At 72.9% G+C, this 44564-nt stretch carries 43 protein-coding genes; 19 read left to right on the forward strand and 24 right to left on the reverse strand.

Annotated elements, in window-relative coordinates; all coding sequences use genetic code 11:
• Positions 1 to 135: 135 nt before the first annotated feature.
• The 6 genes from ABTZ99_RS34590 to ABTZ99_RS34615 all read right to left on the reverse strand — a co-directional run bounded on the left by ABTZ99_RS34590 (position 136) and on the right by ABTZ99_RS34615 (position 7757).
• Positions 136 to 1062, reverse strand: a complete 927-nt coding sequence (locus ABTZ99_RS34590; protein WP_499617420.1) for a Gfo/Idh/MocA family protein — start codon at positions 1060 to 1062, stop codon at positions 136 to 138.
• Positions 1062 to 3203 (reverse strand): alpha-galactosidase, encoded by a 2142-nt coding sequence (locus ABTZ99_RS34595; RefSeq protein ID WP_499617423.1) that lies wholly within the window; start codon positions 3201 to 3203, stop codon positions 1062 to 1064. The genes ABTZ99_RS34590 and ABTZ99_RS34595 overlap by 1 nt, the downstream gene beginning before the upstream one ends.
• Before the next feature lie 118 nt (positions 3204 to 3321).
• Positions 3322 to 4503, reverse strand: a complete 1182-nt coding sequence (locus ABTZ99_RS34600; protein ID WP_499617426.1) for an ROK family protein — start codon at positions 4501 to 4503, stop codon at positions 3322 to 3324.
• A 50-nt stretch (positions 4504 to 4553) separates the two neighbouring features.
• Positions 4554 to 5420: a carbohydrate ABC transporter permease gene (locus ABTZ99_RS34605; protein ID WP_499617430.1), complete on the reverse strand. Its 867-nt coding sequence runs from the start codon at positions 5418 to 5420 to the stop codon at positions 4554 to 4556.
• Positions 5417 to 6355, reverse strand: coding sequence for a carbohydrate ABC transporter permease (locus ABTZ99_RS34610; protein ID WP_499617432.1), 939 nt, complete (start codon positions 6353 to 6355; stop codon positions 5417 to 5419). The genes ABTZ99_RS34605 and ABTZ99_RS34610 overlap by 4 nt, the downstream gene beginning before the upstream one ends.
• 10 nt (positions 6356 to 6365) lie before the next feature.
• Positions 6366 to 7757 (reverse strand): ABC transporter substrate-binding protein, encoded by a 1392-nt coding sequence (locus tag ABTZ99_RS34615; protein WP_499617435.1) that lies wholly within the window; start codon positions 7755 to 7757, stop codon positions 6366 to 6368.
• Between the two features lie 194 nt (positions 7758 to 7951).
• On the opposite strand from ABTZ99_RS34615, the gene ABTZ99_RS34620 reads away from it, so the two are divergent.
• The 5 genes from ABTZ99_RS34620 to ABTZ99_RS34640 all read left to right on the forward strand — a co-directional run bounded on the left by ABTZ99_RS34620 (position 7952) and on the right by ABTZ99_RS34640 (position 12972).
• Positions 7952 to 8743 (forward strand): TIM barrel protein, encoded by a 792-nt coding sequence (locus ABTZ99_RS34620; RefSeq protein WP_499617438.1) that lies wholly within the window; start codon positions 7952 to 7954, stop codon positions 8741 to 8743.
• Positions 8744 to 8747: 4 nt separating this feature from the next.
• On the forward strand, positions 8748 to 10091 hold the full coding sequence (locus ABTZ99_RS34625) for an MGH1-like glycoside hydrolase domain-containing protein (protein WP_499617441.1): 1344 nt from the start codon (positions 8748 to 8750) through the stop codon (positions 10089 to 10091).
• Positions 10079 to 11149, forward strand: coding sequence for a zinc-dependent alcohol dehydrogenase (locus tag ABTZ99_RS34630; protein WP_498778443.1), 1071 nt, complete (start codon positions 10079 to 10081; stop codon positions 11147 to 11149). The genes ABTZ99_RS34625 and ABTZ99_RS34630 overlap by 13 nt, the downstream gene beginning before the upstream one ends.
• A gap of 144 nt (positions 11150 to 11293) precedes the next feature.
• On the forward strand, positions 11294 to 12148 hold the full coding sequence (locus tag ABTZ99_RS34635) for a poly(ethylene terephthalate) hydrolase family protein (RefSeq protein ID WP_498778444.1): 855 nt from the start codon (positions 11294 to 11296) through the stop codon (positions 12146 to 12148).
• Positions 12149 to 12339: 191 nt separating this feature from the next.
• On the forward strand, positions 12340 to 12972 hold the full coding sequence (locus ABTZ99_RS34640) for a hypothetical protein (protein ID WP_499617444.1): 633 nt from the start codon (positions 12340 to 12342) through the stop codon (positions 12970 to 12972).
• 222 nt (positions 12973 to 13194) lie between these two features.
• On the opposite strand, the gene ABTZ99_RS34645 is transcribed toward ABTZ99_RS34640, so the two are convergent.
• The 5 genes from ABTZ99_RS34645 to ABTZ99_RS34665 form a co-directional block, all read right to left on the reverse strand.
• Positions 13195 to 14382 (reverse strand): NAD(P)/FAD-dependent oxidoreductase, encoded by a 1188-nt coding sequence (locus ABTZ99_RS34645; RefSeq protein WP_498778446.1) that lies wholly within the window; start codon positions 14380 to 14382, stop codon positions 13195 to 13197.
• Positions 14379 to 14579, reverse strand: coding sequence for a ferredoxin (locus ABTZ99_RS34650; RefSeq protein WP_053719766.1), 201 nt, complete (start codon positions 14577 to 14579; stop codon positions 14379 to 14381). Before ABTZ99_RS34650 ends, ABTZ99_RS34645 begins: the two co-directional genes overlap by 4 nt.
• A 29-nt stretch (positions 14580 to 14608) precedes the next feature.
• Positions 14609 to 15823 (reverse strand): cytochrome P450, encoded by a 1215-nt coding sequence (locus ABTZ99_RS34655; protein WP_499617448.1) that lies wholly within the window; start codon positions 15821 to 15823, stop codon positions 14609 to 14611.
• Between the two features lie 103 nt (positions 15824 to 15926).
• Complete coding sequence (locus ABTZ99_RS34660; protein WP_498778448.1) at positions 15927 to 16607, reverse strand: TetR/AcrR family transcriptional regulator; 681 nt, start codon at positions 16605 to 16607, stop codon at positions 15927 to 15929.
• 113 nt (positions 16608 to 16720) lie between these two features.
• Positions 16721 to 17134, reverse strand: a complete 414-nt coding sequence (locus tag ABTZ99_RS34665; RefSeq protein WP_498778449.1) for a VOC family protein — start codon at positions 17132 to 17134, stop codon at positions 16721 to 16723.
• Positions 17135 to 17270: 136 nt separating this feature from the next.
• On the opposite strand from ABTZ99_RS34665, the gene ABTZ99_RS34670 reads away from it, so the two are divergent.
• Genes ABTZ99_RS34670 through ABTZ99_RS34685 form a run of 4 tightly spaced genes read left to right on the forward strand, consistent with a single transcriptional unit; the run spans position 17271 to position 19617 of the window.
• Positions 17271 to 18134: a sigma-70 family RNA polymerase sigma factor gene (locus ABTZ99_RS34670; RefSeq protein ID WP_499617453.1), complete on the forward strand. Its 864-nt coding sequence runs from the start codon at positions 17271 to 17273 to the stop codon at positions 18132 to 18134.
• Positions 18131 to 18496, forward strand: coding sequence for a VOC family protein (locus ABTZ99_RS34675; RefSeq protein ID WP_498778451.1), 366 nt, complete (start codon positions 18131 to 18133; stop codon positions 18494 to 18496). Before ABTZ99_RS34670 ends, ABTZ99_RS34675 begins: the two co-directional genes overlap by 4 nt.
• A gap of 39 nt (positions 18497 to 18535) precedes the next feature.
• Positions 18536 to 18850 (forward strand): hypothetical protein, encoded by a 315-nt coding sequence (locus tag ABTZ99_RS34680; protein WP_499617457.1) that lies wholly within the window; start codon positions 18536 to 18538, stop codon positions 18848 to 18850.
• A gap of 23 nt (positions 18851 to 18873) precedes the next feature.
• The gene (locus ABTZ99_RS34685) at positions 18874 to 19617 is read left to right on the forward strand and encodes an SDR family oxidoreductase (RefSeq protein WP_498778453.1); all 744 of its coding nucleotides are present in this window, start codon (positions 18874 to 18876) and stop codon (positions 19615 to 19617) included.
• Positions 19618 to 19626: 9 nt separating this feature from the next.
• Here the strand turns inward: ABTZ99_RS34685 and mmuM are convergent, their stop codons facing one another.
• On the reverse strand, positions 19627 to 20526 hold the full coding sequence (mmuM, locus tag ABTZ99_RS34690; protein ID WP_499617460.1) for a homocysteine S-methyltransferase: 900 nt from the start codon (positions 20524 to 20526) through the stop codon (positions 19627 to 19629).
• Positions 20527 to 20585: 59 nt separating this feature from the next.
• Between mmuM and ABTZ99_RS34695 the strand changes: the two genes are divergently transcribed.
• On the forward strand, positions 20586 to 21185 hold the full coding sequence (locus ABTZ99_RS34695; RefSeq protein WP_499617461.1) for a TetR/AcrR family transcriptional regulator: 600 nt from the start codon (positions 20586 to 20588) through the stop codon (positions 21183 to 21185).
• Positions 21182 to 22798, forward strand: a complete 1617-nt coding sequence (locus tag ABTZ99_RS34700; protein ID WP_499617463.1) for a CocE/NonD family hydrolase — start codon at positions 21182 to 21184, stop codon at positions 22796 to 22798. Before ABTZ99_RS34695 ends, ABTZ99_RS34700 begins: the two co-directional genes overlap by 4 nt.
• A gap of 40 nt (positions 22799 to 22838) precedes the next feature.
• Here ABTZ99_RS34700 and ABTZ99_RS34705 read toward each other — a convergent pair whose 3' ends face one another.
• Positions 22839 to 23438, reverse strand: coding sequence for a phosphoribosylanthranilate isomerase (locus tag ABTZ99_RS34705; protein ID WP_498778457.1), 600 nt, complete (start codon positions 23436 to 23438; stop codon positions 22839 to 22841).
• 87 nt (positions 23439 to 23525) lie between these two features.
• On the opposite strand from ABTZ99_RS34705, the gene ABTZ99_RS34710 reads away from it, so the two are divergent.
• From ABTZ99_RS34710 to ABTZ99_RS34720, 3 genes are all read left to right on the forward strand, one after another.
• A complete protein-coding gene (locus ABTZ99_RS34710; RefSeq protein ID WP_499617465.1) occupies positions 23526 to 23831 on the forward strand; it encodes a hypothetical protein in 306 nt (101 codons plus the stop codon).
• A 130-nt stretch (positions 23832 to 23961) separates the two neighbouring features.
• On the forward strand, positions 23962 to 24519 hold the full coding sequence (locus tag ABTZ99_RS34715) for a glycoside hydrolase family 5 protein (RefSeq protein WP_499617468.1): 558 nt from the start codon (positions 23962 to 23964) through the stop codon (positions 24517 to 24519).
• A 92-nt stretch (positions 24520 to 24611) separates the two neighbouring features.
• Complete coding sequence (locus ABTZ99_RS34720; protein WP_498778464.1) at positions 24612 to 24914, forward strand: Rdx family protein; 303 nt, start codon at positions 24612 to 24614, stop codon at positions 24912 to 24914.
• Between the two features lie 447 nt (positions 24915 to 25361).
• Here ABTZ99_RS34720 and ABTZ99_RS34725 read toward each other — a convergent pair whose 3' ends face one another.
• From ABTZ99_RS34725 to ABTZ99_RS34740, 4 genes are all read right to left on the reverse strand, one after another.
• Positions 25362 to 26051, reverse strand: coding sequence for a hypothetical protein (locus ABTZ99_RS34725; RefSeq protein WP_499617469.1), 690 nt, complete (start codon positions 26049 to 26051; stop codon positions 25362 to 25364).
• Positions 26052 to 26207: 156 nt separating this feature from the next.
• Positions 26208 to 27611 carry a cellulase family glycosylhydrolase gene (locus ABTZ99_RS34730; RefSeq protein ID WP_498778466.1) on the reverse strand — a complete coding sequence of 468 codons (1404 nt, stop codon included), beginning with the start codon at positions 27609 to 27611 and terminating at the stop codon, positions 26208 to 26210.
• 264 nt (positions 27612 to 27875) lie between these two features.
• On the reverse strand, positions 27876 to 28520 hold the full coding sequence (locus ABTZ99_RS34735) for a permease prefix domain 1-containing protein (protein ID WP_499617471.1): 645 nt from the start codon (positions 28518 to 28520) through the stop codon (positions 27876 to 27878).
• Positions 28517 to 28858 carry a PadR family transcriptional regulator gene (locus tag ABTZ99_RS34740; RefSeq protein ID WP_499617473.1) on the reverse strand — a complete coding sequence of 114 codons (342 nt, stop codon included), beginning with the start codon at positions 28856 to 28858 and terminating at the stop codon, positions 28517 to 28519. Before ABTZ99_RS34740 ends, ABTZ99_RS34735 begins: the two co-directional genes overlap by 4 nt.
• An 87-nt stretch (positions 28859 to 28945) precedes the next feature.
• On the opposite strand from ABTZ99_RS34740, the gene ABTZ99_RS34745 reads away from it, so the two are divergent.
• A complete protein-coding gene (locus ABTZ99_RS34745) occupies positions 28946 to 29365 on the forward strand; it encodes a hypothetical protein (protein WP_498778469.1) in 420 nt (139 codons plus the stop codon).
• Positions 29366 to 29430: 65 nt separating this feature from the next.
• Here ABTZ99_RS34745 and ABTZ99_RS34750 read toward each other — a convergent pair whose 3' ends face one another.
• Together ABTZ99_RS34750 and ABTZ99_RS34755 are read right to left on the reverse strand one after the other, a co-directional pair.
• Complete coding sequence (locus tag ABTZ99_RS34750) at positions 29431 to 30831, reverse strand: endo-1,4-beta-xylanase (protein WP_498778470.1); 1401 nt, start codon at positions 30829 to 30831, stop codon at positions 29431 to 29433.
• Between the two features lie 576 nt (positions 30832 to 31407).
• Positions 31408 to 32577: a 4-hydroxybenzoate 3-monooxygenase gene (locus ABTZ99_RS34755; protein ID WP_499617477.1), complete on the reverse strand. Its 1170-nt coding sequence runs from the start codon at positions 32575 to 32577 to the stop codon at positions 31408 to 31410.
• A 123-nt stretch (positions 32578 to 32700) separates the two neighbouring features.
• On the opposite strand from ABTZ99_RS34755, the gene ABTZ99_RS34760 reads away from it, so the two are divergent.
• On the forward strand, positions 32701 to 33480 hold the full coding sequence (locus ABTZ99_RS34760; protein ID WP_498778472.1) for an IclR family transcriptional regulator: 780 nt from the start codon (positions 32701 to 32703) through the stop codon (positions 33478 to 33480).
• An 11-nt stretch (positions 33481 to 33491) separates the two neighbouring features.
• Here ABTZ99_RS34760 and ABTZ99_RS34765 read toward each other — a convergent pair whose 3' ends face one another.
• From ABTZ99_RS34765 to htpG, 5 genes are all read right to left on the reverse strand, one after another.
• Entirely contained in the window at positions 33492 to 34796 is a 1305-nt protein-coding gene (locus tag ABTZ99_RS34765; protein WP_499617480.1) for an MFS transporter, read from the reverse strand.
• Positions 34797 to 34809: 13 nt separating this feature from the next.
• Entirely contained in the window at positions 34810 to 35268 is a 459-nt protein-coding gene (locus ABTZ99_RS34770) for a MaoC family dehydratase (RefSeq protein ID WP_499617483.1), read from the reverse strand.
• Positions 35265 to 36158, reverse strand: coding sequence for an amidohydrolase family protein (locus tag ABTZ99_RS34775; RefSeq protein WP_498778475.1), 894 nt, complete (start codon positions 36156 to 36158; stop codon positions 35265 to 35267). Before ABTZ99_RS34775 ends, ABTZ99_RS34770 begins: the two co-directional genes overlap by 4 nt.
• Position 36159: 1 nt before the next feature.
• Entirely contained in the window at positions 36160 to 37071 is a 912-nt protein-coding gene (locus ABTZ99_RS34780) for an SDR family oxidoreductase (protein WP_498778476.1), read from the reverse strand.
• A 414-nt stretch (positions 37072 to 37485) separates the two neighbouring features.
• Positions 37486 to 39354 (reverse strand): molecular chaperone HtpG, encoded by a 1869-nt coding sequence (gene htpG / locus ABTZ99_RS34785; RefSeq protein ID WP_499617487.1) that lies wholly within the window; start codon positions 39352 to 39354, stop codon positions 37486 to 37488.
• Between the two features lie 139 nt (positions 39355 to 39493).
• Here htpG and ABTZ99_RS34790 point away from each other — a divergent pair, with 139 nt between their 5' ends.
• The 3 genes from ABTZ99_RS34790 to ABTZ99_RS34800 are packed head-to-tail and all read left to right on the forward strand — an operon-like array spanning position 39494 to position 44510.
• Positions 39494 to 41161, forward strand: a complete 1668-nt coding sequence (locus ABTZ99_RS34790) for an RNA ligase family protein (protein WP_498778478.1) — start codon at positions 39494 to 39496, stop codon at positions 41159 to 41161.
• Positions 41161 to 43890 (forward strand): RNA repair domain-containing protein, encoded by a 2730-nt coding sequence (locus ABTZ99_RS34795; RefSeq protein WP_499617490.1) that lies wholly within the window; start codon positions 41161 to 41163, stop codon positions 43888 to 43890. Before ABTZ99_RS34790 ends, ABTZ99_RS34795 begins: the two co-directional genes overlap by 1 nt.
• Positions 43891 to 43922: 32 nt before the next feature.
• Positions 43923 to 44510: a nitroreductase family protein gene (locus ABTZ99_RS34800; RefSeq protein ID WP_498778480.1), complete on the forward strand. Its 588-nt coding sequence runs from the start codon at positions 43923 to 43925 to the stop codon at positions 44508 to 44510.
• Positions 44511 to 44564: the final 54 nt, after the last annotated feature.

A 44564-nucleotide genomic window follows, 5' to 3' on the forward strand; every position in this document is an offset into this window, starting at 1 on the left:
AGCCGGGCAGGCTTGGCGGACGCTTTTCCCGCCAGGCCTGCCCGGCTTTGGCCTGCCTGGGGTGCCCGTAAGGGCCCCATGTCAAATCGAGCCGGCCCCAACCACCACCCTGAGCGTTCAACACGCGAGGGCCGGTCAGCCGGCCAGGTCTCGCACCGTGCAGCAGAGTTCTTGGGTGCGCACGGCATCGGCGTAGTCACACACCAGCAGGCTCGGGTCCTGGTGCCGCACCGCGCTCAGGAACCGTTCGTCCGCGATCACCAGCGGGTCGCGGCCGACGGGGAGTTCGTGGCCGCCCTCGGCGTCCTCCCACCTCAACGCCTTGCTCGACAACGTCACCTTCCGCCCCTCGCAGAAGAACTCGATCCCAGCGTCCACAGTGCCGTGCAGGACACAGGTCGCCGTGAACACCCCCACCGCCCCCGAGCCGAACGCGAGCGTCGCCGCGCTCACCGTCGCCACGTCCAACCCGGGCTGGTCCACGAGCTCCGAACGCCGCGCCACCGCGTGCACCACCTCCGCCTCCCCGAGCAGGAAACGCGCCAGGTCGAACAAGTGCGTGGCCTGCTCGACCACCTGCCCACCGCTCTCCGCCTCGACCCGCCACCACGGCGCCGGCGGCACCAGCCCGTGCCACGCGGCCCGCACCAGGTGCGGCGGCGTCTCGGCGAGCATCCGGCGCAGCTCGGGGATCACCTCCATCCCCCGCCAGTAGTAGCCGGCGCAGGCCATCACCCCCCTGTCCCGCAACCCCGCCTCCACCCGACGCGGCCCGACCACGTCCGTCCCGATCGGCTTCTCGACGTAGAACGGCACCCCGGCCTCGATGAGCGCGTGCTCGATCTCCCCGTGGGCCGCCGGCGGAACGCAGATCCACGCCGCGTCCACCTCTTCCCGCGCCAGCAACCCGGCAGTGTCCCGGTACGCCCGACCACCCCACCGCGCCGCCGCCTGCTCAACCCCGGACCGCCCGACGTGACCGACGATCTCAACACCCAACCCGGCCAACGCCGCCGCGTGCCGACCCGCGATGTACCCGGTCCCGATCAACGCCACCTTCATCACGTCGCCTCCACCCCGCGCCAGACCTCGATCCGACTCCGCCAGTCCTCGGTGTGCCCGGGCGCGGGCGGCGGCGGGAACGCCGAAGGCAGACCCACCGCCATCAACGCCGCCCCGGTCGTCACGAGCCCGTCCCCCGCACGCCGGTAACGCCGCTCGGCGTCCAACCCCCGCAACCGGATCCGACGCGGCCCCTCCCCCACAGCCCCGCGCACCTGGTACACGAACACCACCACCTCACCCCGGTCACGGGACACGTACTGCACCGCGCACGGCCCGGTGTCCGACGGCGGCACGAGCCAGTGCTGGTCACCGTCGTGGATCGTCGGCCGCAGCCGCTTGTACTCGGCGATCAGCCCCGCCGCCCGCGCCCGCTCCTCCTCACCCCACCCCAGGATGTCGCCGGAGATCCCCAACACGCCCTGCATCGCGACGTGGAACCGGAACTCCGCCGGGCTGGTGCGGCCGGTGGTCGGCTCCGGCGCGTCGGCCACCCACCCGACCATCGCCCTCGGCGCGTAGGCACGGCTGAACCCGTACTGCACCCGCAAGCGGTCCGACGGGTCGGTGTTGTCGCTGACCTGCGCCAGGTCGGCCACACCGAGGATGCCCAGATCAGCCCGCCCACCCCCGCCCGCGCACGTCTCGACCATCAGGTCGGGGAACTCCGCGCGCAACCGCCCGATCACCTCGTAGACACCCCGGACGTGACGCACCCACACCTCGCGCCGCCGCGCCACCGGCGCCTGGGGCCAGCCCACCTCCGTGTACGGCCGGTTGTGGTCCCACTTGACGAAGTCGATCCGGTGTTCGCCCAACAGCGCGCGCACCCTCTCGAACACGCCCTCCCTCACGTCGTCCCGAGCGAAGTTGAGCACGAGTTGGTTGCGGGACAACGTGGTCTCGCGGTCCGGCAGGTGCAGCACCCAGTCCGGGTGGGCGCGGTGGAGGTCGCTGTCCGGGTTGACCATCTCGGGTTCCAACCAGATCCCGAAGTTCATCCCCAACCCGTGCACCTCGTCGATCAGCTCCCCCAAGCCCCGGGGGAACTTCACCGGGTCGACCACCCAGTCACCGAGCCCCGCGTGGTCGTCGGTCCGCCCCGCGAACCAGCCGTCGTCCACGACGAACAACTCGACCCCGAGCTCGGCCGCCCGCCTGGCGAGCCGGACCTGGTGACCCACCTCCACGTCGAACGACGTCGCCAGCCAGGTGTTGTAGTGCACGGGCGGCGGCGTGTCGCGGTGCCGTGCGGGCAGCACGTGGTCGCGCTGGTAGCGGTGCATCAGCCGGGCGGCCCCGTCGAGACCGCCGTCGCTGTGCCCGCACACCAGCGACGGGGTGCGGAAGCCCTCGCCCGGTTCGAGGTGCCAGGCGGAGTCGAACGGGTTCACGCCCGCGACCACGTGCAGCGCGTCGTTGCGCTCGGTCTCGAACACGATCGACCAGTTGCCGCTCCACGCCAACGCCCCGAACCAGACCGGCCCCTCCTCCCCCACCCTGCCGAGCGCGAACCAGGGGTTGGCCTCGTGGCTGGTGAACCCACGCCGGCTCTCGACCACCACCTTGCCCGGCGTCAGCTCGCGTCGGGTCAGCTGGTACTCGTCACCCCACCGGCCGTGCAGCGTCCACGACTCGTGGCGCGCGGGAGGCAGGCCGAGCACGGCGCTGGCGATGCGCTCCACCCGCAACGGCGCCGCGCCCCGGTTCTCCACCCGCACGTCACGCACCACGACGCCGTGCTCGACCACCGCCTCGAACCGGTGCTCCACCACGAGACCCGAACCCGGGTCCTCGAACACGAGCCGCAGCACGTCGTCCTCGACGTGGTCCTCGCGCAACGACAGCCGCGACACCGACGACCCGTCCTCCCGGACCACCACCAGACCCGGCTCCTTGAACGCCCGGTCGCCGTGCACCGAGTACGCCAGCGGCACGCCGTCGAGGAAGTGGGCCTGCGACGGCCGGTTCCACGGCGTGTGCGGCAGGTACGAATCACCGCCCAGACCACCGCCGTCGCCGCCCCAGTGGTCGAGCACCAACGCCCCACCGTCCGCGACGGACAGCAGCATCGCGTTCCACGCCGTGCGCACCAACCAGGCCGGTCGCCCGGCGCAGGTGGTCCGACTGATAGCAGGCATCGCTCTCCCTCGATCTCGAGAAATCGCCCGGCTTTCGACGTACCGGGCCCTCGTCGGCCTTCAGCCACGAGCCGCAGCAGCGTTCCGCCCGAGCCCCGGTCGGTGGCGCCGGCCGCGGTCAGCCCTCGGGCGCGAGCCGCGCGTCGACCGCCTCGGCCGAGAAGACCTGGTCGATCACCATGTGCCGCGCCCCGTGCACACCCGCCCGGTCGCCGAGCCGGCTCTGCACGACCGCCAAGCTGCTGGTCAACGCCGACACGGTCCGCTCGTACAGCCGCTCGCGCACCGCGATGAGGAGGTGCTCGCGGGTGAGCGCGAGGTCGCCGCCGATCACCACGACGGTCGGGTTGAGCAGCGCCACCGCCGTCGCCAGCACCTCGCCCAGCAGCAGGCCCGCGTCCCGGACCAACGTGATCGCGTCCGCGTTGCCCTCCAGCACGAGGCGCACGACGTCACGGCTGGTCCGCGCCTCGATCCCCCGTTCGGCGAGCTGACGGGCCAGCGCCGCCCCGCTCGCGTGCGCGGCCAGGCAACCGGTCGCGCCGCACCGGCACCGCGCGCCGTCCACCGGCCGGGCGATCCGGATGTGGCCGATGTCCCCGCCCTGGCCGGTCGCGCCCCGCTCGGGCCGCCCGCCGAGGATCACCCCGGCCCCGATCCCGGTGCCCACCTTCACGAACAGCAGGTTGTCCACGTCCGGGTAGTGCTCGCGGACCTCGCCCAGCCCCAGCAGGTTGGCGTCGTTGTCCACGAACGCCGGGCACCCCAGGGCGTCGGCGAGCGTCTTCGCCACCGCGGTCCCGTGCCAGCCGGGCATGATCGGCGGCTGCACGGGCCGCCCGGTCCGGAAGTGGACGGGCGCGGGCAGCCCCACGCCGACCCCGGCGAGCGTGGCCCGATCCCGGCCGGCGCTCTTCAGCAGCTCGCGGCACCGCCGGATCACGAGCTTCAGCACCACGTCGGGGTCCTGGCCGATCAGCAGGTCCTCGGTGCGCTCGCCGAGCATCCGCCCGCCCGCGTCGGTCAGCGCGAACCGCGCGTGCGTCGCGCCGAGATCGGCCGCCAGCACCAGCTTGTCGCTCTCCTCGAACGACAGCACCTCGGCCGGCCGGCCCGCCGTGCCGCGCCGCTGCTCGACCGCCCGGATGTACCCGGCGGAGATGAGCTGGCTGAGCCGCAGCGCGACCGTGGAGCGCGACAGGCCGGTGAGTTCCTGCAGGTCCTTGCGGGTCTTCACCCGACCGGACCGGACCAGCGCGAGGATCTCGCCCGGTGACGCCGTGAACCCGCTGCGCCCCACCCGGGATTCCCTCCTCGCCAGAGGTGTCGGACCCGCTGCCACCACCGCGTTCAGCCCTTCTCCGCGCCGCTGGTCAGCCCTTGTGAGAGTAGCCGTTCGGTCAGGAAGAACAGCAGCACCACCGGCACCGTGATCACGACCGACCCGGCCATGAGCACGGTGGTGGGGATCTCGATGCTGCCCGACAGCTGCGCGAGCCCGAGCGAGACGGTCCAGCTGTCGCGCCGTTCGACCAGGAAGAGCAGGGCGAACAGGAACTCGTTCCAGGCGATCATGAACACGAAGATGCCGGTCGCGATCACCGACGGCAGGGCCAGCGGCAGGCTGATCCGCCGGATGACGCCGACCCGGCTCAGGCCGTCGACCAGACCCGCCTCCTCGACGCTCGCCGGGATCGTGTCGAAGTAGTTCTTGAGCATGTAGATCGCCACGGGCACGGTCTGCGCGATGTAGACCAGCACCAGTCCGACCAGCGAGCCGCGCAGCTGCATCCGGGTGAGCAGCACGAACAGCGGGATCGCCAGCACGATGCCGGGGAACAGGTACACCGCCAGGAACAGCGAGCTGACGTGCCGCCTGCCGAAGAACTCCAGCCTGCTCACCGCGTACGCGCCGGGGATCGCGATCGCCAGCGCCAGCGCCACCGACGCCGTGGCCACGACGGCGCTGTTGCCCAGCAGGCTCAGGAACCCCTGACCGCCCCGCGCCACGGGCCGCAGCACGTCGACGTACGTGGCCAGGGTCAGCTCGCCGAGGTCGGGCAGCAGCGAGTCCGGCCGCCGCACCAGGTCCTCGATCGGCCGCACCGACAGCACCAGCATGGCGTAGAACGGCAGCAGCGTGGCGATCAGGAGGCACCCGATCACCACCGGCCGCAGCACGGCGATCACCGCCCGTTCGAACCGGTCGCGGGTCATGCGCCCGCCCCTTCCCGCCGCCGCAGCAGCCACAGGTAGGCGCCCAGCAGCACGGCCAGCACCAACGCCAGCAGCACGGACTGGGCGGCCGCGGCGCCGACGTTGCGCTGCACGGTCAGCAGCTCGTACACCCGCACGCTCACCACCTCCGTGCCCGCCGCGCCGCCGGTGAGCAGGAAGACGTCGTCGAACTCGTTGAACGTCCAGATGGTCCGCAGCACCACGAGCACCGCGATCACCGGCATCAGCTGCGGCAGCACGATGTGCCGGAACCGCTGCGTCGGCGTCGCGCCGTCCACGGTCGCGGCCTCCTCCTGCTCGCTCGGCAGCGCCGACAACCTGGCCAGCAGGAACAGGAACGCGAACGGGAAGTAGCGCCAGCCCTCGAACGCGATCACGGTGAGCAGCGCCGTGGGCACCGGCACGTCGAGGCCGAACAGGGTGATCTCGCCGCGTGCCCGCGACAGGAACGCGATCGGGTCGTCCCACCCGAACAGCCGCCTGCCCCAGCCGTTGACGAAGCCGAACTCCGGGTTGAGCAGCACCCGCCAGACGAACGTGACCGCCACGACCGGCGCCACGTAAGGGATGAGCATCGCGGCGCGCACGAACGACCGGCCGGGGAACGGTCGCCGCACCGCCAGTGCCGCGACCAGCCCCAACGCCACGGCGGCGAACGTCGAGCCGGCCGTGTAGACCACCGTCGTCCGCAGGCTGTCCCACAGCACGTCCGACGCGAGCACGCGGGCGAAGTTGTCCAGCGTGAGCTTCTCGAACAGCCCCGTGCGGCCCACGTCGATCAGCCGCACGCGCTGGAACGCGATCAGCACCGACCACGCCAGCGGCACGAGCACGACCGCGAGCACGATCAGGAGCGTCGGGGTGAGCAGCAGCAACCCGGTGCGGGCGTCGTGCCGCCTCAGCGTGCGCGCCACCGCGGGCCCGCTACTCGCCGAGTTCCCGGGCGAGGGTGGCGGCCTGCTCGCTCGCCTTGCGCGCCGCCGCGGGCGCGTCTCCACCGCCGTTCACGGCCTCGGCCAACGCCTTGGGCACGACCAGTTGCCCGGCGACCGCGCCCGCGAGTTCCGCTTTGCCCTGGGGGAAGCCCCACCGGCTGAAGCTGCGCGGGCTCTCCTGCACCACCCGCAACGTCTCCTCGTCGTAGAACTTCGACAGCGGCGCCTTGGTGTCGACGCCGACGTCGAGCGCGCGCCACGCCTCGACGTACTGCCGCGGGTTGTCCTTGGTGCCCGCGCGGACGGGCACCTTGCCCTCGGGCGCGATGGCCAGCCAGTCCCGGTACCCGTCGGTCATCAGGTGCTCGACGAGCTTCTTCGCGTCGTCCGTGGCGGCGTCCTTGAGCACCGCGAACGACGCCGTCTCGCCGAAGGTGGTCGGCTCGCCGCCGTCGGGCCCGCTCAGCGCGGCCACCACGCCGGTGTTCCTCGCCAGGAACGTCGGGTCCGCCTGGCACTGCGGGCACGTGGGCAGCGCGTCGTTGCGCAGGCCGGCGAGCTCGTCGAGCAGGTACGACGACCAGATCACCATCGCCGACCGGCCCGCGAAGTACGTGGCGCGCGTGGTGTCGACGTCCTGGTTGCCCGCCACCGAGTGCCGGGTGATCAGGTCGGTGTAGAACTGGAACGCGCCGACGCACTCGGGGCTGTGCAGCGCCACCTGCCCGTCGTCCCCGACGAGCCCGCAGCCGTTGGCGAGCGCGAGGTGCTCGAACGTCTGGTGGGTGAACACGTCGGCGGGCGAGGTGGCGGCGGTGATCCCGGCGACGTCGCCCTGATCGAGCCGTTCGGCGGCCTGCCGGATCGCGTCGTAGCTGGTCGGCGGGCGCAACCCGGCCGCGGCGAACAGGTCCTTGCGGTAGAACAGGAGTTGGGCCCACCCGTCGCTGGGCACGACGAGCTGCGCGTCGCCCTCGCGGGTCAGCTCCAGCGACTGCGGCGCGAACGTGTCCGCGCCGAGGCCGTCCACGATCTGCTTGGCCGCGTCGGTGTCGAGCAGGTCGTCGGTGCGCAACCGGCTCATGATCGGCAGGGAGATCGACCCGATCACGTCGGGCAGCTCGCCGGACGCGGCGGCCGAGGTCAGCACGGTGGTGAGCTGGTTCTCGGCGATCGCGACCACCTCGGTCTCGATGCCGGTCCGCTCGGTGAACCGCGCCAGCAGGCGTTCCTGGGCGCGCACGCGGTCGGCGGTGTCCTCGATGGTCCAGAAGACCAGCGGGCCGTCCGCCCCGCCACCGGGATCGCCGCTGCCGCAGGCCGACAGCACGAGGGCGACGGGCGCCGCGGCGGCGAGCAGGCGCAGTCCACGTCGGGTCATGGTTGCTCCCTTCCGGCGGTCCGCGACCTCTCACGGGCCGGGGCCGGGTGTTCGGTGGCGCCACTGAACACCCCGGTTTGTCCCGTGACAACCGCCAATCCGGACGTGACTTCGGGCCCGCACCCGGGGTGTTGGCAAGCCGTTCGCCGATCGGGCCGCACCGGGATCGGGATGCCGCATTGTCGTTTTGACTGATGACGGGATTAATGTCGGCCATGCCGCAGTGGAAGATCGCCTGTCAGGAGCAGCTGCTCCCGGGCGCCTCGATCGAGCAGAAGTGGGAGTTCGCGCAGTCGGCGGGTTTCGCCGGCATCGCGCTGCGCACGCGGGGCGGCGAGGCGTTCGCGAGCAGACTGGCCGGGCTGGAGCGCGCGGCCGGCAACGGTGTCGTGATGCCTTCCGTGCGCCTGGACGTGCCGCCCCACGTCGGTGACGTCGATCGGCAGGTGTCCTCCATCGCGGCGCTGGGTGCGCTGGCCGTGGTGGTGCCGGTGTCCGACACGCGCCGGGTGCCGCTGCCACGTTCGTCCACACAGGACAGCCCGGATCACGGCGCGCCGGCGCACGGCCTGCTGACCGACGGCCTGCGCCGCCTCGCCGAGCGGACCGCGCGGGAGGGCTTGTCGCTGTGCCTGCTGCCGGTCAACCGCTACGAGGGCCAGCCCGTCAACACGCTCGACCAGGCGGCGGAGCTGTGCCGCGCGGTGGGGTCCGCGCGGGTCGCGGCGGGCACGTTCCACATGAACATCGAGGAAGCCGACCCCGCCGGCGCGCTGCTGGCCGCCGGGCCGTGGCTCGGGCACGTCGAGCTCGCCGACTCCAACGGGCTCGAACCCGGCGCGGGTCACCTCGACTGGCCGTCGCTCTTCGCGGCGCTCGACGCCGCCGGGTACGAGGGGTGGGCGAGCGTCGCGTGCCGGCTGTCCGGTCCGGCCGACTCGGCGTTACCGGCGGCGGTCGGCGTGCTGCGCCAGGCGGGCGGATGAGGTGGTGACCATCGGGACGACACCGGAGCCACGCGCGCCGGACCTCGCCGACCTGCGGCGCAAGGCCGCCGCGACCCTGCTGCGGAACTGGCGCGGGTCGGCCACCGTGCCGACGAGCGCGCTCTACCCGCACCAGTGGAGCTGGGACTCGGCGTTCATCGCCATCGGCCAGGCGCACCTGAGCCCGCGGCGGGCGTTCGCGGAGCTGACCGCGTTGCACGGCGCGCAGTGGGGTGACGGGCGGGTGCCGCAGATCGTGTTCAACCCCGCCGTGCCGGAGGACGCCTACTTCCCCGGTCCGGCGTTCTGGCGACCGCTGCCGCGGCACGGGCCACCGGCCGGTGTGCCGACCACGGGCCTGGTCCAGCCGCCGGTGCACGCCGCCGCCGTGCTCGCCGTCGCCGAACGCCACCCCGGTCAGACCACCGACGCGGCCGTCCGGCGCCTGTACCCGCGGCTCGCGCGCTCGCACGACTACCTGTTCGAGCGGCGACGCGTGGCGTCCGGGCTGGTCGGCATCGTGCACCCGTGGGAGTCGGGGCTGGACAACAGCCCGGCGTGGGACGAGCCGCTCGGCGCGGTCGACCCCGGCCTGGCCGACGACATCACGGTCCTGCGGCGCGACCTGCGCCACGCCGACGCCGGGCACCGGCCGACGGACGACGACTACGCGCGTTACATGGGCATCGTCGCCGCCTACCGCGACCGCGGTTACGCCGACGACGACCTGCTCAGCCTGCCGTTCTGCGCCGTGGACCCGTTGTTCTGCGCGGTGCTCGCCTGGTCGGAGCACGCGTTGGCGACGCTCGCCCGGCGCGTCGGCGTCGACCCGGGCCGGCACGTCGAGCGGGCGCGGGAGTTGGCGCACCAGCTCCACACCCGGCTGTTCGACCCGGTGCTGGGGTGCTACGTGGCGCTCGACGCGCGCACCGGGCGCCGGCTCGCCAAGCGCACGGTGTCCGGCCTCGTGCCGCTGCTGCTGCCCGGCGGGCACCGGTCGGCGCTGCTGGCGACGCTCACCGGGCCGGCGTTCGCGGCTCCGGGCGTGCGCGGCGTGCCCAGCTACGACCTCACCGCGCCCGACGCCGACCCGCGCCGGTACTGGCGCGGACCGACGTGGCTGAACACCACGTGGTTGTTGTGGCGGGCGCTGCTCGCGCACGGCGAGACCCGCCACGCCGAACGGCTGGCGTCCGACATGGTCGGCCTGGTCTCCGGCGCCGGGTTCCGGGAGTACTTCCACCCGGTGACCGGCGAAGGTCTCGGCTCCGACCACTTCAGCTGGACGGCGGCGCTCCTGCTGGACGTCCTCGCGCGTGAACCGGAAGGGCGGCGATGGGAACGGTAGTGCGGCTGGACGCGCCCGGATGCGTCTCGATCACGGAGGAACCCGACCCGCCGCTGCACGCGACCGGCGTCCGCCTGCGCACGCTGTACTCGGGGATCTCGGCGGGCACGGAGCTGACCCAGTACCGCGGCACCAACGCGCACCTGGTGAAGACGTGGGATCCCGACACGCGCCTGTTCGTGCCGGGTCGGCCGGCGGTCGCGTACCCGACCGTGGTGGGCTACGAGGAGGTCGGCGAGGTGGTCGAGGTCGGCGGCGAGGTCACCGCGGTCCGGCCCGGCCAGGTCGTGTGGGGCGTGTGGGGGCACCGCTCGGGCACCGTGGTGGAGGAGGGGTACGCGGCGGCACGGGTGCTCGACCCGGCGGCGGACCCGGTGCTGGGGATCTTCAGCCACATCGGCTCGGTCGCGCTCAACGTCGTGCTGGACGCCGACATCCACGTCGGCGAGACGGTCGTGGTGTTCGGCCTCGGCGTGGTGGGGCAGATCGTCGCGCAACTCGCCCGGCGCAACGGCGCGCGGGTGATCGGCGTCGACCCGCTCCCGGACCGGCTGGAGCTCGCCCGGGCGCTGGGCGCGGACGTGGCGCTGGACGCCCGCGAGGGCGGGATCGCCGAGCAGGTCCGCGCGTTGACGTCCGGTCGCGGCGCGGACGTCGCCCTGGAGGTGAGCGGCAACCCCAAGGCGCTGCACGAGGCCGTCCGCACGGTCGCCTACAACGCGCGCGTCGTCACGGGCGGCTTCCACCAGGGCGAGGCGCGCGGCCTGTTCCTCGGCGAGGAGTTCCACCACAACCGGGTCGACCTGGTCTGCTCGCAGATCTCCGGCGTCGCGCCCGGTCTCGCGCACCGGTGGGACCGCGAGCGGCTCAACGCCACCGTCATCGACCTGGCGGTGGCGCAAGACGTGCTGCTGCGGCCGTTGGTGTCGCACGTAGTGCCGTTCACCGACGCCGCGTGGGCCTACGACCTGCTCGACTCCCGGCCGGACCAGGTGACGCAGGTGGTGCTGGAGTTCCCGGCGCCGGATGGGTACGACCACCGGCGCGGCGACGCCTAGCGCCCCGCCCCCTCGGCGGTGGCGTCGGCGGGACATCGGTGGTTTCGCCTGTCCCCCACGTCCTCGCTGGCCGCGGGTGGGTCCGGTGCGCCAGATTCCGATTGCGCCGCACCAAATCCACCTACGCCACCGATGGAGAAACCCATGCGATTGCGCAGTGCGATTCTCACCGTCCTCGCCCTGGCCGGGGTGCTGACCGCGACGAGCGCCGGCCCGGTCGGCGCAGCGGCCGAAACCGGGGCGCCGCCCTCGGTCATGGGCGGGTCCGGCCCCTACTCCGCGGGCTACGAGACGACCCTGAGGTTGACCAACCACACGATCTACCGGCCCAACACCCTGCCGACGGGCGTCAAGCTGCCCATCGTCGCCTGGGGCAACGGCGCGTGCCGCGCGGACGGGACGTGGTTCCAGAACATCCTGACCGAGTGGGCCTCGCACGGCTTCCTGGTCATCGCGAACGGCCGGCCGGGCGGCAGCGGCTCCACCGACTCGGACATGCTCGTCGACTCCATCGACTGGGCGATCGCCGAGAACTCCCGGCGCACCAGCAAGTACTACGGCCGGATCGACACCACCAAGATCGCCGTGATGGGCCAGTCGTGCGGCGGCATCGAGACCTACGAGGTGGCCGCCGACCCGCGGCTGACCACGACGGTGCTGTGGAACAGCGGCATGCTCAACGACTCGCAGAACTACCTGTTGCAGCGGCTGCGCGTGCCGATCGCCTACTTCATCGGCGGACCGACCGACATCGCCTACGAGAACGCGATGGACGACTGGCGACGGCTGCCCGCCGGGCTGCCCGCGTTCATGGGCAACCTCGACGTCGGGCACTTCGGCACGTTCGACCAGCCCAACGGCGGCGAGTTCGGCCGGGTCGGCGGGCACTGGCTCAAGTGGCACCTCAAGGGCGACCAGGCGAGCAAGGCGCAGTTCGTCGGCCCGAACTGCGGCCTGTGCGCCACCGAGTGGGACGTGATGCAGAAGAACCTGGTCTGACCTGCCCGAACGCCCCGTTGCCCGCCGCGGTCGTCGCGGCGGGCAGCGGTCGCGCCTGTGGTACGAACGGACCACAGCGCACAGGGCCGGGTGCGGCTACGGTCGGGGCCGTGCGGTCGAGGCGACTTCGGCCGCGTCCCCCTGTCACGCACGCGCACGCCGGCGCCGTTCGGCTTCGAGGAGATTCACCCATGCACGTCAATCGCACGCTGGTCGCTTCCGTGGGCGCGCTCGCGCTCCTGCTGTCGGCCTGCGGTGACGCCACCACGGGCACCGCCGCGCCCGCCGCCACCACCGAGGCGACGACGGAGGAGACCACGTCGAGCGCCGCGGCGAAGAGCTCGGCCACCACCACCGCCGACGCGCCGGCCGGCGACGTCACCGCCCCCGGCGCCAAGCTCAAGGTCGGCGAGCGCGCGGTGGTCCCGTTCAAGTACGGCTCGGACAAGAACGGCACGGTCGCCATCACCGTCACGGCGATCGACCAGGGCGCCAACGCCGACCTGGCCGCGTTCGGCGAGAAGGCCAAGGGCATCACCCCGTTCTACATCAGGGTCACCGTGGAGAACGTCGGCGGCACCGACCTGTCCTACAGCTCGCTGAGCCTGCGTGCGCTCGGCGCGGACGGCAAGGGCACCGGCGTGATCATCAGCGGTGACACGAAGCAGTGCGAGTCGGAGACGGCGAAGAAGGACTTCACCACGGCGGGCGCGAAGTACGAGACGTGCGTGCTCCAGGGAGCCCGCGAGGGCGCGACCGTCGCGGGCGCGAGCTACGCCAACGGCGACGGCTACGAGGACTCCCCGATCACCTGGTCGAAGTGACCTCAGGTCACCGGCTCACGGGCAGCTCGCAGACGCGGTAGCCGAGCCCGTCGCGCTTGACCGGGATCCGCTCGAAGTCCGCCGCGAGCCGCAGGTCCGGCAGCCGTCGGCGCGGGGTGCGGTAGGCGGTCTCCGGCTCCGGCCACGCCCTGCGTCAGGTCGGCGGCGGGTCGGAGAGGCGCCCCGCCGCCTCGGGCAGGGGTAGCTCGGCGGGCTCCGCGGTCATGGTCGTGCTCCCGGGGCGAGGACCTGGCCGAGCAGGCTCTGCCGGAGCCGTCGCGCTTGTTTGGGCATGTTCCAGCCGAGGACGCCGACGGGTTCGCCGGCCTGCTCGTAGAGCGCGACGAACCGCCGCGCGGTGACGTCACCGTCCACGACGGACACCTCCGCGTCGACCGGCAACCGGCCGAAGACCTGGAGCTTGGCGTCGAACTGGTCGGTCCAGAAGTAGGGCACGGGTGTGTACGCGCGGTCCGCGCCCAGGATGTTGTCGGCCACGACCGCGGCCTGCTCGGCGGCGTTGGTCCGGTTCTCCAGGCGCAGCAAGGCGCCCAGGTGCTCGTGGTGCCACCGCGCCACGTCGCCGACCGCGTAGACGCCGTCCGCGGCACGGCACCTCGCGTCGCACACCACGCCGTTGTCGAGCCGGAGTCCGCTGTCGAGCAGCCAGTCGGTGTTGGGGACGGCGCCCAGCGCGACCACGACCACGTCGGCCGGCAGGACGTCGCCGGTGGCCGACCGCACGCCGGTCACGCGCCCGTCCCGCCCGGTCAGGCCGAGCACGGCGGCCCCGAGCCGCAGCCGCACGCCGTTCCCCGCGTGCAGGTCGGCGAGCAGGCCGGACGCGAGCGGTCCCAGCTGGGCGGCCAGGGGTGCGGCCTGCGGCCCGGCGAGGGTGACGTCCAGGCCGAGGCCGCGCGCCGTGGCGGCGACCTCCGCGCCGAGCACGCCGTCGCCGACGACCACGAGCCGTTCGGCGGCGAGCAGGTCGGCCCGCAACGCCACCGCGTCGTCCACGGTGCGCAGCACGTGCACACCGCCCAACCCGCCCTGGTCGGGCAGGGTCCTCGGCCGCACGCCGGTGGCGACGACCACGGCGTCGGCCCGCAGCACGGCCCCGGACGCGGTGCGGACGGCGCGCGTGGCCGGGTCCAGGGACACCGCCGGGTCGCCCGGCAGGTGCGTCGCGCCCAACTCCTCGAACAAGTCCGGGCCGCGCAGCTGGGCGCGTTCGGGCTCCCAGGCGCCGGCGAGGACCTGCTTGGACAGCGGCGGCCGGTCGTACGGCGGGTGCGCCTCGTCGCCGAGCAGGGTCAACCCGCCGGTGAAACCCTTGCGGCGCAAAGCTTCCGCAGTGGCCAGGCCGGCCGCCGAGGCGCCGACGACGAGCACGTCGGACACCTCAGTCACGCCCGGTCACCCAGCAGGATCGCCGCCGCCGGGCACACGTCGGCCGCCTCGCGGACCGCGGCGTGCAGGTGCTCGGCGGGTTCGGGGTCGAGCAGCACGACCACGCCGTCCTCGTCCCGCTGGTCGAACACGTCGGGCGCGGCCAGCACGCACGAGCCCGCCCCGCAGCACTTGTCCTCGTCCACGGAGACCTTCATCGGTCGCACTCCTTCGGTTCGTCGGTCCGTCACCAGCGGACGGGCAGTTCCTGGAGCCCGCCGACGACCAGGCCGTCGACGCGCGCCAGCCCGGTCGCGGGCACGGCCAGTTCCAGCGTCGGCAGGCGGCGCAGCAGCACGTCCAGCACGGCCTGGAGCTCGGTGCGGGCCAACGACTGCCCGAGGCACGAGTGCGCGCCCGCGCCGAACGCCAGGTGCGCGTTCGGGGTGCGGGCCAGGTCGAGCCCGTCGGCGTCGGCGAAGGCGTGCTCGTCCCGGTTGGCCGCGGCCAGGTTGCACACGACGGTCGTGCCGCGCGGGATGACGGCGCCGCCGACCTCGGCGTCCTCGGTGATGTAGCGCGGGATGCCGAACCCGGGGTTGGCGTCGGCGCGCAACGCCTCCTCCACCGCCGTGCGCACGAGGGTGGGGTCGGCCAGCAGCGCCTCCCACCGCGTCCGGTCGGCCAGGAGCATCCCGACCATCTTGCCGATCATGTTGGCCGTGGTCTCGTGCCCGGCCACCAGCAGGCCCTGCGAGGTGGCCAGCAGGGCCTCGTCCGGCATGACGTGCCCGGCGTCGACCGCGGCGGCGATCAGCTCGCTGATCAGGTCGTCACCGGGGTCCGCCCTGGTCGCGGCGATGTGGGCGCTCATGTAGGCGGCGAACTCGGCCTGCGCGGCGTCGATCTCGGCCTGCGTGTAGCGGGTGAGGCTGAGCAGCGTGTTCGACCAGTAGGCGAACTTGTCCCGGTCGCTCTCCGGCACGCCGAGCATGTCGCAGATGACCCACACCGGCAGCGGGAAGCCGAGCGCCGACTTCAGGTCGGCGGGCGCGCCGTCCGCCACCATCTCGTCGATCAACCGCTCGGCCATCGCCTCGATGCCGGGCCGCAGCGCCGTCATGCGCTTGGCGGTGAACCACTTGCCGACCATGCGCCGCCACTGCTGGTGGTACTCCTCGGGCAGGGCGTTGCCCAGGCCGCTGTTGAACACGCCGCCGGACTCGTTCGCCGAGATCCGGGCCGCGTCGGGCGCGTCGAGGTTGCGGGTGAACCTCGGGTCGGACAGCACCTGCTTGACGTCGTCGTAGCGGGTCAGCAGCGACGCCCGGTCGCCGCTGGGCAGCCGGACGTGCGCGACCGGGCACCCCTGCCGCAGCTCGGCCCACTCCGCGGGCGGCTCCAGCGCGGCCGGACTCGGGATCGGGTAGTCCAGCACGTGGTCGGTGTCCCCGAGCGCCACGGCAACCGCCTCCTTCAGACTTGAGTCAATCAACTGACTTAAGGCTGCCGGCGATCGGGGCGCGACGCAACGTGATGGGTCGAACGCGCAGCGGGAAGGCCTGCTACCCGCGACGTTCGGGGCCGGCGGTGTACGGGGCCGTCCACAGGCCGGTGATCGCGTCGATCAGGCCGGTCGCGGCCTCGTCCCAGGTGGACCTCGGCGTCGCGGTCCCCTCGGCGAGGGCGCGCTCGCGCTCGGCGCACACGTGCACGATCAGGTGCCGGACCATGGCGGCGCGGTCCTCGCGCACGTCGGCGGGCATGTCGGGCAGCAGGCCGATCAGGTTGTCCACCACGTGCCGCAACGAGTCCTCGGCCAGCGCCTCCTCCGCCAGGACCACCCGGAACACGGGGTCGGTCATGACCTGGGCGCTGAACCGGGCGAACCAGGTCGGGCCGCCCGCCGAGGCCAGGTAGGTGGTCACCGGGCGGACCAGGCAGGCCACCCAGTCCCGCACCTCGCGCGACCCGGCGACGGCGGCCACCGCGTCGTGGCGCAACGACTCGATGCGGGACGTGTGCCGGAGCATGATCGCCCGGACGAGGTCGGCCTTCGCGCCGAAGTGGTAGCCGACGGCGGTGTTGTTCCCCTGCCCCGCGGCGGCGCTGATCTGCCGGTTGGACACCGCGTACAGGCCCTGCTCGGCGAACAGCCGCTCCGCGGTGGTGAGGATCTGCTGCCGCGTAGCTCCGACCTGCTCCGCCCGAGGGGTCCTGCCGACGTCCGCCACCACGGTCGACACCGTACCCGGACGGACGCGACCGGACCCGTCGCCGCCGGGGGTTCGGCGCCGACGCGATCACGCGCCGACACCGGACCCCGCTCGCCGGCGCCGGTCAGGGCCGCTCCCGGCGGCTACTCGGCGTAGTGCTGGTCCGCTCCCCTGGCGCTGTGGGCGACGCTCCAGACGTAGCCGTCCGGGTCCGCGAAGGTGCCGCCGTACCCACCCCACGGCAGGGCGCCGGCGGGCTTGAGGATCGTGGCGCCCGCCTGCTCGGCCTCCGCGATGACCTCGTCGACCCGTGACTGGGCGCGGACCACGTACGTGAGGACGACCCCGCTGAAGCCGGTGCCCTCCGGGCTCGTGCCGACCTGCTCGGCCAGGCCCTCGCGCCGGTAGAAGCCGACGAGCGAGCTGCCGTCCGACTCGTAGAACACCGAGACGCCGTAGTCGTCCTTGACCTCCCAACCGAGCCCTTCCCCGTAGAACCTCTTGGACCGGTCCAGGTCCCCGACGCCGAGGAGGATCGCGGTGACGTGCGCTTGCATGCTTGTCTCCAGGTGGTTGCGCTGTGTCCGCTGCTCGAACCGGCGGGCTCGCCGCCCCGGGCCCGGCCCGGGTGTCACATCGGCGCTGCTCCGCCGGTCAACCGGTATGACAGGTCGAGAGCGGGGAGTGTGACGAATGGTCGAGCGGGACTGGCTGAGCGAGCGGTTCGCCGAGCACCAGGGCCGCCTGCGGGCGATCGCCAACCGGATGCTCGGCTCACCGGGCGAGGCCGAGGACGCGGTGCAGGAGGCGTGGCTGCGGGTCAGCCGCGCCGACACCAGCCGGGTGGAGAACCTCGGCGGGTGGCTGACCACGGTCGTCGCCCGGGTCTGCCTGAACGTGCTCGAAGCACGCCGGTCCCGGCCCGAGGACTCGGCCGGCGCGCTGCCGCCGGAGCCCGAGACGCCGCACGCGGCCGACCGGGCAGGCCCCGAGGAGGAGGCGGTGCTCGCCGATTCGGTCGGTGTCGCGCTGACGGTCCTGCTGGACACCCTGACGCCGGTCGAGCGGCTCGCGTTCGTCCTGCACGACGTCTTCGCCGTGCCGTTCGGCGAGATCGGCCCGATCATCGACCGCTCGCCGGCCGCCGCCCGGCAGCTCGCCAGCCGGGCCCGGCGCCGGGTCCAGGGCACGGCCGAGACCTCCGCCGCCGCGCGGTCGGGGAAGCGGGAGATCGTCGCCGCGTTCCTCGCCGCCTCCCGGAACGGGGACTTCGCCGCCCTGCTCGCCCTGCTCGACCCCGACGCCGTCGCGGTCGACGACCTCCGCGGGGCCGAGGCGGTGGCGGCGTTCTTCGCCGGCCGGGCCCAGGCCGCCCGCCTCGCGCTGGTCGAGGGCGAGCCGGGGGCCGTCTGGTCGCACCACGGCAGTCCGAGGGCCGTCTTCGCCTTCACCACCGAGAACGGGAAGATCACCCGCATCGCCATCGACACCGACCCGGACCGACTGCGCGACCTGGACGTCGTCTACCTGGCCACCGGCCGCGAGGAGCGGCCGTGACCGGTGTCGACCTCAGGCTCGCGTCCTTCGCCCTCGCCGTTCGCGACCTCGACGAGGCGCTCCGCTTCTACCGCGACGTGCTCGGGTTCGAGGTGCGCGACGGCGCCGGAGGGGTGCGCCGGGTCGCCGTCGGCCCGCCGTCGCAGCCGGACGTGCGGATCGTCCTGCTCGAATCGCCGGGTGACGAGCGGACCGGCGAGGGCTGCCTGGTCTTCGTGACCGACGACTGCGACGCCACCTTCGAGCACGTCGAGGCAGCGGACGCGGAGGTGCTGCAGGAACCGATCAGCAGGCCCGGCGGCGTCCGCGACTGCGCCTTCCTCGATCCGTCCGGCAACCTGCTTCGCTTCACCCAGTCGTGACGGCACCTCCCGTGGCACGTGCCCGGCTACGCTGCCGAAGTGCAGCCGGACCACCCCCTCGTGCGCGACGTCCACCCCGGGCTCGTCGACGAGTTGACCGCCCTCCTGGAGGCCGCGGGGGAACACGACCTGGCCGTCCGCGTCCGGGACGTCCGCCTGGTCTGGCGGTGCGACTGCGGTGACGACTTCTGCCAGAGCATCCGCACCGCCGACCACCCCGCGGGGCAGCCGTACGGCGAGGGGCACCGGTGCGTGCCGCTCCTGCCCGCGACCGGCATGCTGAACCTGGACGTCGTGGTGGACCGGATCATGTACATCGAGGTGCTCGACCGGCCGCCCCTCCGGGTGAGCTGACGTCCCGCTGGGAGGAGAACTCGATGGTCCCGGTTTCGGTCGTGACGGGCGCCGGTTCGGGTGTGGGGCGCGCGGTCGCCCGCGCGCTGCTCGACGCCGGTCACCGGGTCGCGCTCGCCGGACGACGTGCCGACCGGCTGGCCGAGACCGCCGACCGGTCGCCCGCCGGGCAGGTGCTGGTCGTGCCGACCGACGTCACGGTGGAGGCGTCGGTGGACGCGCTCTTCGCCACCGTGCGCGACCGGTGGGGGCGGGTCGACGTGCTGTTCAACAACGCCGGGACGAACGTGCCGCCGACGCCGTTGGAGGACTTCACCGTCGAGCAGTGGTCGACGGTGGTCGGCACGAACCTGACCGGCGCGTTCCTGTGCGCCCGCGCCGCGTTCCGGGTGATGCGCGAGCAGGACCCGCAGGGCGGCCGGATCATCAACAACGGCTCGGTCTCCGCCCACACCCCGCGCCCCGACGCCGTGGCCTACAACGCGAGCAAGCACGCCATCACCGGGCTGACCAAGTCGATCTCGCTGGAGGGCCGCCGCCACCGCATCGCCTGCGGCCAGATCGACATCGGCAACGCCGCGACGCCGTTGACCGGGCGGATGGCCGAGGGCGTCCGGCAAGCCGACGACTCGATCGCGGCCGAGCCGACCATGGACGTCGGGCACGTCGCCGACGCGGTCCGCTACATGGCCGGCCTGCCGCTGGACGCCAACGTGCAGTTCATGACGGTCATGGCGACCACGATGCCGTTCATCGGGCGCGGCTGACCCGCCCGGTCAGCCCTTGACCGCCGCGGCCACGTCCCGGATCGTGCCCGGACCGACCTGGCAGCAGCCGCCGACCAACCGCGCGCCGCCCGCCACCCAGCCGGCCACGCGCGCGGGCTCGAAGGCCGGTGCGCCGGTCCAGCTCCGGGCGGTGGCGTCCCAGCCCTGACCGCTGTTCGGGTACACCACGACGGGCTTGCCGGTGACCCGCCGCGCGATGGCCACGGCCTCGCCGACGTCGGCCGGGTCGCAGCAGTTGACGCCGACGGCGACCACCTCGGCCACGCCCCGCACGGCCTCGAACGCCTCCGCCAGCGGCTGACCGGCGCACGTCCGCGTGCCCCGCGCGCTGTAGGACAGCCACAGCGGGACGCCCGACCCGGCGACCACCCTCAGCACCGCCTCGGCCTCCTCGACGTCGGGGATCGTCTCGACCGCGAGCAGGTCCGCCCCGGCCTCGGCGAGCACCTCGACCCGGGGCCGGTGGAACGACTCCAGCGCGCCCGGCGCGAGGCCGTACCGGCCGCGGTACTCCGAGCCGTCGGCGAGCATCGCGCCGTACGGGCCGACCGACGCCGCCACCCACCGCGGTCCGTCCACTTCGGACGCGGCACGGCGGGCGAGGGTCACGCTGTCGCGCAGCAGGCCGGCCGTGTCCGCCGCGGTGAGGCCACGCCGGGCGAAGCCCTCGAACGTGGCCTGGTAGCTGGACGTGATCGCGACCTCGGCGCCGGCCCGGTAGTACGCCAGGTGCGCGGCCGTGATCGCGTCCGGGTCGGTGAGCAGCAGGCGGGCCGACCACAGCGAGTCGGACAGGTCGTGCCCGGCGGCCGTGAGCGCCGTCGACAAGCCGCCGTCCAGCACCACCACCCGGCGGGCCAGCACGTCGGACAACCGTTCCTCGGGCACGGCCACGACCCTACAGAGTTGACACTTGTCAATTTCATGACAGGTGTCATACTCGGTGCGTGGACCAGGCGGCACGCGGCACGGATCGGAGGGTCCGCCGCTCGCGGTCCGCCCTCCTGGGTGCGGTGGTGGCACTGGTCTCCGAACGCGGCACGACGAACATCCCGATCTCCGACCTCGCCGAGGCCGCGGACGTCAGCCGGCAGCTCGTGTACCAGCAGTTCGGCGACCGCGACGCGCTGCTGACGGCCGCCGCGCTCAATCTCGTGGAGACCGGGTTGCTGCCGGACGTCACGGGGGCCGCGGACCCGTCCGACGAGCACGCCCGGGCGTTGATCGCGGCCCGGCACTTCGCGCGGCACCGGCCGTTCTACCGGGCGATGCTGACCGGACCGTGCGCCTACCGGCTGAACGTGGCGTTGAGCGGCCTGCTCAGCCCGTTCGACCGGGAGCTCGTGCGGCGGATGCCCGGCGTGCCGCAGGCGCCGGACGTGCTCGACGACCTCACCGCGTTCGTGACCGGTGGGTGGGCTGCGGTGGTCAACACGTGGGTGGTCGAGGGGCCGGAGCCGCTCGACCCGGAGGCGTTCGCCGAACGCCTGATGCAGGTGTTCTCGGTGATCACCGGGGGCGTCCGGACCGAGGAGGACGATCGGTGAACCTGAGCAGCCACCGCGTCCAGCGCCTGCTGGGCCTGGACCCGCCGATCACCCGGGACCTCGTCGTCCAACGCGACCTGCGCACGCCCATGCCCGACGGCGTCGAGCTGCTCGCGGACCGCTGGGCGCCGCGGGTCGGCGGCGAGTCGTCGCCGACCGCGCTGCTCCGCGGCCCGTACGGGCGGCGTGGCGCGATCGGGACGGCCCTGGCGCGGCCGTTGGCCGAACGCGGGTTCCAGGTGCTGGTGCAGAGCGCGCGCGGCACGTTCGGCTCGGGCGGCGCGTTCGACCCGATGCGCCACGAGCGCGAGGACGGCCTGGCCACGCTGGCGTGGCTGGTGGAGCAACCGTGGTTCGGCGGCTCGATCGTGCTGGTGGGCGCGAGCTACCTCGGGCACGTGCAGTGGGCCGTGGCCGACAGCCTGCCGCCGCAGGTCAAGGCGATGATCCCGCAGGTTGTCGAGTCGGCGTCGACGCTGGAGTTCCTGCGCGCGGACGGGTTCTCGCTGGAGGCGCCGTTCGCGTGGGCGGTCGCGGTCGCGGGCCAGGAGCGCCGCTTCGCCCGGCTGCGCAACGTGCTCCAGGGCCGCAGGACCCGCCGCGCGCTGACCACGCTCCCGCTCGGTCGCGCCGACGTGGCCGCCACCGGACGCCGCTCGGACTACTTCCAGGACGTCCTGGCCCGCGACGCGGACGACGAGCGGTGGGTCGCGATGGACCACCGGCGCCGGGTGGCGCGAACGACGGTGCCGGTCAGCTCGATCGCCGGCTGGTACGACATCTTCCTGCCCGGCCAGCTGCGCGACTTCCGGGTCCTGCGGGAAGCCGGACGTCCGGCGCGGCTCACCGTCGGGCCCTGGACGCACATGTCCCAGACCGACACCGCGATCCGGGAGGCCCTGGGGTTCGGTCTCGCCCTGGCACGCGGCGAGGAGCCGCCCGAGCGCGCTCCGGTGCGGCTGTACGTGACGGGCGAGGAAGCCTGGCGCGACTTCGACTCCTGGCCGCCGCACGGCTACGAGCCCCGGCGCTTCCACCTCCGGCCCGGCGGCGGGCTGGGCGAGCAGCCTCCCGTCGAGTCGACGCCCGACCGGTACCGGTACGACCCGGCCGACCCGACGCCTGCCGTGGGCGGTGTGCGGCTGGTGTCCGACAGCGGTCCGGTCGACAACACCGCGCTGGAGGCCCGGCCGGACGTGCTCACCTACACCACCGAGCCGCTGGCCGAGGACGTCGAGGTGATCGGCGACGTGACGGCCGAGGTCTGGTTCCGCTCCAGCCTGCCGCACGCCGATGTGTTCGTCCGGCTGTGCGACGTCGACCCGCGCGGCCGTTCGGTGAACGTCTGCGACGGCCTGGTGACCCTGTCCGGCGCGGACGCGACGACCCGCGCCGAGGTCACGCTGTGGCCGACCGCCCACCGCTTCCGGCGGGGGCACCGGGTCCGGGTGCAGGTGTCCAGCGGCGCGTTCCCCCGGTACGCCCGGAACACCGGCACCGGCGAACCGCACGCCACCGCGACCCGGCTCCTGGTCGCCGAGCAGTCCGTCCACCACGACCCGGACCACCCGTCGGCCATCGTCCTGCCCGTTCGGCGGCCGTCGGGCGATTAGCGGTCAGGCGGGCGGCAGCGGGCGGTCAGGCGGGCGGCGGTCAGGCGGCACGGGCGGCGACGACGAACTCCCGCATGAGCCCGTGGTCCTTGACCCCGCGGCTCGCCTCGATGCCGCTCGACACGTCCACACCCCATGGCCGGGCGCGGCGGACGGCTTCGGCGACGTTGTCCACCCCGAGGCCGCCCGCCAGCAGCCAGTCGCCGTCCGGCCGGGCGCCGTCGAGCGCGGCGAGGTCCCACTGGTGGCCGGAGCCGGCCTGGGGCGAGTCGAGCAGGAGCATCCGCTCGCCGTACGCGCCGACCCGCACGTCGGTGTCCGCCGTCAGCGCGACCGCCCGGACCAGCGGCACCCCGGCCGCCGCCACCTCGTCGAACGCCGCACGCGGGTAGTCGCCGTGCAGCTGCACCGCGCCGATACCGGTCTCCTCGGCGAGCCGCCGCACGTCCGCCGCCGCCACCCCGCGGAACACGCCGATGGACAGCACGTGCGGCGGCACCTCGCGCACCAGCCGCCGCGCGGTCTCGGGATCGACCTGCCGGACGCTCGCGCTGAGCACGAAACCGACCGCGTCGGCGCCCGCGTCCACGGCGGCGGCGACGTCGGCCGCCGTGCGCAGCCCGCACAACTTCACGTACATGCCGCAGACCTTAGCGACGAGCCTCCCGTGCCATCGGAGCCAGGCCAGGCGCCACCGCCGTCCTCACGGCGCGGGGATCAGGCCCTCGTGCCGCACCGTCCACCCGTCGGCGGGGAAGCTCGGCCACGGAATCGTTGCAGCGCGCGGGTTGCGGTCGGCGTTGGGCGAGGAGGGTACCGCCGCTTCTCCGACCGGTTCCTGGACGACTTCTTCGGGCCCGAGGACGCGCGCGACCGGCTCATCGGGCGGTGCGCGGAGCAGGGCATCTACACGATCCTGGACCTGCACGCGTTGCCCGGCGCGCAGAACCAGCACTGGCACAGCGACAACCCGATGCACCGAGCGCAGTTCTGGGTGCACCGGCCCTTCCAGGACCGGGTCGTGCACCTGTGAGAGGCGATCGCCGCCCGTTACGCGAACCGGCCGGAGGTGGCGGGCTACAACCCCGATCACCTCGCCAGCCGACCCGACCGGCGAGGTGGTCGGCCCGTTCTACCGGAGGTCGGAGTGGGCGATCCGGGCGGTGGACTCGCGGCCCGTGCTGTTCCTCGACGGCCACCGCTGCTCGACCGATTTCCCGGTGATCGACGAGCCCTTCGCCGACGCGGTGTACAGCGCGCACGACTACGCCCTGCCCGGGATCGCGCGGGACGGCCGGTACCCGGGCACGACGCGTGGCGGGTTCTTCGACCGGGGTGTCGTGGAGCAGACCTTCCTGCGGCGCACGGAGTTCATGCGGCGCACCGGCACGCCGAGCTGGATCGGCGAGTTCGGCCCGGTACTACACCGGGGACGAGTCGATCGACGCGTCACCCGGCCCGATTGCGCCTACCTGCGCCGCGTCGCGCCGGTGTTGGCGAAGAAGGCCCGGCTGGGCGCGGACGTGTGGAGTGGCGACGACCGCGGCGTCCGCCACGTCCTCGGACCGCTCGAGGAGCTGTTCGACCGGGAGTTCCCCACCTTCGACCCGTACCCGTGGGGCCGACGGCCGTGGGTGAACACGCTGGTGCGCAACATCCTCTTCGCCGAACCCCAGGTCGACGACTTCGGCCGCTGCTTCGCCGAGACCTCTGTCCCCTGACCGTTTGCGTTGGACCCCCGTCCACCTCCCTTCGCCGTGACCGGCACTACCGCGGGTCGCCGCGATGCCGTCCCAATCGCGATACTGGACCCGTGACCGCGAGAGAGCCCCGCCTGGAGATCGAGTACTGCACGCAGTGCCGGTGGCTGCTGCGCGCCGGGTGGACCGCGCAAGAGCTGCTGACCACCTTCACCACCGAGCTGGGCGAGGTCGCCCTCGTCCCCGGCACGGGCGGTGTTTTCGACGTCCGGCTCGACGGCGAGACCCTGTGGTCCCGCAAGGCCCAGAACGGCTTCCCCGACTTGGCCGTGCTGAAGCAACTCGTCCGCGACCGAATCGCCCCCGACCGCAACCTCGGCCACACCGACCGCCACCGGAAAGCGCCACCCCAGTAGGTCAGGGCTCGACGGGGCGGCGGCGGTGCGGTGAGTCGGCGGCGGTGCGGCAGGTCAGCGGTTGCGGTCGGCGGTTGCGATGGGTCAGCAGGTCAGGAGGTCGGCAGCTCTGCGGGCCCAAGTCCCACACCTCAGACTCGCCACCCGGTCGGCCCCACGACCGATCAGGCCGCGAGCCGGTCGGACACACCACGGTGAGACCCGCCATCCGTCATTCCCCGCCGCTCAGGCCCGCGACACAGCAGGCACACCACCGGCCCCGCCCGCGACCGAGCAGGCACATCGCCCGCCAGGCTGCCACGCGGTGAGACCCGCCACCCCGCCAGGCGCGCCACTCGTCAGGTGCGCCGCCGGTCGGCCCCACCGCCGAGCAGGCGCGCCGCTGGCCAGGACCGAACCCGCCCGGCACGCCACCGGTCGCCCGTGACCGGTCAGGCGCGTGAACGGTCAGGCGCGTGAACGGTCAGGGGGTGGTAAGTAGGCGGCGACCTCGGCCAAGGCGTCCAGCGTCTCCGGGTCGAGGTGGCCGGCCGCCGGTTCGGCTTCGGCGATGGTGATGGTGCTGCCATCGGTGTCGGTGCCGTAGTGGTGGCCGGTGAACGCGATGTCGGCCAACCCGAGCAACGACGCCCCGAGCGGCCGGATGTCGCCGCTGCCATGGCGGTCCTCGATCCGCTTGAACGCCCGCACGTCACGCGCGCTCCGGAAACCGACCCAGGCCACCGACACCACCGCGTTGTTGCCGCTCCCATCCCCGACAGCGATCACCATCCGGTCCAGCGAAGTGCACGGCGTGCGGGTGAAGAACTCCCGGACCTCACCGTGCGACGCCGACAGGCACTCCACCTGCTGCCGCACCCTGTCGTCCAACCTCCGCATCCCCATCCGCTGCCACGCGCCGTCACGATCACCCCGCTTCGCCGCCCTCTGCCCGTCCACCTTGCGCGCGGCCACGCCGGGCGACCCCGCCGAACTGCCCGCGCTCGACCCCAGCAGTCCGCCCCCGCCGGCCACGCCCGCGGAACCGACCAGGCCCAGCACCAGCACCCCGGCCGCCACCACGGCCCCCGCACCCCCCTTCTTGCCGTTGATCGGCCTGACCCGGCCCTGCCCGTCGGTGTAGAAACCCGGTGCCATCACTCGCTCCCCCGCTCGGTCGGTATCCCCGATCGGCAAGCTATCGACGGGCACCGACAATTCCGGCCCCTTCTCCGACCTGGTCACCCGATCGAGCGACACAGAAAACGGGGCCCCGCGCGCGAACGCGGGGCCCCGTCCTCAGTGGAGCGTGGTTCAGCTGGTCGGGAAGTTGTCCGTCGTGCTGATCCGGCTCTTGAGCAACGCGCCGGACTCGGTGAGCACACCGCTGCTGGAGTAGTCACCGCCGTTGCACGTGCCCGGGCGCAGCGCGGCGCTGCTCTCGTTCGCGTCCGAGTACGTCCAGTTCGCGTAACCGATCTTGAGCTGGTCCAGCAGGTCCAGCCAGGCGACGGTGCTCGCCCGGTCGAACGTGCCGCCACCGGTGGCCAGCACCGTGCCGAACTCCGTCACGAAGAGCGGCAGCCGCTGCGCGGCACGGCTGACCGCGGCGCGGTAGTTGTCCTTGTGGCTCGCGGCGTAGAAGTGGAACGCGTACATGATGTTCGTGGCGTTGACCGGGTTGTTGATGACCTCGGTCTCGCTCGAGCCCTCCGACACGCCCAGCGACGACCAGGCGCGCGTGCCGACGATGACGACGGCGTCCGGGTCGGCCGCGCGGATCACCGGGATGACCTGCTCGGCGTAGCTCTTGATCGACGCCCAGCTCACGCCGTTCGGCTCGTTCGCGATCTCGTAGATCACGTTCTTCTTGCTCGCGTTGCGCTGCGCGACGGCGGCGAAGAAGGTCTTGGCCCGCTCCAGGTTGAAGTTGGGGTCGCCCGGGGTGAGGATGTGGAAGTCGATCATCGCGTACATCCCGCGCGCCTCGGCCATGTCGACCAGGCTGTTGACGCGGCTGGTGAACCCGGACGGGTTGGTCTCGTAGCCCTGTTCCTGCACGTACATCGCGATGCGGAACAGGTCGGACTTCCAGTCGGTCGCCAGCGCGTTGAGCGAGTTGTTGTTGTAGCACTTGTCGAACCACTGGATGCCGTGCGTGCTCATGCCGCGCAGCTGGATCGGCCGGTTGTACTGGTTGCACAGGTTGACGCCGCAGACCCGCAGCTGGCCGTTGATCTCGACGGGGGTGCGGCCGACCGGCGGGTTCGTGGTCGACGTCGTCGTGGTGGTCGTCGTGGTCGTGCCCGTGGTCGAACCGGTGCAGGCGACGCCGTTGAGCGCGAACGACGTGGGCGTCGGGTTGCTGCCCGAGTACGCGCCGACGAACCCGAGGTCGGTCGACGCGCCGGTGGACAGCGTCCGGTTCCAGTCGACGTTGGTCGCGGTGGCCGTGGAGCCCGACTGGGTCCACGTGGCGTTCCAGCCCTGGGTGACCCGCTGGGAGCTGTTCGGGAACGCGACGGTCAGCGACCAGCCGCTGACGGGGTCGCCGAGGTTGGTGACCTTGACGCTGGCCTGGAAGCCGCCGGACCACTGGCTCGTCACGGCGTAGTCGACCTTGCAGCCCTGGGCGGCGGCCGCGGCGTTCGGCAACATCGTCGCCGCTGAGCCGAGGGCCACCGCGCAAGCGGCAAGCACTGCGGTGGAGCGCTTCACTGAGCCCCTCCTCATCTCGAAGGATGTCTGGGAGCGCTCCCAGACCCGCCGGGAACGTACACCCGGATGGGCGCGCGCGTACAGAGGGCGTCTCACACACTGACATCCCGCCGTGACGCTCCGTGTCGCCGACTCGCCGCTCGGCCACCGCCGACCAGCGGGATCAAGGCCGGGGAAGCGGCTCCCGGAGGCAGGCCACCCGGAGCGCGGTCGCGAGGTCTGCGGTGGCCGGTCGGCCGACCAGGCGAGGGGGCAGGTCCACGGTCACCGCACCCCCTCCACCGCCTGGGCGCACCGACGGCACTCGCGGGCCGACGCCGCGACCGTGCCGTGCGCCGCGGTGGCCAGCACGCCGGCGATCGCGGTCAGCGGCCAGTCGGTCGACAGCGCCGCGGTGACGCCCAGCGCGACGGCGGCGAGCGCCATGCCCACCGCGGCGGCGGACGCCGTCCACGCCACGGCCAGCGGCAGCCGGTGCGGCGTGGGCAGCATGCGGGTGAGCGGACCGGTGGCCACCAACGCCGTCACCGCGAGCAGGCCGGCGGCGGTGGCCAGCGCGGCCAGGTGGACGGCGAGCGCGCCCAGTCGCCAGTCGCCGGCGGCGCCCACGAGCAGTTGGCACACCACGAGGACCGGCACGGTGACGGCGGCGGCGCGGGCGGTGCGGCGGGTCTGGGCGATGGTGAGCTCGCGCTGGAACGACGGCGCGATCTCCTCCGCCGCGCCGAAGTCGCGCACCGCGTGACGGGCCGCCTGGTCCTGCGGCACGCCGAAGCGGGTCTGCGCCTCCACCGCGTCGACCAGGCCGTCGCGCACCTCGCGCATCATCGCGGCCTTCGCCCGCGCCGGGCCGTGCAGGGACGCGGCCAACGCCTCCAGGTAGTCCTCGACCGGCTGCGCGGCGCTCACGTGGCGTGCCCCGTCGACGGGGTCAGGTCGAGCACGGCGCCGATCGTGGCGGTGAAGTCCCGCCACGTCGACCGCGCGTCGGCCAGGCCGCGCCGACCGGCGTCGGTGAGCTCGTAGCAGCGCCGGGGCCGGTCGGCCACGGGCTGCCAGCGGCTGCGCAGCAAACCCAGCCGTTCCAACCGGTTCAACGCCGGGTAGACGGTGCCGGTGCGCAGTTCGAGCACACCGCCGCTGCGCCGCTGGACCGCGGTGATGACCGCGTAGCCGTGCAGCGGTCCCGGTTCGAGCACCGCGAGCAACATCGCGTCCAGGTGCCCGCGCACCGCGTCCGCCTTCATGGGTTGGCAGCCTACACACCATCTAGGTAGGTGTGGTACCTATTGGCAGCCGACATATGTTGTCTGTCTACGTACCAAGGAGCCCTGGTGACCAAGCTGCTGCTCTCGGTCCACGTGATCGCCGCGATCCTCGCCGTCGGGCCGATCGCCGTGGCCGCCTCGCTGTTCCCCCGCTTCGCGCGCGAGTCGCCGACCGGCGTCGCCGCGTTCCTGCACCGGACGTGCCGCACCTACACCGTCGTCGGCGTCGCCGTGCCGGTCTTCGGCGTCGCCACCGGCGCGAGCCTCGGCGTGCTCGGTGACGCGTGGCTGCTGGTGTCCGTGCTGCTGACGGCGGTCGCGGCGGGCCTGCTGGCGTTGGCGATCCTGCCCGCGCAGCGGCGGGTGCTCGACGGCGCGACCGGTGCGGCGAAGCGGCTCGCCATGACGACCGGCGTGTTCAACCTGCTGTGGGCGGTCGTGGTCGTGCTGATGATCGTGCGCCCCGGCTCCACGACGGGGGCGTGACGTGAGACGGAAAAGCCCGGTGCGGTGGCCGGGTGGGCCACCGCACCGGGCTGTCCGCTACGCGATCAGCTCGCGGCGCAGGTCGGCGTGATGCCCGACGCCGAACCGGTGCCCTGGAAGCCGAACTCGGTCGACATCCCGGCCGGGACGCTGCCATTGTAGCTGACGTTGCGCCACTGGACGGTGCCCGTGTTGCCGCTGCGATCGGCGCTCCACGCGTTGGTGACCGACACGCCGGACGGCAGGTTGGTCGTGACCGTCCACCCGTTGATCGCCGACGATCCGGCGGTGACCTTCACCGTGGCGACGAACCCACCGTTCCAGGAGTTCAGCGACACCGAAGCGGTGCAGCCACCCGGGCCGGGGATCGTGGTGGTGGTCGTCGTCGTGGTGGTCGTGGTGGTGGTGTCGGTCGTGGTCGTCGTCGTCGACGTGGGCACGGTGGTGCCGCCGCTGTTGAGGGCGTTGAGGGTGGAGGTGTAGGCGGGCTTCTTGTTGCCGGAGCCGTCGAACAGCAACGGGGTGCCCGAGGCGCGCCACGAGTCGGTGTCGCGGATGCCCCACACGGTGATGCCGGTGCAGCGGGCGACCGCGAGGCACGCCTTCACGACGCGCTCGTAGTTGGAGGCCTGCGCGGAGCCGGAGCCCTCGATGTCGAGCTCGGTGATCTGCACGTCCACGCCGAGGTTGGCGAAGTTCTGCAGCGTGGTCTGGTAGTTGCTCGGCACCGGGCTCTGGCTGTTGAAGTGCGACTGCAACCCGACGCAGTCGATCGGCACGCCGCGGGACTTGAAGTCCTGGACCATCCGGTAGACGGCCTGGGTCTTGGCGTGGGTCCAGTCGTCGGTGTTGTAGTCGTTGTAGCAGAGCTTCGCGCCCGGGTCCGCCGCCCGCGCCGCCCGGAACGAGGCCTCGATCCAGTCGTTGCCGGTGCGCTGGAGGTTGGAGTCACGACGCGCACCCGAACTACCGTCCTGGAACGCCTCGTTCACCACGTCCCACGCGTAGATCTTGCCGCGGTAGTAGGTGGCGACCTGGGTGACGTGGTTGAGCAACGCGGACCGCAGCGCACTGCCCGACATGCTCTGCATCCACCCCGGCTGCTGCGAGTGCCACGCCAGGGCGTGGCCACGCACCCGCATGCCCTGACTGCGTGCGTGGTTGACGATCCGGTCCCCGTTGGTGTAACTGAACCTGTTCTGCTGCGGCTCAGTCGCGTCCATCTTCATCTCGTTCTCGGCCGTCACCATGTTGAACTCACGGTTCAGGATCCCCATGTACGTGGAGTCGCCCATCCTGCCCGCGGCGACAGCCGTGCCGAAGTAGCGGCCCGACTCGGCCGCGGAGGCGCCGAGAGTGGTCCCGGCGCTGGCCGACGTCGCCAGGAGCACCGCGGCACCCGTGGTGGCGGTGACCAACGTCGACACGAGTGCCGCTCGCAACACTGACCTCGATGTCAGCTTCATGTTTGCACCTTCTGGGAGCACCTGCGGGTTCGGCAGGTGGTGGTTGGGTTGCTCGGGCGACCCGGACCGCCGGAGCGGGGTGATCCGGATCCGCACACTTGGCGAGGGAGGGCCCGGTGCCACGGGATTCCTCCACGCCAACGACAGTTCGTTGAGTTCGGTCCTCCAGAGCGTGCGCGGCGCAGGCCGGAACCGTCGGGGGCGGCACCCGACCGCGTCCGGCCTGAAACTTTTAGAAGTATTAACCGAAACAGATAGGTCTGGCAAGCACCGAAAATCGGCAGCCTTTCGGGCCTGCGCAGGCTCCGACCTGGCCGTCGACCAGGTCATCAGGCACCCGAACTCAGCCGAAACGGTTCACCGCAGCCCGACCTCCTGGCCCATAAACCCTGTTGAGACACCATATGGCGGCCCTCTGAACCGATACCGGCCGCCGCCATCCGACACCGGGTGCCATATTCGGCCAACTTCGAAACTGTTCGAAAGAAGATTCGCAACTTTATCGGTCCGCGTGGTCCGATTACCGGCAGTCGGATTACGCCGATCGCACCTGTGCCGACCCGTTCGGCCGCACCGCTACAGCGGCCAACCCGTGTACGCCTCGGCGAGGTGCGTGGCGGCGGCCGTGCTGGAGGTGACCAGTTCCAGCTCGCCCAGCTGCCGCTTCACGTCGAACGGCGAGCCGGCCGGGTCGGTGTGCAGCATCGACGTCATCCACCACGAGAAGTGCTGCGCCCGCCACACCCGGCGCGCCGCGGTCGGGCCGTAGGCGTCCAACGACTCGGTGGACCCGGCGCCGAAGTACTCCTCCAACGCGCGGGCGAGCACGACGACGTCCGCCACCGCGAGGTTGAGTCCTTTCGCGCCGGTGGGCGGCACGACGTGCGCGGCGTCCCCCGCCAGGAACAGCCGGCCGTGCCGCATCGGCTCGCACACGTAGCTGCGCATCGGGATCACGCCCCGGTCGAAGATGCGGCCCTCCGCCAGGCCGAACCCGTCGCCCGCGACCCGCGCGTTCAGCTCGGCCCAGATCCGGTCGTCGCTCCAGTCCTCGGCGCGCTCGTCGGGGTCGCACTGGAAGTACATCCGCTGCACCTGCGGCGTCCGCGTGCTGATCAGCGCGAACCCGCGTTCGGAGTGGGCGTAGACGAGCTCCTTCGAGGACGGTGGCGCCTCGGCCAGGATGCCGAACCACCCGAACGGGTAGGCGCGGAAGTAGTCGGTGCGCTCGCCGTCCGGGATGGAGCGCCTGCTGACGCCCGACGAGCCGTCGCACCCGGCGATCACGTCGCAGCGCAGCTCCACCGGCGTGCCGTCGGCGTCGGTGAAGGAGATGACCGGCTCGTCGGACGTGACGCCGTGCAGCGCGACGTCGCTCGCCTCGAACCGGATGTCGGCCCCGGCCGCGAGCCGTGCCGCGATCAGGTCCTTGAGCACTTCGTGCTGCGGGTAGAGCCACACCGCCCGGCCGGTGAGCCCGGCGAAGTCGATCCGGTGGCCCTGGCCGCCGAACCGCAGCTCGATCCCCTCGTGCCGCGCGCCCTCGGCCAACGCACGCGCGCCGACACCCATGGCGGACAGCAGCTCCACCGTGCCCTGCTCCAGCACGCCGGCGCGGATCGTCTGCTCGATCGCCGCACGGCTGCGCGTCTCGACGACCACGGAGTCGATGCCGCGCTCGGCCAGCAGGTGGGACAGCACCAGGCCGGCGGGGCCCGCGCCGACGATTCCGACTCTTGTTCGCATGGGTCAACCCAAGGGCGGCGTGCGACCGTTCGCCAGGATCGACTTCCACTGGGTGAAAGTCGCGGCGATTCCGCGCCGGCCGGGCGGATACGTTCGGTGTCCGGCGTTCGAAGGAGGACCTGCATGGCGGTCAACCGCGACGCGCCCCGGCGCTCGATGGCCGGGCGGGCGCTGGCGCTGCTCGGCGTGTTCGACGCCGAGCACCCGCGGCTCACGCTGACCGAGCTCGCGCGGCGCGCGGACCTGCCGTTGGCGACGGTGCACCGGTTGGCCCGCGAGCTGGTGTCGTGGGGCGCGCTGGAACGTGACGCGGACGGGGGCTACAGCATCGGCCTGCGCCTGTGGGAGGCGGCGACGTTGGCGCCGGTGGCCGGTCGGCTGCGGGAGGTCGCGCTGCCGTTCATGCAGGACCTCTACGAGGCGACGCGCGAGAACATCCACCTCGCCGTGCACGACGGCTTCGACGCGCTGTACGTGGAGAAGCTCTCCGGCCACCGCTCCGTGCCCATCATCTCCCGGATCGGCGCCCGGCTGCCGCTGCACGCGACCGGCGTCGGCAAGGCCCTGCTCGCCCGCGCCGACCCGGAGTTCGTGCGCCGCTACCTCGCCCGACCGCTGCGCCGCCACACCCGGTACACGATCACCGAGCGGGCGCGGCTGGCGCGCGACCTGCGTGCCACGGCGGAACGCGGGTACGCGCTGACCAACGAGGAGATGACGCTCGGCTCGTGCTCGGTCGCCGTCGCCATCCCGGCGGACGGCCACGAGCCGCCCGGCGCGCTGGGCATCGTGGTCCGCTCGGTGCGCACCGACCTGCACCGCCTCGTGCCGGACCTGCGTGCGGCGGCGGACGCGATCGCACGGCGGCTGGACGACCTGGCGCAACGCGGGGTGTGGACGTAGGACGCGCGGGGTCAGGGGACGGCGACCGAGCTGAGGTCGCGGGTGCCGGTCTCCTTCAACGCCAGCACGCACACCACGGTCAGCAGGCAGAACGCGGCGATGGTCGACGAGATGAGCGTCAACCCCTGCCCATCGGTCGCCCGCTGGATCTCGGCGAACAACAGCGGCGCGATCCCCGCGCCCAGCCCGGCGACCTGGTAGCCCAGGGACGCGCCCGTGTACCGGTTCTCCGTGCTGAACAGCTCGCTGTAGAGAGCCGCGAGCGGCCCGTACATCATCGGGTGGATCACGCCCTGGCCCAGCACCAGCGCCACGGTCAGCAGCACCGTGTCACCGCTGTCCACCAACGGGAACAGCACGAACGCGTACACCGCCATCGCGATCGCGCCCGCCACCACGACCGGCCGCCGGCCGAACCGGTCCGACGCCGCCGCGAACCCGAGGATGCCCACGACGGCGCAGGCGGAGGACAGCGTGAGCGCGTTGAGCACGGTCTGCCGCGCGTGACCGGCCGCCACGCCGTGTGCCAGGACGAACGTCGTCAACGTCGACTGCGCCACGAACGCGGCCAGCCCCACACCGATGCCCAGCAGCAGCACGCGCGGGTGGTTGCGCAGCACCTCGACCACGGGCGCCCGCCGCTTGACGCCCGCGTCCAGCACCGCCTGGAACGCCGGTGTCTCGTCGACCCGGTGCCGCACGAACAACCCGACGCCGAGCAGCACGATGCTGAGCAGGAACGGGATCCGCCAGCCCCAGTCCAGGAACGCCCGTTCGCCCACCAGCGCGGCGGTCGCCGTCAGCGCCAACGTCGACAGCACCATCCCGCACGGCGCGCCGGCGTTGGTGAACCCGGCCCACAGCCCGCGCCTGCGGGTGGCGTGCTCGGCGGACATCAGCACCGCGCCGCCCCACTCGCCGCCGACCGCGATGCCCTGCACCACGCGCAGCGCGACCAGGCCGACCGGCGCGAGCCAACCCACCTGGGCGTAGGTGGGCAGCAGTCCGATGAGGAAGCTGGCCACGCCCATCAACGTCATGGTCAGCACGAGCATCCGCTTGCGGCCCAACAGGTCGCCGAAGTGTCCGAACAGGACCCCGCCGAGCGGGCGGGCCAGGTAGCCGGTGGCGAACGTGCCGAAGCTCGCGATGGTGGCCACGAGCGGGTCGAGGGATGAGAAGAAGACCTTGTTGAACACCACGGCGGACGCGGTGGCGTAGAGCAGGAAGTCGTAGTACTCGATCACGCTGCCGACGAAGCTCGACGCGACGGCGCGGCGGAGTTGGACGTTGGGTGCGTTCGGCGTGGTCGACATGGTGGTGGCCCCCTCAGGGGTAGTGCCGGTACACGGCGCGCGCGACGCACGCCGGCTTGTCCGAGCCGTCGATCTCGACGGTGAAGTCCAGCACCAGCTGGACGCCGTCGCCCGCGACCTCGTCCGCCGAAGCGACGCGGCCCGCGAGCCTGATCTTGTCCCCGACGCGCACCGGGCTGGGGAAGCGCACCTTGTCCAGCCCGTAGTTGACGCTCATCCGGACGCCGTCGACCGCCAGCAGCTCCCCGAACATGGGGATGATCAGCGACAACGTGAGGTAGCCGTGCGCGATGGTCGTGCCGAACGGTCCCGCGGCCGCCCGCTCGGGGTCGACGTGGATCCACTGGTGGTCGTCGGCGGCGTTGGCGAAGGCGTCGACCCGGTCCTGGGTGATCTCGCGCCACCCGGTGTGCCCGAGGTCGTGCCCGGCCAGCGCGAGGAGTTCCGACGCTCCGGTGACGGTGGTGGTCATGTGCGCTCCGAGTCCGTGGTGTCGAGGCCGAGCAGCCTGGCCGCGTTGTGCTTGAGGATCTTGGGGCGGACGGCGGGCTTGAGGTCGAGCGCCTCGAAGTCCGCCAGCCAGCGGTCCGGCGTGATCACCGGGTAGTCCGAGCCGAAGAGCACCTTGTCCTGCAGGAGTGAGTTCGCGTAGCGGACGAGCTGCGGCGGGAAGTACTTGGGCGACCACCCGGACAGGTCGATGTGCACGTGCGGCTTGTGCGTGGCCACCGCCAACGCCTCGTCCTGCCACGGGAACGACGGGTGCGCCAGGATGATCCGCAGCTCCGGGAAGTCCACGGCCACGTCGTCCACCAGCACGGGGTTCGAGTGCTTCAGGCGGATGCCGCCACCACCGGGCAGGCCCGCGCCGATCCCGGTCTGCCCGGTGTGGAACAGGGCGGGCACGCCGAGTTCCTCCATGACCTCGTACAACGGGTACGCCATGGGGTCGTTCGGCGCGAAGCCCTGGAGGCTGGGGTGGAACTTGAAGCCGCGCACGCCGTGCCGCTCGACCAGCGCGCGCACCTCCCGCGCGCCCGCGCGGCCCTTCCACGGGTCGACGCTCCCGAACGGGATCAGCACGTCGGAGTGCTCGGCGCAGTTCTCCGCGACCTCCTCGTTCGAGATGCGCGGGTGGCCGGTGGCGTGCTCGGCGTCGACGGTGAAGACGACCGCCGCCATCCGCCGTTCCCGGTAGTACGCCGCGGTCTCGTCGACGGTCGGTTGGCGGTGGCCGTGCGCGCCGAAGTACGTCGCCGAGGCGGCCAGCAGTTCGGGGCTCAACGAGGGGTGGCCGTCCCTCGACACCTCGGCGTGCGTGTGCACGTCGATGGCCACGAGCTCGTCCAGGGCGAGGACCACGTCAGGCCTCCGGCGGTGTCGGCGCCGGGATGCCGAAGGTCTCCGGTTCCGCGCCGACGCCGCTCGCCCACGACTCGGCGATGGCGTCCGCGGTCCACCCGCCGTCGGCGAGCGCCACCGCCTTCTCGCGGGGGTGCGCCCAGAGGGCGAGCCGGTCGCCGCCGATGCCGATGGCCTGGCCCGTGATCCGCCGTGCCGCGTCGGAGGCCAGGAAGACGATCAACGACGCGACGTCCTCCACCGTGCCGAGGCCCTCGTCGCGGCGCAGCCAGTCCGGGAACGGCGCGCCGGTGCGCTCGGCCTCCTCGATGACGGGCGCGAACGCCGGGATGGTCCGGGTCATCTCGGTCGCGGCGACCGGCACCACGGCGTTGACCGCGATGTCCGCGCGGGCCAGCTCCAGCGCCCACGTGCGGGCCATCGCGACGATGCCCGCCTTCGCCGCCGCGTAGTTGGTCTGCCCGAAGTTGCCGCGCTGACCGGCGGGCGAGGAGATCAGCACCAGGCTGCCGCCCCGACCCTGCTCCCGAAGATGGATCGCGGCCGCGCGGGCGCAGGTGAACGTGCCGCGCAGGTGCACGTCGACCACCGCGTCGAAGTCGTCGTCGGACATCTTCCACAGCACGCGGTCGCGCAGGATGCCGGCGTTGGCGACCAGGACGTCGAGCCCGCCGAACTCCTCGACGGCGGTCGCGACCAGCCGGTCCGCGGTCGAGGTCGGACCGACCGGCGCGACCACGGCGACCGCGCGTCCGCCGTCGGCCGCGATCGTCTTCACCACCGCGTCCGCGGCCTCCGCGTCCACGTCGTTGACCACGACCGCCGCGCCCGCCCGCGCCAAGGCTTCCGCGTACGCCCGGCCCAGACCACGGCCACTGCCGGTGACCACCGCGACCTTTCCCAGCAACTCCATGCCGGCGAACATACGGCACTTTTGTGACGGCGGTCCAGAGTCTGCCCAACATTGGGGGTGTGGAGGTGGGGTGGGATCGGTGTGGCGGCGCGGCGGCGCGGGGTGAGTTCGGCTCGATTTGACATGGGGCCCTTACGGGCACTCCAGGCAGGCCGAAGCCGGCAGGCCCGGCGGGGAAAAGCGTCCCGCCAGGCCTGCCGGCTTCGACCAGCCTAAAGCACCCGAACCCATGTCAAATCGGGCCTAGGTGGGGATGTGGCGGGTCCGTTGTGGGTAGTTGGTGAGGGCCTCGGAGGTGGAGGCCCGTTGTGGTAGTTGGGTGAGGGCCTCAGAGGTGTGGAGGTCGGTGAACCGGGTGCGGGCTCCCGGCGCGGTGGGCGGGAGCCCGCACGGGGCTCAGGGCGGCTCAGGGCGTCACAGGGTCCGCTCCAGGTGGTCCGACATCAGCCGGACGAAGCGGGACGGGTCGGGCAGGTCGCCGCCCTCGGCGAGCAGCGCCATGCCGTGGAGCAGCTCGGCCGACTCGGCGAGCGACGGGTCCTCGCCGCCGCGGTCGGCGAAGGCCTTGTGCAGGCCGGAGACCAGGGCGTGGTCGGGGTTGAGCTCCAGGATCCGCTTGACCGGCGGCAGCTCCTGGCCCATCGCCCGGTACATCTTCTCCAGGGTCGGGGTCAGGTCGTGCGCGTCGCCGACGACGCACGCGGCCGACGTGGTCAGGCGCGAGGACAGCCGCACCTCCTTGACCTGGTCGGTCAGGGTGGAGGTCATCCAGGTCAGGAAGTCGGCGAAGTCCTTCTGCCGCTCCTGCGCCTGCGCCTTCTCCTCGTCGGTCTCCAGGTCGACCTGGCCCTTGGCGATCGACTGGAACGTCTTGTCCTTGTACCCGGGCACGGCGTCGACCCACATCTCGTCGATCGGGTCGGTGAGGATCAGCACCTCGAAGCCCTTGGCCCGCAGCGCTTCCAGGTGCGGCGAGTTCTCCACCGTGGCCCGCGAGTCGCCGGTCATGTAGTAGATGTGCCGCTGGTCGTCCTTCATCCGCTCGACGTAGGCCGCGAGCGTGGTCGGCTTCTCCGCGTCGGCCGTCGAGGCGAACGAGGCGATGTCGAGGATGGCGTCGCGGTTGTCGGGGTCGGCGAGCAGGCCCTCCTTGACCGCGCCGCCGAACTCGCGCCAGAACGTCTCGTAGGACTCGGGCTTGTCGGCCATCATGGCCTTGACGGTCGAGAGCACCTTCTTCACCAGCCGCCGGCGCACCTGCTGGATCTGGCGGTCGTGCTGGAGCAGCTCGCGCGACACGTTGAGCGACAGGTCCTGGGCGTCCACCACGCCCTTGACGAACCGGAGGTACTCCGGCATCAGCTCTTCGCAGTCGTCCATGATGAAGACGCGCTTGACGTAGAGCTGCACGCCCCGCTTGCGCTCGCGCATGAACAGGTCCAGCGGCGCCTGGGACGGGATGAACAGCAGGGCCCGGTACTCGAACACGCCCTCGCCGTGCATCCGGATCGTCTCGAGCGGCTTGTTCCAGTCGTGGCTGACGTGCCGGTAGAACTCGGCGTACTCCTCCTCGGTGACCTCGGAGGCGGGCCGCGCCCACAGCGCCTTGCGCGAGTTGATCGTGGTCGGCTCGGCGCCGTCCTCCGCGGCCAGCCGGATCGGCCAGGTGATGAAGTCGGCGTACTTCTTGACGATCTCGGTGATCTTCGCGGTCGACGTGTAGTCGGCGAGGTGGTCCTCGGGGTCGGCCGGCTTGAGGTGGAGGGTCACGGAGGTGCCCTGCGGCGCGTCGTCGACGTCCTCGATCGTGTAGGTGCCCTCGCCGGTGGACTCCCACCGGACGCCCTCCGCGCGCGGGTGCCTGGTCACCAGCGTGACCTTGTCGGCGACCATGAACGAGGAGTAGAAGCCGATGCCGAACTGGCCGATGAGGTCCTGCGAGGCGGCGGAGTCCTTCGACTCCTTCAGCTTCTGCAGGAACTCGGCGGTGCCGGACTTGGCGATCGTGCCGATGAGCCCGATCACGTCCTCGCGGGTCATGCCGATGCCGTTGTCCCGGATCGTGAGCGTGCGCGCCTCCCGGTCCACCTCGATGGCGACGTGGAGGTCCGACGTGTCCGCGACCAGGTCCTTGTCCCGGAACGTCTCCAGCCTGAGCTTGTCCAGCGCGTCCGAGGCGTTGGACACCAGCTCGCGCAGGAACGTGTCCTTGTTCGAGTAGACCGAGTGGATCATCAGCCGCAGGAGCTGACGCGCCTCCGACTGGAACTCGAGCGTTTCCACGTTCGTCCTTTCTGTTCGACCTTCGTCGAATCGTCATCGTATCCAGTCGTCCGGCGGACCGGGACACCACCGAAAACCGGTCGATCAGCGGGGTCGGCGATCTCTATGGTTCACCCGGAATCCAGTGGTGGGAGGGGTCATGCGCACGCCGTACCCGCGCACGCCGCACCTGCCGTGGTCGCCCGGCGCGTCGGCGGACGACGTGCGGGTCGCCGACCTGGACGCGCTGAGGGGCCGTGAGGTGGTGGTCACCGAGAAGCTCGACGGCGAGAACACCACCCTGTACGCCGACGGGGTGCACGCGCGGTCGCTCGACTCGGCGCACCACCCGTCCCGGTCGTGGGTCAAGGGGCTCCAGGGGCGGATCGGGTCGCGGTTGCCCGCAGGGTGGCGGATCTGCGGCGAGAACGTCTACGCACGTCACTCGATCGGGTACGACGACCTGGAGAGCTGGTTCTACGGGTTCTCCGTGTGGGACGGCGACCGCTGCCTGGACTGGGACCGGACCGCGCGGTTCCTGCGCGACCTCGGCGTGCCCGTGCCGCCGGTGCTGTGGCGCGGGGTGTTCGACGAGCGGGCGTTGCGCCGGCTGCGCGTCGACGCGGCGCGGCAGGAGGGGTTCGTCGTGCGGACCGCCGAGGGGTTCGGGCGGGCCGAGTTCGGGCGGCGGGTGGCGAAGTGGGTGCGCCCGCACCACGTGCGGACCGGCACGCACTGGATGGCGGCGCCGGTGGTGGCGAACGGGCTCGGGCCCGGCTCCGTGCTGTGGGACGTGCGGTCGGGCGCGCCGTTCGAGCTGTCCGCGCTGCTCGACGCGGTCGGGCTCGACGGTGACGAGGGCGACGTGGAGCCGGCCGCGGCGGTGGCGGCGGGGTTGAGCGGGGAGGCCCGGCTGGCGGGGGTGCTGGCGGTGGCGGCGCGCCGGCTCCGGCGCGGGCGGGTGATGTCGTTGCTGGCGGGTCCGGTCGGGGTCGGGGTGGCGCGGCGCGTCGGCGATCTCGTGGGGTTGCACCGGCTGCTGCACGAGCCGTTCCCGGACGAAGCGCGGCGGGCCGGGCTGCTGCGCTTCTCGACCGCGGTGGACCTCGACGTGCTGCACGCCGTGTCGGCCGCCGTCGCGCCCGGCGCGGACGCGCGTGACCAGGTGGCCTGGTCCGCCTTGCACGCGGAGGACGTCGGGTCGTTCGACCGGTTGCGGTCGGGGCTGCGCGAGCGCTCGGGGCCGGCCGCCGACCGGTGCTGGGCCGAGGCGCGGGACGCGGGCATCCGGGCCGGGCGGGTGCCGGACGTGGAGGAGGCCGTCGCCGCGACGTGGCGGTGGCGTGCCGGCGGGTTCGGGTCGGTGGTGCACCTGGTGGGGTTGTCGGGCAGCGGCAAGTCGACGTTCGCCGCCGGGCTGCCGGCCGACGTCCGGGTGTCGTTGGACGACCTGCGCGAGGAGGCGGGTGACCGGGCCGACCAGCGGGTCAACGCCCGGGTGCTGCGGGCGGGGCTCGACCGGCTCGACGCCGCGCTGCGCGCGCGCCGGACCGTGGTGTGGGACGCGACGTCGCTGGTCGAGCCGCAACGGGCGTTGGTGCACGCGGTCGCGCGGCGGCACGATGCGATGGTGACGCACGCGGTGGTGCTGGTCGACGAACGGGAGGTCGCCCGGCGCAACGGGTCGCGGGCGCACGCCGTGCCGGCCGCGGTGCTGGACGCCCAGGCCCGGCGGTTCAGCCCGCCCTACCCGTGGCAGGCCCACCGCACGTGGTACGTCGGCGCGGGCGGCGCCGTGGAGTCCGCGGACGATTCCGGGGAGCCGTGATGCGCACGAGCGAGCAGGTCTACCACCAGGTCCGCTGGGATCCGCGCTTCGACCCGGCGCGGTTCGTGCTGGGCGTGCAGCAGCGCGGGGTGGGGCCCAAGCGGATCGCGCTGCCCGCGTTCACGCCGGGCGGTGAGGTGCCGTGGCACCGGGTGCTGTTCGTGGAGGCGGACGGCGAGGTGGTGTGGGACCGGGCCACCGGGCTTGACCGGGTCGGCGAGTCGGCGGCGGGCCGGGTGCGGGCACCGCGCCTCCTGCGTGCGCCGGTCTTCACCGCGAGCACCCCGCACGCCTGGGACCCGCTGCACGGCTGGGTCCCCGCCGGCGAGCTCACGTCGGTCGTTCGCGACCCGTCTCCCGGCGGTCGCGCGTTTCGAGGTCGGGCGCTCAGTGGCGAGGCCGGCTCCGGCCGGGCTTCAGAGGCGGCGCGATTCCTCACCTGGAACGTGCTGTGGGACCGCTACGACAGCGATCGCATCGACACGGCCCGCCGCCGTCCGCTGCTGTTCGGCGAGCTGGCGGCGGCCGACGCGGACGTGATCGCGTTGCAGGAGGTCGAGCCCGACCTGCTCGCCGCGCTCATGGCCCAGCCGTGGGTGCGTGCGGGCTACACGCTCGACGTCGACCCGACCGGGCCCGACGTCGACCGCACCGGGCTGGTGGTGTTGAGCAGGCTGCCGGTGCTGGAGGCCGCCCGGTTCCCGCTCGGCTCGCACAAGGCCGTCGCCGCGATCGTGGTGGAGACCGCCGGCGGGCCGCTCGTCGTCGCGGCCACCCACCTGACCAGCGATCACACCGCGAACGGGCAGGCCTTGCGGAAGGCGCAGCTCGGGCGGGTCGCGGAGGCGTTCGCCGGGGTGGCGGGCGACGTGGTGCTGGTCGGCGACTTCAACGACGGTGGCCGGCGGCCGGCCGCCGCGCTCGGGATGCGCGACGCGTGGCTGGAGGCGCGTGACGACGAGCCGCCGACGTTCGACCCGGTGGTGAACCCGCTGGCGGCGGTGTCCTCGCTGTCCGGCCGCCGGTCGCGGCTGGACAGGGTGTTCGTGCGCGGCGGGTGGCGGTGCGTCGGCGCGGAGCTGGTCGGTGATCGGCCCGTCGACGGCCGGTTCGCCTCCGACCACTACGGGGTGCTGGCGCGGTTGGCGGCCGCCGTGCCGTCCGCCGGTGTGCTCGACTCGGCGCCGACGCCGCGGACCGCGGTGGTGTGGCTGCCGGGGCCGTGGGAGGAGGTCGAGCGGGTGCGGCGGGAGCACGACCACCGGGCCGACCGGTGGCCGCCGCACGTGACGCTGCTGTTCGGGTTCGTGCCGGAAGCCGACTTCGACGGGGCCGTGCCGCTGCTGGCCGAGGCGGTCGCCGGTGTGCCGCCGTTCCCGGTGGTGGTGGACGGCGTGCGGGAGTTCGGGCCGGGGGTGGTGTGGCTCGACCCGGCGGCGGCCGGTGCCACGCCGTGGAGGGCGCTGCACGACGCGGTGCGGCGGCCGTTCCCCGCCTGCCGGACCAGGGACGACTTCACCCCGCACCTCACCGTCGGCCGCTCGCGGCAGGCGGCGGAGGGGGTCGGCGCGCGGTCGGGCCGGGTGGACGAGGTGGTGGTGCTGTCGAGGCGGGGCGACGGGCCCATGCTGCCGCGCGCGGCGGTCGCGCTGGGCACCGGCGAGGTGCGGTGGTTCGAGGAGCCGGCCACCCCGCCGGGACCGTCGCTGGACGCGGTGGCCGACCGCGTCACCCGCGCCTTGTCGGCTGCGCTCGGCACCCGGTCGGGCGCGCCGGACGTGGTGAACGTCGTCGGCTCGCGGCGGATGGGGTGTGGGTTGCCCGAGGCCGACCTCGACCTGGTCGTCGAGGTGGCGGATTCGACGACCGTGGCCGAACGGGTCGCCGCCGCGCTGCCCGGGGTGGTTGTCCGGCCGGTGGTCGGTGCGCGGTCGCCCGGGTTCCGCTTCGTCGTGGACGGGCTCGGGGTGGACCTCGCGGTGGCGGCGGGCGACGGGGTGGCGTTGAGCGCGGTCGGTGACGCGGAGGCGGTGCGGGCGGCGGTCGGTGGGCGGGGTGAGGACTTCGCGCGGTTGGCCCGGGCGGTCAAGGGGTGGGCGCGGGCGCGTGGTCTGGACTCGGCGCCGTTCGGCGGTGTGCCCGGGCTGGGGTGGTCGGTGCTCGCGGCGCGGACCGTGCGCGAGTGGGACGGGCCGGACCTGCTCGCCGGGTTCTTCGCGACCTGGGCGGCGTGGGACTGGCGTGACCCGATCGGTTTGGCGACCGCCCCGGAGCGCACCGGCGCGCCGGTGACGATCATGACGCCGACCGCGCCCGTGCGCTCGTGCACGGAGCAGGTCGGCCCGGGGTTCCGCGACCTGCTGACGGCCGAGCTGTACCGGGCGTGGGAGCTCGTGGAAGCGGGAGCTCCCGGGCTGTCCGCACCGCCCGACGCGCACCGCGTGCACGCCGCCTGGGCGCTGGTCACCGTGCCGCACGACCTGGTCGGCCCGGTCCGCGGCCGGATGCGGGCGTTGCTCACGGCGTTGGAGGTGGCGGGGACGCCGGACGCGCACGCGTGGCCGCGGCCGGTCGAACGCACGCCGGACGCGGTCCGGTACGCGATCGGGTTGGGCCGGCGCCCGGTGTCTCCCGCGGCCCTCGCCGATGTGGTTGCCTCGTGGCGGAGCGGGCTGCGCGGTGTCGACGTCGTCCGGGTGGGCAACGGCGACGTGCCGACCCTGCGCTGAGCAGGCGATCGGTCGAGGAGGAGGGGGTTCTCGTGGAGTTCCAGGACGTGGTCCGGCGCAGGCGGATGGTGCGGGAGTTCACCGACGAGCCGGTGTCGGACGAGAGCGTGCGGCGGATCATGCGCAACGCGCTGCGCGGCCCGTCGGCCGGGTACTCGCAGGGGCAGGCGTTCCTCGTGCTGCGCGGCGAGGAGACGGCGGCGTTCCACGAGTCGGTCCGGCAGCTGTGGACCGCGGACACCGCCAAGACCGCGCCGGTGATCGTGGTCGCGTTCGCGGTGAAGGACGCCTACCTGGACCGGTACGCCGAGCCGGACAAGGGGTGGACCGACCGGAGCGAGGACCACTGGCCGGTGCCGTTCTGGCACATCGACACCGGGATGGCCGTGCTGCTGATCCTGCAGACCGCGGTCGACGAAGGGCTCGGCGCGGTGTACTTCGGCATCGCCGAGGAGGACTTCGACCGGCTGCGCGCGGAGTTCGGCGTGCCCGCGAGCCACGTGCCGATCGGCGCGATCGCGATCGGGCACGGCGCGGAGCAGGGCGTCTCGGAGGGCGCGTCACCGTGGACCCGGAGGCGGCGGCCGTTCGAGGAGGCCGTGCGCTTCGGGCGCTGGTAGCCGGCCGCCGCCCCTCGGGCAGGGCGAACGACGACCGCAGCACGCCTACGTGGC

Origin of the sequence: Actinosynnema sp. NPDC002837 (genome assembly GCF_040295345.1) — a bacterium.
In the GTDB taxonomy this organism is placed as follows: Bacteria; Actinomycetota; Actinomycetes; order Mycobacteriales; family Pseudonocardiaceae; genus Actinosynnema.

Coding starts and splice junctions, on each gene's coding strand:
- ABTZ99_RS34605 (WP_499617430.1), bottom strand. CDS start 5,420: ATGACCCGCGACCGGTTCGAACGGGCGGTGATCGCCGTGCTGCGGCCG.
- ABTZ99_RS34740 (WP_499617473.1), bottom strand. CDS start 28,858: ATGAAGGCGGACGCGGTGCGCGGGCACCTGGACGCGATGTTGCTCGCG.
- ABTZ99_RS34620 (WP_499617438.1), top strand. CDS start 7,952: ATGACGGGATTAATGTCGGCCATGCCGCAGTGGAAGATCGCCTGTCAG.
- ABTZ99_RS34795 (WP_499617490.1), top strand. CDS start 41,161: ATGCGCACGAGCGAGCAGGTCTACCACCAGGTCCGCTGGGATCCGCGC.
- ABTZ99_RS34665 (WP_498778449.1), bottom strand. CDS start 17,134: ATGCAAGCGCACGTCACCGCGATCCTCCTCGGCGTCGGGGACCTGGAC.
- ABTZ99_RS34685 (WP_498778453.1), top strand. CDS start 18,874: ATGGTCCCGGTTTCGGTCGTGACGGGCGCCGGTTCGGGTGTGGGGCGC.
- ABTZ99_RS34670 (WP_499617453.1), top strand. CDS start 17,271: ATGGTCGAGCGGGACTGGCTGAGCGAGCGGTTCGCCGAGCACCAGGGC.
- ABTZ99_RS34790 (WP_498778478.1), top strand. CDS start 39,494: ATGCGCACGCCGTACCCGCGCACGCCGCACCTGCCGTGGTCGCCCGGC.
- ABTZ99_RS34760 (WP_498778472.1), top strand. CDS start 32,701: ATGGCGGTCAACCGCGACGCGCCCCGGCGCTCGATGGCCGGGCGGGCG.
- ABTZ99_RS34595 (WP_499617423.1), bottom strand. CDS start 3,203: ATGCCTGCTATCAGTCGGACCACCTGCGCCGGGCGACCGGCCTGGTTG.
- ABTZ99_RS34780 (WP_498778476.1), bottom strand. CDS start 37,071: ATGGAGTTGCTGGGAAAGGTCGCGGTGGTCACCGGCAGTGGCCGTGGT.
- ABTZ99_RS34615 (WP_499617435.1), bottom strand. CDS start 7,757: ATGACCCGACGTGGACTGCGCCTGCTCGCCGCCGCGGCGCCCGTCGCC.
- ABTZ99_RS34650 (WP_053719766.1), bottom strand. CDS start 14,579: ATGAAGGTCTCCGTGGACGAGGACAAGTGCTGCGGGGCGGGCTCGTGC.
- ABTZ99_RS34590 (WP_499617420.1), bottom strand. CDS start 1,062: ATGAAGGTGGCGTTGATCGGGACCGGGTACATCGCGGGTCGGCACGCG.
- ABTZ99_RS34755 (WP_499617477.1), bottom strand. CDS start 32,577: ATGCGAACAAGAGTCGGAATCGTCGGCGCGGGCCCCGCCGGCCTGGTG.
- ABTZ99_RS34765 (WP_499617480.1), bottom strand. CDS start 34,796: ATGTCGACCACGCCGAACGCACCCAACGTCCAACTCCGCCGCGCCGTC.
- ABTZ99_RS34750 (WP_498778470.1), bottom strand. CDS start 30,831: ATGAAGCTGACATCGAGGTCAGTGTTGCGAGCGGCACTCGTGTCGACG.
- ABTZ99_RS34635 (WP_498778444.1), top strand. CDS start 11,294: ATGCGATTGCGCAGTGCGATTCTCACCGTCCTCGCCCTGGCCGGGGTG.
- ABTZ99_RS34725 (WP_499617469.1), bottom strand. CDS start 26,051: ATGGCACCGGGTTTCTACACCGACGGGCAGGGCCGGGTCAGGCCGATC.
- ABTZ99_RS34770 (WP_499617483.1), bottom strand. CDS start 35,268: ATGACCACCACCGTCACCGGAGCGTCGGAACTCCTCGCGCTGGCCGGG.
- ABTZ99_RS34640 (WP_499617444.1), top strand. CDS start 12,340: ATGCACGTCAATCGCACGCTGGTCGCTTCCGTGGGCGCGCTCGCGCTC.
- ABTZ99_RS34705 (WP_498778457.1), bottom strand. CDS start 23,438: ATGTACGTGAAGTTGTGCGGGCTGCGCACGGCGGCCGACGTCGCCGCC.
- ABTZ99_RS34630 (WP_498778443.1), top strand. CDS start 10,079: ATGGGAACGGTAGTGCGGCTGGACGCGCCCGGATGCGTCTCGATCACG.